The organism is Halomonas maura (assembly GCF_030409305.1).
GTDB classification, from domain to species: domain Bacteria; phylum Pseudomonadota; class Gammaproteobacteria; order Pseudomonadales; family Halomonadaceae; genus Halomonas; species Halomonas maura.
In genome coordinates this window covers 1-53,389 of record NZ_JAUFPQ010000019.1, presented here as the reverse complement: position 1 = coordinate 53,389, position 53,389 = coordinate 1, and the positions used below count along the sequence as shown (strand labels likewise).

The window sequence follows — 53,389 nt, the reverse complement described above, 5'->3', positions numbered from 1 at the left end:
GGCGCGAACACCGCGGCGAAGGACGCCGTGGCATCGGTGGCGAAGTCGCTCTCGTCCACCTCCAGCGACGGCGCCGCGGCACCGGCGACGACCGCCGGCCCGTCGTCACGCAGGCCCAGCGACGGCGAGAGGTCGATGGTCAGCTCGGCGCTGTCGTCGTCGCCGTCCGTCGCCGTGGCCGTCAGCCCGACCTTGTCGGCGGTCAGGGTGATCAGGTCGTCCGGATCGCTGTCGTCCGGATGGACCACCGCCCGGCTCTGGTCGAGGGTCACGTTGCCGTCGCCGTCGACGCCGATCCGCAGCACCTCGTCACCGTCGTCGTTGCTGCCGACCACGTCATCGCCATCCAGCGCGAGCGTCACGTCCTGACCGGTCAGCGTATCCACCAGGCCGCTCGCCGGGTCGGTCACCGAGAGCGCGTAGCTCAGGCCCCCGCCCGCGCCGGGACCGTCGGCGCCGAAGCTCGGATCGAACACCGCGGCGAAGGACGCCGTGGCATCGGTGGCGAAGTCGCTTTCGTCCACCTCCAGGGACGGCGCCTCGGCGCCGGCGACGACCGCCGGCCCGTCGTCACGCAGGCCCAGCGACGGCGAGAGGTCGATGGTCAGCTCGGCGCTGTCGTCGTCGCCGTCCGTCGCCGTGGCCGTCAGCCCGACCTTGTCGGCGGCCAGGGTGATCAGGTCGTCCGGATCGCTGTCGTCCGGATGGACCACCGCCCGGCTCTGGTCGAGGGTCACGTTGCCGTCGCCGTCGACGCCGATCCGCAGCACCTCGTCACCGTCGTCGTTGCTGCCGACCACGTCATCGCCATCCAGCGCGAGCGTCACCGGCTGACCGGTCAGCGTATCCGTCAGGCCGCTCGCCGGGTCGGTCACCGAGAGCGCGTAGCTCAGGCCCCCGCCCGCCCCGGGACCGTCGGCGCCGAAGCTCGGCGCGAACACCGCGGCGAAGGACGCCGTGTCATCGGTGGCGAAGTCGCTCTCGTCCACCTCCAGCGCCGGCGCCTCGGCACCGGCGTCGACCGCCGGCCCGTCGTCACGCAGGCCCAGCGACGGCGAGAGGTCGATGGTCAGCTCGGCGCTGTCGTCGTCGCCGTCCGTCGCCGTCGCCGTCAGCCCGACCTTGTCGGCGGCCAGGGTGATCAGGTCGTCCGGGTCGCTATCGTCCGGATGGACCACCGCCCGGCTCTGGTCGAGGGTCACGTTGCCGTCGCCGTCGACGCTGATCCGCAGCACCTCGTCGCCGTCATCGTTGCTGCCGACCACGTCATCGCCATCCAGCGCGAGCGTCACCGGCTGACCGGTCAGCGTATCCACCAGGCCGCTCGCCGGGTCGGTCACCGAGAGCGCGTAGCTCAGGCCCCCGCCCGCGCCGGGACCGTCGGCGCCGAAGCTCGGATCGAACACCGCGGCGAAGGACGCCGTGTCATCGGTGGCGAAGTCGCTCTCGTCCACCTCCAGCGCCGGCGCCTCGGCACCGGCGTCGACCGTCGGCCCGTCGTCACGTAGGCCCAGCGACGGCGAGAGGTCGATGGTCAGCTCGGCGCTGTCGTCGTCGCCGTCCGTCGCCATGGCCGTCAGCCCGACCTTGTCGGCGGCCAGGGTGATCAGGTCGTCCGGATCGCTGTCGTCCGGATGGACCACCGCCCGGCTCTGGTCGAGGGTCACGTTGCCGTCGCCGTCGACGCCGATCCGCAGCACCTCGTCACCGTCGTCGTTGCTGCCGACGACATCGCCGCCGTCCAGCGCCAGCGTCACGTCCTGACCGGTCAGCGTATCCACCAGGCCGCTCGCCGGGTCGGTCACCGAGAGCGCGTAGCTCAGGCCCCCGCCCGCGCCGGGACCGTCGGCGCCGAAGCTCGGCGCGAACACCGCGGCGAAGGACGCCGTGGCATCGGTGGCGAAGTCGCTTTCGTCCACCTCCAGCGACGGCGCCTCGGCGCCGGCGTCGACGACCGGGGTATCGTCGTCGACGTCGATCGCGAGGGAGCCGTCGACGAAGTCGTCGTCACCATCGGTGACCCGGTAGCCGACGGTGAACGCCTGGTTGTTCTCGTTGTTTCCCGGGACATGCAGGATCGGACTGTTCTGGGTGACGGTGTAATTGCCGTCGCCATCGACGGTCAGGGTCAGCACCACCCCCTCGCCGTCCTGCGAGATCTCCAGGTCATCGCCGTTCAGCGCATAGCTGAAGCCACTCGGCGCGCCGCTTTCCAGCCATTCGATGCTGCCGGGGCCGTCCGCGCCGAAGTCGTGGGCGAGCGTGCCCGTGGTGTTCACGCCATCCGGGTCGTCACCCACACCGCCGGCATTGCCGTCCGGCAGCGCGTCGTCGTCGAGCTGCACGGTCGCGTTGGCGTCGACCGCCGGGGCATCGTCGTCGAACGCGAGGGTGACGGGATCCGCGTCACTCACCGTCGTGACGTCGGCAATGGCGACGCCACCGAGGTTGAACCTGGCATTGCCCGTCCCGCCGTTCTCCACGACGACCCGGTTATGGTCGCCTTCGGTCACGAAGGTGATCTCATCGTTGTTCGTAATGCCCGTGATTATCACGGTGTCACTACCTTCAAGCGTGACGAGGTCAACAGGATCGCCGTTGACGAAGACCGCGGTGATGGGGACGGTCTCGTCGTCGTTGATGCCCGGGATAAAGCCAGCGCCTTCCTCCTGTTCAGTGGACAACGCGGTGATATGCACCGTCGCGGTCGTGCTGCCCGGGCCCACCTTGACGATGGTCACCGACGCTTCCGTGGCCGTCTGCAACGAGTCGAACTGAATGTTATTCGGGTCGTTCGCCTCGGGCCCGGACAGGTCTGGGACGATGTAGTTGTCTTCCATGTCGTTCACATAGGTGACGACCAGCCCTTCTCCGACGTTGATGTTGTTGCTGTTGGCGGCCAGCGACGTGGGTTCGTTCCCGGATTTGCTGCTGTTGACCTCCTCACCGGGGGTACGGCCGGTGACCACGATCGCGACCCCGTCGGGCTCGCCGAACGCCATGAAGTCGTTGTTTCCCGAAGGGGCACCCTCGAAGTCAAACTCGATGTCCTCCTCCACGGCGACATTGACGAAGAGGCTGTCCAGCGTGACGGTATCATCGGGGTCCGTGTCGTCGGGATGCTGTTTCGGCAGGTAGTCCAGCAGATAGACGTCGGACGATAGACCGTCCTCGGCCTCCACGATCACCGCGACGAAGGCCACATGGCCCGACGTTGTCGTGCCGATGAGCACATTGTCATCGCCCGGGGCGGTATCGAGCGTCACCGCTTCGTACCCCCCCGAATCGGGGTCAAGTGCCGTCAGGCCGCTGGCGAGGTCGCTGACGGGGTTGCCATCCTCGTCCGCCGCCCAGCCGATGGCCGTCACCCCCTCCGGGGTGCTGATCATGCCCGTCTTGCAGGCGATGTTCTCGGGCGTGCCGAACTCGGTATAGAGATCGGGAAGAATCAGTTGCCCGGCGGCGACGGTGATCTCATCGTCCGTAACGCCCGGGGATTCGTCGACCGTGATGGGATTCGCGACTTGCAGGATATCTTCTGACATGACCCACCTCCATTGGTACCCGGAGCTGGGGAAGCGATCGCTTCCTGCCCCGCGGGAAACCATTGGTGACATTGAGCTGACCCATGCCCTGCGTCGGACCCTTCCCGAGGGGGCATCGCCCCGCCCCAGGCGGTCCTTCATGCTTCGTTATTCATCCTTCCCTGATGGTGCGGGCCAGCGTGTCGGTCATCGGCTTGGCGATATGGCTCACGCGGGCCCATTCGGCGATGCGAATCACCGCGGCCGGCATCCCGGACAGCCGCTGCAACATGCCGTGATATGCTGGCGACTTTCCTCGTCCACCCGCCTATCGGCGCCGGCGACGTTCCCCCGCCGCGATGCCATTCGCGCGCGCATCGGCGGTGGAGAAGCGGATCTCCGCCGGCTGGCCGGGGTGGCATCGGTCGATATCGTGGTCCGGCCCCAGGCCTCGACCACGACGCTGACATCGACCGGCACGCTCGCCTTGTTCAGCATGATGCGCCCATGGCTTGTGTCGGTTACACGGGTCCACAGGCCGTTGCACTGAGAAACCTAGCAGCGCCTGCAGGACCGCTGGGGTGAAAAATGCAAGACTCGAGTATGGTTGGCCCATAGTGCCCGGCGGCGCCCCCTGCCTGGCGCCCAACGACAGGCCCCTTTCCCTCGATATCGCGGGGGGAATCAGGCCGCCTGCCGGATGTGCGAAGACCCCAAAAAAACGGGCCGGCCCGCGTCATGCGGGTCGGCCCGGCTAAGGATGGCCATCAAGCGATAGGGTTGTCGAAGAACACGGAGAACGTGTCCGTCGCGGTGTCCTGATCGCCGTCCTCGAGCGTCGCGGTGAAGTTCATCGCGAGGTCTTCCGGATCGAACGACTCGGAGGTGGTGAACTCGATCACCGGGATCTTGATGGTCCCACTGCCCATGAACAGTTGCACCGCGTCGATGTTGTTCTCGCCTTCGGGATCGCCGATCACGAAGCTGACCTGACCGCCCGCTTCCGGCGAAAGATCCGTATCCGTGACGAGGATCGGGTCGCCCTCCGTGTTGCCGTCCGCGTCGTAGACGAGGTAGTAGAGCTCTTCTGGAGGATTGTCGTAGCCACCCACCGAGTTGTCGATGTAGACCTTGACGCTGCTCACGTCGAAGTCGGTCGGATCGACGACGAAGCTCTCGTCAACCTTTCCGCCCCTCGTCGTATCTCCGTCGATGCCCGAGTTCGCGTTGCCGTCGAAGTTGTTGTTGTCGTTCCCGATGCCGGCGGTGCTGACGTTCATCTCATCGTCGCTCAGGTGGTCGGCATTATCTTCGATGAAGGCCTCCGACTCGTTGAGGAAGTCCGAAATATCGCCCGGTTCGGTCGTGGGAACCACGGCGGAGAACACGACCTGGCTGGCATTCGTCAGGGTCAGCGTGCGAACCGGGTCGGGTCCGCCGGCATCCAGCGAGCCCTCCTCCGTCGACAGCACGACGACTTGGCCCGGCGGGGTATCGACGGTGACCGTGTAAGAGTCGCTGTCGCGATCGACATCCAAGGTGAATTCGACAAGGTCGGGCTCGCCGTCCCCGTTGAAGTCCTTATCAATGCTACCCGTCCAGGTCGTATCGGTGACCGTCTCGGTGAAGGTGATGTCGGCATCCCCCGACGTCGAGCTGACACCCAGATCGTCGATCTCGTACGAATCGAAGGTGATCGACAGATCGCCGAACCCGTCGGCCCCGGGGCCGTCGAGGAAGGTGCCCGTAGCTTCGGCCGGATCCGCATAGGTGCCGCTGGCATCGCCGACGGCAATCGTCGGCGTGTCGTCATCGACATTGATGTCGATCGAGCCGTCGGCGGTGTCGTCATCGCCGTCGGTCACCCGGTAGGCCACGCTGAACAGCTGGTTGTTCTCTTCATTCCCGGCGACGTGGTCGATCGGGTTGTTCTGCGTCGCCGTGTAGGCGCCGGTGGTGGGGATCAGCGTCAGCGTGATCACCGTGGTGGTGCCCTGCTTGATCAGCAGGTTGTCACCGTCGGGCACGTAGCTGAAGCCCGAAGGCGCGCCACTGGTCAGCCAGGCGATGCTGCCCGCGCCGTCGGCCCCGAACGAGTGCCCCAGCGTGCCGGAGGTATTGGCCGCGTCGGCATCGTCGCCCACGCCACCCGGATTGCCGCCCGCCAGCGCGTCGTCGTCGAGCAGCACCGTGGCGTTCGCCGCCACCGTCGGGGTGTCGTCATCGACATTGATGCCGATCGAGCCCTCGGCGGTATCGTCGTCGCTATCGGTCACCCGGTAGGCCACGCTGAACAGCTGGTTGTTCTCGTCGTTCCCCGCGGCATGGGCGATCGGGTTGTTCTGCGTCACCGTGTAGGCGCCCGTCGTCGCGTTCACGGTGAGCGTCAGCACGGTGGTGCTACCCTGCTTGACCAGCAGGTCGCCACCCGAGAGCTCGTAGGTGAACCCCGCCGGCGCGCCGCTTTCCAGCCATTCGATGCTGCCCGCGCCGTCGGCGCCGAAGGAGTGCCCCAGCGTGCCGGAGGTATTGGCCGCGTCGACGTCGTCGCCCACGCCGCCCGGATTGCCGCCCGCCAGCGCGTCGTCGTCGAGCAGCACCGTGGCGTTGGCCGCCACCGTCGGGGTGTCGTCGTCGACATTGATGCCGATCGAGCCGTCGACGAAGTCGCTATCGCCGTCGGTCACGCGGTAGGCCACGGTGAACAGCTGGTTGTTCTCGTCGTTCCCCGCGGCATGGGCGATCGGCGCGTTCTGCGTCGCCGTGTAGGCCCCGGTCGCGGTGTTGAGCGTCAGCGTGATCACCGTGGTGCCGTCCTGCTGGATCAGCAGGTCGTCACCGGAGGGCACGTAGGCGAAGCCCGCCGGCGCGCCGGTGGTCAACCAGGCGATGCTGCCCGCGCCGTCAGCGCCGAAGCTGTGCCCCAGCGTGCCGGAGGTGTTGGCCGTGTCGGGGGTGTCGTCGCCGGTGCCGCCCGGATTGCCGCCCGACAGCGCGTCGTCGTCGAACGCCACCGTCGCGTTGGCCGCCACCGTCGGCGTGTCGTCGTCGACGTTGATGTCGATCGAGCCCTCGGCGGTGTCGTCATCGCTATCGGTCACGCGGTAGGCCACGGTGAACAGCTGGTTGTTCTCGTCGTTCCCGGCGGCATGGGCGATCGGGTTGTTCTGCGTCACCGTGTAGGCGCCGGTGGTGGGGATCAGCGTCAGCGTGATCACCGTGGTGGTGCCCTGCTTGATCAGCAGGTTGTCACCGTCGGGCGCGTAGCTGAAGCCCGTCGGCGCACCCGTGGTCAGCCAGGCGATGCTGCCCGCGCCGTCGGCGCCGAAGCTGTGCCCCAGCGTGCCGGAGGTGTTGGCCGCGTCGGCATCGTCGCCCACGCCGCCCGGATTGCCGCCCGCCAGCGCGTCGTCGTCGAGCAGCACCGTGGCGTTGGCCGCCACCGTCGGGGTGTCGTCATCGACATTGATATCGATCGAGCCGTCGGGGGGAACGAGCTCATTGCCGGAATCGGTGAAGTCGCCGTCAGCGTCTGTCACGCGATAGTTCACGGTGAAGGTCTGGTTGTTCTCGTCGTTGCCGGCAACGTGATCGATCGGGTTGTTCTGCGTCACCGTGTAGGCGCCGGTGGTGGCGTTGACGGTGAGCGTCAGCTTCACTTCGCCGTTCTGCGAGATCTCCAGGTCGGTGCCGTTGAGCGCGTAGCTGAAGCCCGCCGGCGCGCCGCTGGTCAGCCAGGCGATGCTGCCCGCGCCGTCGGCGCCGAAGGAGTGCCCCAGCGTCCCGAAGGTATTGGCCGCGTCGACGTCGTCGCCCACGCCGCCCGGATTGCCGCCCGCCAGCGCGTCGTCGTCGAGCAGCACCGTGGCATTCGCGGACGCAAAAGGCCCGTCGTCGTAAAAGAAGATCTTCGACCCGACCTCGTCGGTGTCACCTGCGACTTCGGTCAGCGTGAAGCCGCCGAGGTCGAAGGCGACGTTGCTGCCCGAGCCCTTCTCCGGCTGGTCGTTGCGGATCAGCACGCGGTTGTGGTCGCTGTCGGTCGCGTACCGGACGACGTCGTCGTCCTTCACGCCCGTGACGACCACCCCATCGCCCGTGTAGTCGACGCTGACGCCCAGGGTGCCGACGACGTTGACGCCGCCGCGGAGGACCTCGACCGAGTCGGTGGTGATGTTGATCGCCGTGTCGCCGTCGACGAGCGGGTTGTCGTCGATGTAGGCATCGCCACTGCTATCGGCGGTCAGGTAGGCGTGGATCTCCAGGCTGGTGGTGGTGTTCGTGTTGCCCGGCGTCATCTGCGAGATGGTGAACTCCGCCGAATTGGCGAGGACATAGCCGCTGAACTCGATCTTGTCTTCTTCGTTCGCCTCGGTCGGACTGAGGGGCTGTCCGGGATTATTTCCGGCTCCGGGGCCAGCGAGATAATCCGGATTGGCGCCGGTGACGAAGGTGACGACGATGGCATCCTGCGCCTTGATCTGCTGCCCGTTGGTGCCGAGCGTCGTGTCCGTCGCGCCGCTGCTGTTGACGGTGTCGCCTGACGAGACATTTTCGCCCTCGGATTCGTTGGCCGGAGCCTCGCCCGTGATCACCAGCGCCTGCGAGGCAGTGCCGAACCCCATGTGGAGGTTGTTGCCGGCGGGCGCGTTGGCGAAGGAGAAGGTTTGCTCCTCGAAGGCGGTCACGTAGACGAGGTTCGCGAGGTCGTAGGACGCGTCGTGGTCGTTGCCGTCACCGTCGTTGAGCGTGTCCGCACCATCGTGCTCGATGGCGTCATACTCGACGACCCAGATGCTGGATTCGAGCGGATCGCCTGCCGGTTCCGTCAGATAGATCGCGAACACGATCTCATCGGTCACGGCGTCCCGACCCAGGACGATGTTGTCGTTCCCGTCATCGGTGTAGAGCAGGATATCGTTCCCGGTGGAGGTCCGGTCGAACCCGCTGTCCACGCCGGCCAATGGGTCGCCGTTGCTGTCGGTGAGAGCGACGTTGCCGAGGACTCCCGCCGGCGAATACCGCACCGCGCTGCCAGAACTGACGGCGGCCTCGTCGGGACTCGCCGGGGCGCCGAGGGTACTCAAGCGAGCAGCGAAGTCGGCCGGCAGCGGCGTGACGCCGAGGTCGACGTCGTCCTTCTGCAGGCCGGCGGTTTCATCAATTTCGACGTCTGGGTCGAGAATTTCCACAAGTGACTCAGCCATTTCCAGATTCCTCCCAAGAAAGGAGTGATGAAAACAATGTTGACTCGCCGTGACTCAGGCCCTCCTTGCAGGAGAGATTCACGGGCCCAGCGAAGTCGAAAACGGGATCGGAACCGAACAACGTCGTCCTCTGCGCTGTCCATTCCGCGGAGCTAGCCATCTCATCGTTCTCTGGCGGGTCTTCCGACGTTTCGTCGAGCTTGATCGGATTCGCGACTGCCAGGATATCTTCATTAAGATCTGCCACGCCCCACCTCCCCCCTGATGCTCCGTCCCTGGGAAGTGATCGCTCCCTGCACGCTGCGATTGGTGAATGTGATTCGACCCCTGCCCTGGTCCGGCGCCTTCCCGAGGGGGCCATCGCCCCGCCCGAGGCGGCCCCTCATTCTTCCCTGATGGCTCGCGCCAGCATGTCGGTGACCGGCTTGGCGATATAGCTCGCGAAGGTGCGTTCGCCGGTGCGGATCATCACCTCGGCCGGCATCCCGGAAAGCAGCTGCATTTGTTCGGTCATCTCCTGGCGGCCTTGCTCGGTCACCCTCAGCCGCACCCGGTAGAAGCGCACGCCGGTGGCCTCGTCCACCTGGCTGTCGGCGCTGACGAAGATCACCCGCGCCGCGATGACGTTGGTCGCGCGCTGGTTGAAGGCGGAGAAGCGGATCTCCGCCGGCTGGCCGGGATGCAGTCGGTCGATGTCACGGTCCGGCACCCGGGCCTCGATCAGGAAGCTGTCGTTGATCGGCACGATATCCAGCAGGGGATCGCCGGCGCGCAGCACATCCCCCACCGAGTGCACCCGGCGTTCCACGACGATGCCCGCCACCGGCGCCATGACCCGGGTGCGGCCCAGTTGCTCGGTGAGGGCGATGATCTGCTCCTCGGCCTCGGTGACCCGGGTCTGGGCCTCGCGCAACTGCTCGCCGAGCTCCCCCTGATAGTCCTGCACCCGGATCTCGCGCTCGACGCGGCTCTCGCTGATCCGCGAGCCCAGCCGGCCGATCTCGGCGCGGTGACTGGCGATCTCGCCGGAGAGCTCCAGCAGGTCGCGCTCCACCTCACGCAGGCGCTGGTTGCCGACCATCCCCTTGCGGAACAGGTTGCGCAGATCGGCCACCTCGCCGCGCAGCGAGGCGGCGTGGCGCTCGCCGAGCTGGACCATCTCCTCGAGCCCCGCGACCTGGCGCCGCAACTGGACGGCCTGCTCGTCCAGCGCCTCCAGGGTGCCGCGCAGGGAGTGGCGCCGGGCGCTGAACAGCGCCTGCTGGACGGCCAGCACCTCCCGGACCCTCGGCAGGTCGCTGTGGACCAGTTCATCGGGAAACGCCAGCGCGTCCTCGCCGCGCTGCTCGGCCAGCAGCCGCAGCTCGGTGGCGCGGCCGACCAGGTACTGGGCACGCGCCACCCGCAACTGGGTGCGCACCCGGGTGTCGTCGAGCACCACCAGCGCTTGGCCCGCCGCGACCCGATCGCCATCGGCGACCAGGATCTCGCGCACGATCCCGCCCTCGAGGTGCTGCACCGTGCGCCGGAAGCTTTCCACGGTCACGTGGCCGGGCGCCACCACGGCCACCGCCAGGTTGGCGGTGAAGGCCCAGCCGCCGAAGCCGCCCAGTACCAGCAGCAGGACCAGCAGGCCGAGGCGCCGATAGGGCCGGTCGTCGACGGGCACGACGCGGTAGTCCCCCTCCAGCACCGGGGACGCCAGGGCGGGCACCCCCGCCTGGGCAGCGGGCCGGGCACTCGGGTCGCTGTTGTTACCGGTCGTCTGCTGCATCGCCCTGCCCTCCTGCCGCCTCGTTGCCCTTGCCGGAATGGCCTCCCGCCGCCTCGTTGCCCTTGGCGGGATGCCCCCCCGCCACCGCGACCATCCGGCCCCGCGCCGGCTGCCCGGCCCCCGGGGCGGCCGACTTGCCCGCCAGCTGGGCCATCACCTCGTCGCGCGGGCCGACCATATGCACCTGCCCCTCACGCATCACCAGCAGGGTGTCCATGCCCTTCAGCACGCTGACCCGATGGCTGATCACGAACAGGGTCACCCCCTCGCGCTTGAGGGCCACCATGGCGGCCCGCAGGGCATGCTCGCCGCGGTCGTCGAGGCTGGCATTGGGCTCGTCGAGCACCACCAGCACCGGCTCGCCGTAGAGGGCCCGGGCCAGGGCGATGCGTTGCCGCTGGCCACCGGAGAGCCCACCCCCGCCGGCCCCGATGGGCGTGTCGTAGCCCTCCGGCATCGCCAGCACCATCTCGTGCACGCCGGCCTTGCGGGCCGCCGCCACCACCTTGTCCGAATCCACCTCGCCGAAGCGGGCGATGTTCTCGGCGATGGTGCCCTCGAACAGCTCGATGTCCTGGGGCAGGTAGCCGATCCAGGGTCCCAGTTCCTCGCGATTCCAGCGGGTGATATCGGCGCCGTCGAGGCGCGTGGTGCCGGTCAGCGGCGGCCAGATGCCCAGCAGCACCCGGGCCAGGGTCGACTTGCCGGCGGCGCTGGGGCCGACGATGCCGACGTGCTCGCCGGCACGCGCCGCCAGCTGGATGCCCCGCAGGGTCGGCGCCCGCCCGCCGGGCGGGGCCGCGGCCACGCCCTCGACCCGGATGTCGCCCCGCGGCGGCGGCAGGGACATGCACTCCTCCTCGGCGGGAATCTTGGTCAACAGCTCGTCGAGGCGGCCGTAGGCGCCGCGGGCGGCGACGAAGCCCTTCCAGGTACCGATCAGGCGATCGATGGGCGCCAGGGCGCGGCTCATGATGATGGCGCCGGCGATCATCATGCCCGGCGTCATCTCGGCCTGCAGCACCAGCCAGGCGCCCAGCCCCAGGATCAGCGACTGGGCCAGCAGGCGCAGCGTCCGGGAGGCGTTGCCCAGGGCCTCGCCACGGTCGTTGGCCCGGGACTGCTCGGCCAGGAAGTGATGATGGCGCCGCGACCAGCGGTCCATGATCCCCGGCAGCATGCCCATGGCATGCAACACCTCGGCGTTGCGCAGGTTGGACGAGGCCAGTTCCCGCGCCTTGATGTGTTCCCGCTGGGCCTCGGCCAGCAGGGGCTTGGTGACCTTCTCGCCGACTATCGCCAGCGCCAGCAGCACGAGGCCCGCGAGGGTGGCGAAGACCCCCAGCCAGACATGGAACAGGAACAGCACCCCCAGGTAGACCGGCACCCAGGGGGCATCGAAGAAGGCCAGCAGTCCGTTGCCGGCGAGGAACTGGCGCAGGGTGGAGAGATCCTCGATCGGCTGGGACGACGGGCTGCCCTCGGTGAGCAGGCTGCGGCGGAACATCGCCCGGTAGAGACGGCCGTTGAGCAGCGTGTCGAGGCGATTGCCGATCCGCACCAGCATGCGCGAACGCACCAGCTCCAGCATCCCCATGATCGCAAACAGGAAGATCACCAGCAGGGTGAGCATCAGCAGCGTCTCGACGCTCTGGGTCGAGAGTACCCGGTCATAGACCTGCAGCATGTAGACCGCCGGCACCAGCATCAGCAGGTTGACGAACAGGCTGAAGAAGCCCACCGATACGAAGGATCCCCGACAGGCGCCCAAGGCGCGCCGCAGGTCCGTGGCGTCCCCTTTCCTAGCCATCGCTGTCCACCATGACCTCGACGAGCCCACGGCTCGAGTCGCTTACACTGGTTAACAGAACATTGCAGAACCTTGCCCTGAAAACCTAGCAGCGCTCACCAGTACGCCTCGGTTGAAAAATGCAAGCTTCGAGTATGGATGGTCGATAGTGCCCGCGACCCCTGCCTGGTGCACGATGTCACACCCCGCGACATAGTCACGTCACTGGGAGTTTGACGGCAGCTCGGAGGTGAGTCGTAGGGCGGGGCTCAGGCATCGTGACGGTGCTATGGGCGCGAAGAACCCGGCGAATCCACCGCCATAGGCAGCGGGTCACCCGACGCGCGTTACGCGGCCAGCAAGACGGGCCGCCCCCCACCAGTCGGGTCGGCCCTGTATGGCCATCGAGTCCCCGAGGCATCAGGCCGGCAAGGCGCCCTCCGCCGCCGGGGTGATCATGCGATCATTCCGTCGCCGCTGCCGTCGATGAAGTAGGCGAAGGTATCCGCGACCGCATCGTCGTCGCCGTCCGTCGCCTCGACGGTGACCGTTCCCTGGATGTCCGGAATATCGGCGATGCAGGATATTTTCATGTTCTGACATGCCTCCCCCCTGGTACCCAGTCCCTTGGAGATGATCGCTCCCTGCGACAATCGATTGGTGACATGAATCTGCCCTGCCCTGGTCAGGAATCTTGCCGAGGGGGCCAGCGCCCCGCCCGAGACGACCCCTCATTCTTCCCTGATCGCCCGGGCCAGCCCGTCGGAGATCGGCGTGGCGATATCGCTCACCAGGGTCCGTTCGCCGCTGCGGATCACCCCCTCGCCGGCCTACAATACGCCGCGGCACCGTTCCGTTTCGTGCTGGTAACCCTTCTCGGTCATCCTCGGCCGCCCGCGGGAGAAACGAACGCGCAGGGCCTCGTCCACCCGGCGATCGGCGCAGACGAGGATTCCCAGAGGGTCAGCGGGGGGACGAACAGACTGAAGACACCGATGGGAAGGATCCCCGACAGGCGCCCAAGGCGCGCCGAGGGTCCGTGGCGTCCGCTTGCCTTGCCATCACTGTTCACCATGACGAGCCCACGGCTCGAGTCACTTACACTGGCTCACAGAGCGTTGCCCTAGAACACTAGCAGCACATGCCGGGACGCCTCGGTTGAAAAATGCCGGACTCGAGAATGGTTGGCCAATAGTGTCCGCCGAGCGGCACAGAACGCACGACGCCCCGTCCCGGGCAGGCCGGGACGGGGCGTCGTGTCGGACAGCAGCCGGGCAGTGCCCGGCGGGGCTCAGCGGTAGACCGGGAAGCGGTCGCAGACGGCCTCGACCTTGCCCTTCACCTCGGCCTCGATGGCGGCGGTGTCCTCACCCTTGGCCATCACGTCGAGGATGTCGCAGATCCAGCCGGCCAGCTCGTGGCATTCGGTCTCGCCGAAGCCGCGGGTGGTCACCGCCGGGGTGCCGATGCGCAGGCCCGAGGTCACGAAGGGGCTCTGGGGGTCGTTGGGCACGGCGTTCTTGTTGACGGTGATGTGGGCGCGGCCCAGGGCGGCGTCCGCGTCCTTGCCGGTCACGCCCTGCTTGACCAGCGACAGCAGGAAGAGGTGGTCCTCGGTGCCGCCGGAGACGATGTCGAAGCCGCGCTCGACGAACACGCCGGCCATGGTCTGGGCATTCTTGACCACCTGCTGCTGGTAGGCCTTGAACTCCGGCGCCATGGCCTCCTTGAAGCAGATCGCCTTGGCGGCGATGACGTGCTCCAGGGGACCGCCCTGGATGCCCGGGAAGACCGCGGCCTGCAGCTTCTTCTCGACCGCCTCGTCGCCCTCGTTGGAGAGGATCAGGCCGCCGCGCGGGCCGCGCAGGGTCTTGTGGGTGGTGGTGGTGACCACGTGGGCGTGGGGCAGCGGGCTCGGGTAGACCCCGGCGGCCACCAGGCCGGCCACGTGTGCCATGTCGACCAGCAGGTAGGCGCCCACCTCGTCGGCGATCTCGCGGAACCTGGCCCAGTCGATGATCTGGGAATAGGCGGAGAAGCCGGCGATGATCATCTTCGGCTGGTGCTCGCGGGCCAGCTTGGCGACTCCGTCGTAGTCGATGCGGCCGTTCTCGTCGATGCCGTACTGCACGGCGTTGTAGTGCTTGCCGGAGAAGTTCGGCTTGGCGCCGTGGGTCAGGTGGCCGCCGGCGTCCAGGCTCATGCCCAGCACGGTGTCGCCCGGCTTGACCAGCGCCTGGAAGACGGCGCCATTGGCCTGGGAGCCGGAGTGGGGCTGGACGTTGGCGTAGCTGGCGCCGAACAGCTCCTTGGCGTAGTCGATGGCCAGCTGCTCGACGAGGTCCACGTACTCGCAACCGCCATAGTAGCGCTTGCCGGGATAGCCTTCCGCGTACTTGTTGGTCAGCTGGCTGCCCTGGGCCTCCATCACCCGGGGGCTGGCGTAGTTCTCGGAGGCGATCAGCTCGATGTGCGCTTCCTGACGTGCGCTTTCCTTCTGCATCGCATCGAACAGGGCGTCATCGAAACCGGCAATCTGCATATCACGGCTGAACATCGGCGGAACCTCGCATCACGGGAGAATCGAAGGGCGCCATGATACCCCAGCCCATGGAGGCTTTCACATGAAAGCCCGTCATGCGGCGCCCCATCATTTCTCATGCGGGCTTCAGAAATACTGAAGGGTCAGCGCGTCTCCACGCGCATCGACAGCTTGCTCGGCAGCAGCAGCGGGTCGTCGGCGAGCTTGTCCATGCCGGTCTCCGCCGGCAGCGAGAGATGGATCACCAGCTCGCTGGCCTTGCCCTCCATCATGTCCACCACGCCGTCGAGGATGGCCCCGAACTCGGCCCCGAGCATGGTCCCGAAGCCCTTGGCCTGGGTCCGTGCCTGGGCCAGGAAGTCGGCCTCGCTGACGCCCCGGCTGGCGGCCATCACCGCCGGCATGCGGCCGAACAGGCCGAGCTCGGTCAGGGTCGTCTCGATCTCGCCGCCGAGCAGGGTGACGTCCTCGAGGCTGTCCATCTCGGCCAGGTAGGTCGACGGCTCCACGCCCTCGGGCAGGCGCACCGGCAGCTCGGTATCGATGGTCCAGCGGAAGGCGTCGCCGGCGGTGATCTGGCTCTCGCCGGTCAGCAAGCTCTTGGGCCCGACGGTCTCCCACTCGCCGTCGAAGGCGGCATCGACCGTCAGCCGGCCGCTGCCGCCGGTGAGCACGTTGCTGGCCATGCGCAGCTGGGTCTGCTGGTCCTCCGGGGCCAGCTCGATCATTCGCGCCAGGTCGAGCTCGAGGGCCTCGAGCCACATCCCGCCCGCGCCGTCGGTCATGTCGCCGTCGAGGCGCAGGCGCTCGAGGGTCGCCACCAGCCGCTCGGCCTCGATGCTCAGGTCGCTGAGCTCCAGCCGCTCGAGGCTTCGTTCCTCCTGCTCCCGGTCGAGCCCACTCAGCCCCGCCAGGCTGATGGCCGCCAGGGAGAAGTGACCATCGCCGATGTCCTCCAGCCGCTCCCCGCTGCCACGGATACCGGTCATCTCCAGGCTGCCGATGGCCTGGCGGGACAGCTCGGTGGCATACAGGTGCTCGATGGCCAACCGCCCGGTGGCCGTGCCGAGGAAGACCTCCTTGCCCCCCTCGACCCGGGTGCGCGGCGTCTCGCGACTCATCGTCAGGCCGTCGATGCTCAGCTCGGCGGCCGCGAACTCGCCGTCCAGCGGCAGGTCGTGCAGGGCCAGCAGCGGCCGGGACGGCTCGCCGACCACCAGCCGCTCGGCGGTGATGACGCCCGGCTCGTCGTCCCGGGCCTCGAGGCGCAGGCCCTCCATCACCACCTCGTCGGGCCGCTCGTAGTCGCCCTCGACCGTGTAGCGCGCGAGCCGCAGCCGGTCGCCGTTGTCGCCGACGAAGACCAGGTCCTCGGCGGTGGTGCTGCCGCCCAGCAGGCTATCGGAGACCTCGCCGATGGTCAGCTCGCCCGGGGTCTCGGCGAACAGCGCGCGCAGGTCGGCCTCGAGCCGCTCGGCATCGGCCAGGGCCGGGCCGGACAGGCCCGTCAGCAGCGCGGCCAGCGCCGCGCCCCGGGTCAGCGTGGTGGACATGGCTGTCACCTCCTCTGTGATCGATGATGCGATGCGCCCTCCGGGCGCCCCTCACTCGGGCGCCGCGAGGCGGCGTTCGAGCAGGGCGTTGACGTGGTCGAGCACGGCGAGGCGGGCGCGGCGCTTGTCGTTGGCGTCGATCAGTGCCCAGCCGCCGTCGACGTCATGAGTATGGACGAACATCTCGTCGATGGCGCGGCGGTAGTCGTCCCAGCGGGCGCGGTTGCGCCAGTCCTCCTCGGTCAGCTTGTGGCGCTTGTGGGGCGTCTCGGCCCGGGCCCGAAAGCGGCGCAGCTGCTCGTCCTTGTCGATGGCCAGGAACAGCTTGCCGACCACGGCGCCATGGGCCAGCAGCTGGCCCTCGAAGCGGCGGATCTCGCCGTAGGCGCGCCGCCACTGGGCCGGGGTGGCGAGCCCCTCGACCCGCTCCACCAGCACCCGGCCGTACCAGCTACGATCGAAGATGGCGAAGCGCCCGTCCGCGGGGAGTCGCCGCCAGAAGCGCCAGGCCCAGGGATGGGCGCGCTCCTCGTCGCTGGGGGCGGCGATGCGGTGGACCCGGTAGTCGCGCGCGTCCAGGGCCGAGGTCAGGCGGTGGATGCTGCCGCCCTTGCCGGCGGCGTCGTGGCCCTCTAAGACCAGCACCACGGCAATGCCGCGGCGATGGATCGCCCGGGCGTTGCCGGCCAGTCGCGCCTGGGCCTCGGCCAGGGCGCGCCGATAGGCCGGCTTGGCGAGCCCCGGCCCCGCGGGGCCGGACAGCTGGGCGAGCCGGGGCAGCGCTTCCGCGCGGGGCGCCGCGGGGCCGCAACCCCCGTCGACCCGCGGCAGCGGCCCGGCCATGGCCTCGACCAGGCGCTCGCTCAGCGCGGTCGCCGGTTGCTGGCGGGGGCCTCCTGGCAGCCGCTGCCAGGGCGCATGGCCGGCCTCGGTGGCCTGGCGCAGCTGCTCGCCGAGCCCGGCCAGGGTGCGATGCTGGAGGTGGCGCTGCCAATCGCTGTCCTTGACCTGCCAGGCCCGCTCGGGATCCCGGCGCAGCGCCTTGAGATGCCGCGCCTGCTCGTCGCGGTCGATGTCCAGCCACAGCTTGACGAGGGCCACGCCCTCGGCGGCGAGCTCGGCCTCGAAGGCGCGGATCTGGGCCAGCCGGTCGCGGAAGGCGCCGGCGCCGAGGCGCTGGTCGGCGCGCCCGAAGAGGGCATCGCCGTACCAGCCGTGGACGAAGACCCCGACCCGGCCGCGGGCCGGCAGGCGGCGCCAGTAGCGCCACCAGTAGGGCCGCGCGCGCTCCTCGCTGCTCGGCGCCAGGGCATGCACCTCGGTGAGGCGGTTCTCCAGCCGGTGGTTGAGCGCGTTGATCAGCGGCGTCTTGCCGGTGGCCGCCTGGCCGGTGATCACCACCACCACCGCGCGGTCGGCCTGGCGCGCCATCGCCAGCTGGGCGGCCAGCAGCCGGTAACGCAGCGCTTCCTTCATTCCCTCCTCCCTGGCCCGGTGGTCCCTGGCGACATCAGGTCTCGCCCAGCAGGCCGAGGCTCGCCGCCGGCGCCTGGCGGCGCAGCCCCCGGGACAGCAGGTGGCCGATCACGCCGACCGTGAGGGCGCCGCCCAGCGGCAGCCAGGCCCATAGCCCCCAGTGTACCCGCGGGGGAAGATCCAGCCAGCCCCAGTAGAGGCCGGCCACCGCGAGCTCGGCCAGCAGCGCGGCGAGCAGCCCGCTGGCCAGGCCGAGCAGGGCGAACTCGGCGCCCTGCACCCGGGACAGCAGGCGGTTGCCGGCGCCGAACACCCGCAGCAGGCCGGCCTCGTGGGCGCGCACCGGCAGGCTGGCGGTCAGCGCCGCGTAGAGCACGCTGATGCCCGCCAGCAGCACGAAGCCAAGCACCAGTTCCACGGCCCGGGTCACCTGGGTCAGCACCTCGCGGACCCGGGCGAGGATCGCCTCCACATCGAGCAGGGTCACCGCCGGGAAGTCGTTCACCAGCCGACGCAGGGTCTGCCGATTGCCGTCGTCGAGGTGGAAGGCGGTGATATAGCTGTGGCCGAAGCGCTCCAGCACGCCCGGGGGGAAGATCACGTAGAAGTTGGGCCGGAAGCTATCCCAGTCCAGGTCGCGCAGGCTGGTCACCTCGCCGACGACGCTGTCGCTGCCGATGCGGAAGGTCAGGGTGTCGCCGAGCGCCAGTCCCAGCCGCTCGGCGAGCCCGTTCTCCAGCGAGATCGGCACCGGCGGCCTGCGGCCGTCGGCCTCGACGGCCGAAAACCAGCCCTGGCGGGCCGCGGACGGTCGCGCCGCGAACCACTCGCCGGCCACCAGCCGGTTGCCCTCGGGCAGGGTCTCGCGCCAGGTCAGGTTGAGCTCGCGGCGCAGGGCGTTGTCGCCCCGGGCCTCCTCGGGCACGGCCTGCCGGGGCGGGCGACCGTCGATGGCGGTGAGGCGGCCGCGCACCATGGGATAGAGGGCGCTGCGCGCCTCGGTGGCCCCGACCAGGGCTTCCTCGAAGGCCGCCCGCTCGCCGGGCTGGATGTTGATGGCGAAGTGGTTGGGGGTGTCCTCGGGCAGCTGGGCCTGCCAGGCGCCGAGCAGGTCGCCACGCACCAGGGCGATCATCGCCATGGCGAAGAAGGCCACGGCGAAGGCCAGCAGCTGCCCCAGGCTGGTGCTGCGCCGCCTGGCCAGCTGTCGCCCGCCCAGGCGCAGGGCCTGCCAGGCGCCCTCGCCGCCGCGCGGGGGCAACCGGGCGCAGAGGCGCAGCAGCAGGGCCAGCAGGGCGCCCCCCAGGCTCCACAGCGCCAGCAGGGCCAGGCCGCCGCCCACCAGCAGGGCCAGGGACAGGCCGGGGTCGCCGGAATACAGCCACAGCAGGGCCGCGAACACCGCCGCGGCCATCCCCACCACCAGCCAGGCCGAGGGCGGCAGCGGGTCCAGCTCCCGGCGCAGCACCTTCAGCGCGCTGACCCGACGCAGCCGAAGCAGGGTCGGCCCGGCGAAGCCGCCCAGCACGGCCAGCGCCGTGAGCACGCCGAGCCACAGCGGGGCGAGCCCCGGGGGCGGCAGCTCGACCGGCATCAGCGCGGTGAGCAAGGCCAGCAGGGCCGCCTGGCCGGCCAGGCCCAGCAGCGCCCCGAGCAGCGAGGCCGCCAGCGCCAGCCACAGCAGCTGCAGCGCGAACAGCCGCACCAGGGTCCGCTGGCTGGCCCCGAAGCAGCGCAGCAGCGCCGCGGTATCCAGATGACGCTCGACGTAGCGGCGGGTGGCCATGGCCACGGCCACCCCGGCCAGCAGCACCGCCGCCAGGCCGGCCAGGCTCAGGTAGCGGTCGGCACGCGCCAGGGCGCTGCCCAGCCGGGGGCGGTCCCGGCGCACGTCGCGCACCTCGACGCCATCGCGGCGCAACCGCTCGAGCAGCGGCTCGAGCTCCGCCACGGCCTCGGCGGGGCCGGCGGCCAGGATCTCGTACTCGATGCGCGACCCCGGCTGCACCAGGCCGGTGGCCGGCAGGTCATCGACGTGCATCATCAGCCGCGGGTTGAAGCTGCCGAAGCCCGCCGAGGGATCGGCCTCGCGCTCGATGATGCCGCCCACCTCGAGTTCGGCCCGGCCGACCCGCAGGCGGTCCCCGGCCTCGAGGTCGAGCAGCAGCGCCAGCCGCGGGGCGACCCACGCCGTGCCCCGGCCGGGGCCGCTGGGCAGCGCCTCGCTGCCCGTGCCGCGGTCGACCCGCGACACCCCGTAGTGGGGGTAGGCGTCGTCCACCGCCTTGACGCTGACCGGCTGGAAGGCCTCGCCGTGGCTGACCATGGACACCATGTCGACCTGGTCGGAGAGCGCGAGCCCGGCCTCCTCCAGGGTCTGCCGCAGCGCGGCGTCGAAGGGTCGGGACTGTTCGAGCACCAGGTCGCCGCCGAGCAGCTGTCCGGCCTGGCGGGTCAGGCCGCGTTCCAGGCGGTCGAGGAAGAAGCCGATCATGGTCGCCGCGGCCACCGCCAGCACCAGCGCCAGGAACAGCGCCCGCACGTCGCCGGCCCGCAGGTCGCGGCGCAGGCCCCGCCAGGACAGCCGCAGGGCGTGATAGCGCTGGGCCGTCATGCGCCGGCCTCCTCGCCTACGATCGGCTCGAGCCGTCCGCCGACGAGCTCCAGGCAGCGATCGCAGCGCCGCGCCAGGGCGTGGTCATGGGTGACCAGCACCAGGGTGGTGCCGGCCTCGCGATTGAGGGCGAAGAGGGTGTCGATGATCCGCTCGCCGGTGGCCGGGTCGAGGTTGCCGGTGGGCTCGTCGGCGAACACCAGCTCGGCGCCGATGACGAAGGCCCGGGCCAGGGCGACGCGCTGCTGCTCGCCGCCGGAGAGCTGCTTGGGCAGGTGGCCGAGGCGCTCGCCGAGGCCCACCCGGGCGAGCCACTCGCGGGCCCGGGACTCGGCGTCGCCGTGTGGCACGAGCTCGAGCGGCAACAGCACGTTCTCCAGGGCGGTGAGGGTCGGCAGCAGCTGGAAGTTCTGGAACACGAAGCCGACCCGGCCGGCGCGCAGCCCGGCCCGGCCGTCCTCGTCGAGATGGCCGAGTGGCTCGCCGAACAGCTCGAGCTCGCCGCCGCTGGGGGCGTCGAGCCCGGCCAGCAGGCCGAGCAGGGTCGACTTGCCCGCCCCGCTCTGGCCGAGGATGGCCAGGCTCTCGCCGGGGAACACCTCGAGCGCCAGATCACTCAGAATGGTCAGCGAGCGCTCGCCGCTCTCCACCCGCTTGGTCAGGTGGGCGGCGCGTAGAATCGGACGGCAAGATCCTGGCAAGGAGTCGGACATGAGAAAGCGCATCCCTGTTGGTCGAGCTCACGACACCCTGGCAATGTGCCTGCTGTGGGCGCTGCTGGTACTGCTGGCCGTGCCGGCGACGGCGGCCGAGCGCCCGCGGGTGCTGGTGATGGGCGACAGCCTCAGCGCCGCCTACGGCATCGAGCGCGAGGCCGGCTGGGTCAGTCTGCTGGCCCAGCGGCTGGAGGGAAAGGCCGAGGTCATCAACGCCAGCATCAGCGGGGAGACCAGCGGCGGCGGCGCGGCCCGACTGCCCGAGCTGCTTCGACAGCATGCCCCGCAGATCGTGCTGCTGGAGCTGGGCGGCAACGACGGCCTGCGCGGCCTGCCGCCCGGTCAGCTGCGCACCAACCTGGCGGGCATGATCGAGGCGAGCCAGGCCGCCGGCGCCGAGGTGCTGCTGCTCGGCATCGACATCCCGCCCAATTACGGCCCGGCCTACCGCGACGCCTTCACCGCGGTGTTCCACCGCCTCGCCGAGCGCCATGGCGTCCCGCTGGTGCCCTTCCTGCTCCAGGGCGTGGCCCTGGAGGAGGCGCTGATGCAGGCCGACGGCCTCCACCCCACCGCCGAGGCCCAGCCGGTCATGCTCGACAACGTCTGGCCGGCCCTCGCCCCGCTGCTGCGCGCGCGGGGCATCGAGCTGGCCGCGCGTCAGGACTGAGCGTCGACCGGGGTGGCCGGGGCCTTCTGCCACTGCTGCAGGCCCAGGCCGCCGAGGATCAGCACCAGCCCGACCAGGGTCGAGGGCAGGATCGGCTCGTCGACGATGAGGTGCAGCAGCACCAGCGACACCGGCGGGGAGAGGAAGATCAGGTTCGAGACCTTGGCCGTGCGCGATACCGTATGCACCGCCAGCTGCCAGAGCACGAAGGCGATGCCCATCTCGAAGAGGCCCACGTAGATGCCGGCCGCCAGCCCCGTGCCACCGACCCACTGGAGGCCCGGCCCCAACAGCACCAGGACGCTGAGCACCGGCACCCCGACGCTGAAGTTCTGCCACTGGGCCACCAGCGGGGCGCGGTGATCCCGGGCGTTGAGCAGCCAGTAGAGCGCCCACAGCAGGGTCGAGACCAGCGCCAGGCCGACCCCCAGCGGATCGGCGAAGGCCACGTCGAACACCCGGCCGCGGGTGGCGATGACCCAGACCCCCGAGTAGGCGATCAGCCCCGCCAGGAGGTCCATGCGGGTCAGCCGCTGGCCGAGGATGGGCACGGCCAGCAGCGCCATGGCCAGCGCCCAGGTGTAGTTGAGCGCCATGGCCTCCTGGCCGGGCAGGCGATCGTAGGCGGCGAACAACACCAGGTAGTAGGCCACCGGATTCATCAGGCCGGCCCAGGCGGCGGTGCGCCAGCCCCCGCGCAGGGCCTCGCCGAGCAGCCCGCGGCGAACCACCAGCGCGCCGATCAGCGCCCAGGAGACCAGCGAGGCGATCCACATCAGTTCCAGCGGCGTCATGTGCTGCAGCGCCACCTTGAAGGCGGTGGCCACCGTGGACCACAGGCCCACGGCCCCCAGCCCGAAGCATATCGCGCGACGATCCGGCGTCATGGTCGTCCCCCTTCCGTGGAGCGGGTGGGATCAGCGGTCGATATGGCCCAGATCCCGGGCGGGATCGAGGCGGTCGCGGACCGTCTGCTTGAGCGCCTTGATGTCCGGGAAGCCGCCATCGCGCTTGCGCTCCCAGAGGCTCTCGTCGTCGCAGAAGATCTCGAACTCGCCGCCGTGGGACGGCACCAGGGCCACCTCGTCCAGGTCCTCGCCGAAGGTGGAGAGCAGTTCCTGGGCGTACCAGGCGCTGCGCAGCAGCCACTGGCACTGGGTGCAATAGTGAATCCGGATGCGTGACATGGGTCCTCGCCTGCCGCAAGAATGATCCCACCATGATACCGCCAGGGAGGTTCGATGGCCCAGCCCGAGATCAGCCAGTCCCGCCTCTATGAGTGGCTCATCGGCGAGGAGGACAGCCGGATGTGCCGCGACATCCCCGAGGCGGCCTGCCGGGAGCAGCCGCGCAACTTCTTCCTGCATCTCTGGGCCGCGCTGGGCAACAAGCTCGCCGACGAGCTCGCCAGTGCCCGGCTGGTGCTGCCCTGGCTGCTCGGGGTGATCGGCGCGCCGCTGTGGATGGTCGGCCTGCTGGTGCCCATCCGCGAGGCCGGGGCCCTGCTGCCCCAGCTGTTCGTGGCCGGCCTGATCCGCGGCCGACCGGTCCGCAAGTGGGCCTGGGTCGCCGGCGGCCTCCTCCAGGCCCTGGCCGCCGCGGCCCTGGCCGTGCTGGCCCTGGTCGGCGATGGCCGCCTCGGCGGGGCCCTGGTGCTCGGCGTGCTGGTGGCGCTGTCGCTGGCCCGCGGGCTGTCGTCGATCGCCACCAAGGACGTGATGGGCAAGACCATCGCCAAGCGGCGCCGCGGCACCCTGATGGGCTGGAGCGGCGGCCTGGCCGGCGCCGCGACGCTCGCCGCCGGTGGCGTGCTGATGCTGCTCGAGGACCGCCCCGGGGAGCTGGCCCTGGCCGGCCTGCTGGCGGTCGCCGCCCTGGGCTGGGCCGTCAACGCGCTGTGCGCGGCGCGCATCCGGGAGACCCCCGGGGCCATGGAGGGCGGCGAGAACGCCTGGTCGGCGATCCGCACCGGCCTGCGGCTGCTGCGCGAGGACCGCACCTTCCTGCACTTCAACCTGTCCCGGGCGCTGCTGCTGGCCAGCGCCCTGGCCCTGCCCTATGTCGCCCTGCTCGGCCAGCGGCAGGGCGGCGCGGCCCTCGGCGGCCTGGGCGTGCTGGTTGTCGTCTCCGGGGTGGCCGGCATGCTGGCCAGCCCCGTCTGGGGCAAGCGCGCCGATGCCTCGAGCCGTACGGTGATGCGCGACGGCGGGCTCGGCACCGCGGCCTGCTGCCTGCTCGGGGCGCTGTTCGCCTGGTGGCCGGCGGCCTGGACCCAGAGCGTCTGGCCCTTTGCGCTGGTCTATGCGCTGCTGGTGATCGTGCATTCCGGCGTCCGCCTGGGACGCAAGACCTATCTCGTCGACATGGCCGGGGCCGAGGACCGGGCGCTCTACGTTGCGCTGTCGAACACCCTGACCGGGGGGCTGATGCTGGCGGTGGGCGGCCTGGTCGGCGCCCTGGCCCAGTGGCTCGGCCCCGCGGCGCTGCTGGCGGTGCTGGCGGCCACCGGCCTGGCCGCCGCCGCCAGCGCCCGGCGGCTGCCCGAGGTGGAGTAGCGCCGCGCCGGGCGTTGAAATCCCGCGCCCGGCTGGCCATGATGATTCGCAACAGGGAGCCGGCGAAGCGGCCGGCACCATGACAGGCACCGCGACAGGAACGCCCTGATGAAACGATCCCCCTTGATCAGCCCGGAACTGCTCGAACGCATCGTCGATGCCTCGGCGGATGGCATCGTGGTCGCCGAGCAGGAAGGCGACGAGAACATCCTCATCTACGTCAACCAGGGCTTCGAGCGCCTGACCGGCTACAGCGCCGACGAGATCCTCTACCGCGACTGTCGCTTCCTGCAGAACGAGGACCGCGACCAGCCGGCGCTGGAGATCATCCGCCAGGCGCTCGAGGAGGGCCGCCCCTGTCGCGAGGTGCTGCGCAACTACCGTAAGGACGGCACCCTGTTCTACAACGAGCTCTCGATCACGCCCCTCTACGACGAGGACGACAACCTGACCTACTACATCGGCGTCCAGAAGGACGTCACCGAGCGCGTCGAGGCCCAGCAGGAACTCGAGCGCCTGAAGGCCGAACACGGCCTGTCCTGAGCCGCCTCCCCACCCTCTTCTCCCCGCGCGGAAAAAACATGCCCGCCCGGGGGTTGCGCTTTCGCGTTTCCCGTCTTATATAGCCGTCAGGCGCCTATCTCCGGCGCCGGTTGAGGCCTCGCGACGTGCGGGGCAACGCTTGGATGCGCCGCTCGCCGCGAGCGGCACCTGGCCATGGGAGGACTTCGCATGCGCCCCGATTCCCTTCACGACGACTTCTACGACGAGGAAGACCACGACGACGCCGTCAATGACGACGACTATCGGCGTGCCCGCCCGGCCAGCCGCGCCGAAAAGCTGCGCGCCCGACGGCGCCTGGAGGGCCTGCTGGAGGAACGTCGCCTGAGACGTGCCATCGAGGACGACTGGGCCCTGGACGAGGAAGAGGAGTAGCCCCGCCGGCCGACCAGGGACGGTACTGGCCTTTCCCCCTTCCGGCCTCTATCATCGGGGACCACCGATTCCTGCAATCCCGAACCTCCAACACTAGTGAGATTCCATGGCGCAATACGTCTACACCATGAATCGGGTGGGCAAGGTCGTGCCCCCCAAGAAGCAGATCCTCAAGGACATCTCGCTGTCCTTCTTCCCGGGTGCCAAGATCGGCGTGCTGGGCCTCAACGGCGCCGGCAAGTCGACCCTGCTGCGGATCATGGCCGGGGTCGACACCGAGTTCGAGGGTGAGGCCCGCCCGATGCCCGACATCAATGTCGGCTACCTGCCCCAGGAACCCGAGCTCGACGACGCCAAGAACGTCCGCGACACCGTGGAGGAGGCGCTGGGCGCCATCAAGGAGGCCCAGGAGAAGCTCGACGGCGTCTATGCCGCCTACGCCGAGCCGGACGCCGACTTCGATGCCCTGGCCGCCGAGCAGGCGCGCCTGGAGAACATCATCGAGGCCGCCGACGCCCACAACCTGGAGCGCAAGCTGGAGGTCGCCGCCGACGCCCTGCGCCTGCCGCCCTGGGAGGCCCAGGTGGGCAACCTCTCCGGCGGCGAGCGCCGCCGCGTGGCGCTGTGCCGCCTGCTGCTCTCCAGCCCCGACATGCTGCTGCTGGACGAGCCCACCAACCACCTGGACGCCGAGTCGGTGGCCTGGCTGGAGCGCTTCCTGCACGACTACAACGGCACCGTGGTGGCCATCACCCACGACCGCTACTTCCTCGACAACGTGGCCGGCTGGATCCTCGAGCTGGACCGCGGCGAGGGCATCCCCTTCGAGGGCAACTACTCCCAGTGGCTCGAGGCCAAGGAGAAGCGCCTGGAGCGGGAGGCCAAGCAGGAGGCCTCGCGCCAGAAGGCCATCAAGCACGAGCTCGAGTGGGTGCGCAGCAACGCCAAGGGCCGCCAGGCCAAGAGCAAGGCGCGCCTCAATCGCTTCGAGGAGATGCAGTCCGGCGACTTCCAGAAGCGCAACGAGACCAACGAGATCTATATCCCGCCCGGTCCGCGCCTGGGTGACAAGGTCATCGAGTTCCATGGCGTGTCCAAGCGCTTCGACGACAAGCTGCTCTACGAGGACCTCAGCTTCACCGTGCCGCCGGGGGCCATCGTCGGGATCGTCGGCGGCAACGGCGCCGGCAAGTCGACGCTGTTCAAGCTGATCAACGGCACCGAGCAGCCCGACAGCGGCGAGGTGGTCAAGGGCGAGACCGTCGACATCGCCTATGTCGAGCAGCTCCGCGACGCCCTGGATGACAAGCAGACGGTCTGGGAGGCGGTCTCCGACGGCCAGGACATCCTCAACATCAACGGCTACGAGGTGTCGTCGCGGGCCTATGTGGGTCGCTTCAACTTCAAGGGCAACGACCAGCAGAAGCGCCTCTCGGATCTCTCCGGCGGCGAGCGTGGCCGCCTGCAGCTGGCCCAGACCCTCAAGCAGGGCGCCAACGTGCTGCTGCTCGACGAGCCGTCCAACGACCTGGACATCGAGACCCTGCGCGCCCTGGAGGAGGCCCTGCTGGCCTTCCCCGGCTGCGCCCTGGTGATCTCCCACGACCGCTGGTTCCTCGACCGCATCGCCACCCATATCCTCGCCTTCGAGGGCGAGTCCCACGTCGAGTTCTTCGAGGGCAACTACACGGAGTACGAGGCCGACCACAAGAAGCGGGTGGGCGACGACACCCCGCATCGCATGAAGTACAAGCGCATCGACGCCTGAGCCTCGCCGTCCTGCACCGTCGCGCCCCCTGGCCCCCTTCCGGGCCAGGGGGCGCTTGCGTTGGTGGCGAGACTTGCCGTGCGCCGCCACAGCGGCCATAAGAACAGGACGGTCCGCCTGGAACTCGCCCATGTCCGCCTCGCTCTTCTGGCCCATTCGCGCGCTCAAGACCTTCCGCAAGAGCATCGCCTACCTGCCCACCCTGCTGGCCCTGGGCTACTGGGGACTGGGCTGGCTGGCCCTGCTGCCGCCGCTGGTCGACAACCAGATGCCTGGCCTGCTGCTCGGCCTGCGCCTGGACGCCCCTGACGAGACCACCACCCTGCTCGCCGCCCTGCTCGGCGGGATGATCTCGCTGGTAGTGTTCAGCTTCTCGATGGTGATGTCCGTGCTGTCCCAGGCCGGCGGCCAGTTCTCCCACAAGCTGGTGTTCGGGCTGGTCACCGAGCGGCCCCGGCAGTGGGTGCTGGGGCACTACCTGGGCACCATCCTGTTCATCCTGATGCTGCTGATCGCGCCCGGCAGTCCCGACCAGGCGGCGCTATGGCGCTCCCTGGCGATCTACCTGGCCTGCGGCATGGTCATCCATTGCCTGGCGCTCTACGTCTTCTTCATCCACGACGCCTCGCAGTCGATCCAGGTCGATGCCGTGGCCTCCGAACTGCACCGCTCGACGCTCGCCTCCCTGAGGGCCCTACAGGCGCGCCAGCGGGGCGACCGGTGGCACCACCAGCCGACCCCGTCGTCCCCCGCTGGCCGGCATGTCATCCGCGCCCGCCGCGCCGGCTACCTGCAGAACGCCGATCTCGCCGCCCTGGCCCGGCTGGCCGGCCGCCTCGACGGCGTGGTGCACCTGAACTTCCGCTTCGGCGACTATGTGGTCCAGGGCCTGCCGATCCTGCATATCGAGGCCGCCACGGCGCCGAGCGACGACTGGTGCCGCTCGGCGCGGGCCACGCTGAGCTACCTGGAGGGGGAATCGGTGGCCGAGCATTACGTGCACGGCCTGACCCAGCTGATGGAGATGGCGGTCAAGGCGCTGTCGCCGGGCATCCACGATCCCGGCACCGCCAGACTGTGCGTGCATCGCCTGACCGACCTGCTCGGCCACCGCCTGCGCTGGCAGCCCAGCAATACCCTGCTGGACGAGGCGGGGCAACGGCGCGTGACCTGGCCACTGGAAGGCTTCGACGACCTGCTGCACCGGCTGTTCACGCCGATCCTGCACTATGGGGCCGACGATCAGAGCATCGCCCTGGGGCTGCTCAAGGCGGTGAAGAGCCTGTCGCTGTTCGCCGGCGACGCCGAGCGGCAGGCGCTGCAGGCCTTCGCCGAGCGGGTGGTCGAGACCCTGGCCCGCGGCGCCGACCATCCGCTGGACCGGGAGTTCATCGATGCGCGCCTGGCCACGGGCGAGCATCGACTCGACCTGCCCCCCCGCCTGTCCAGGATCGGTGACGGCCGGCAGGCGTCAGCGCCGCCCGCGGATCAGCGACACCACGAACAACACCAGAAACAGGATGAACAGGATCTGGGCGATGGTCGCAGCGATGCCTGATATGCCACCGAATCCCAGCACCCCGGCGACAATGGCAATAATCAGGAAGATCACGGCATTGCCTAGCATGGTTAGCTCCTTCCCCGAGGGCACGAGGCGACGCCTTGAGCGGCGCCGCTCCTCGAAGCCTCGTCGACTCGCGTGCAATCGTCAATTCCGGCCCCACGCGACTCACGCGCGCCGACAGGCCGCGAGGCGGAAACTCAGTAGAGCCTCGCCTCCCCGCGTGGCCGGGTCTTGAAGCGCCGATGCAGCCACAGGTACTGCTCGGGGTGGCGCCGGATGGCGGCCTCGATGACGGCGTTGACGCGCGCGGCATCGGCCACCTCGTCGCCGGACGGGAAGTCCGCCAGGGGCGGCAGGTACTCCAGGGTGTAGGTGCGGCCATCCGGGTTGCGGTGGAAGATCAGCGGCATGACCGGGGCCCCGGTCATGCGGGCGATCTTGGCGGTGAGCTTGATGGTCGCCGCCTCGATGCCGAAGAAGGGGGCGAACACGCTGGCGTCGCGGCCGAAGTCCTGGTCCGGCGAGTACCAGACGTTATGCCCGGCCTTGAGGCGGCGCACCACGCCGCGCAGGTCGTGGCGATCGATGGCCCGACCGAAGATCCGGCTGCGGGCCCGGGTCATGAAGCGTTCGAACAACGGGTTGTCGTGGGGCCGATAGACCACGTCGGCGGGGAAGAACAGGGAATGCAGGGCACCGCCCAGGTCCAGGGTGGAGAAGTGGATGCCGATGATCAGCACGCCCCGGCCCTGCCCCTGGGCCCGGGCCATGTGCTGCTGGCCCTGGAAGGTCACCCGATGGCGCAGGTGCTCGGGATCGCGACACCAGCCGGTGGCCGTCTCGAGCAGGCCGATGCCGTTGGCGATGAAGCTCTCGCGGACCAGCGCGGCCTGCCGGTCGGCATCGAGTTCAGGGAAGCACAGCCGGATGTTGGTCTCGGTGATATGCCGACGCCGGCTGGCGAACCGCCAGGCGGCCAGCCCGATCGCCTTGCCCAACCACAGCTTGAGGCGCCAGGGCAGCCAGGCGCCGAGATGCATGGCGGCGATGGCCAGCCAGGTGGACCAGTAGCGGGGATGGGCGAAGTTGGGCTGGCTCATTGGGGGTCAGCCCCCCCTCGATGACACCTGTCCATGGCAAGGCTCCTGATTGACGGGATCTCAATGGGGGTCTGTCCCCGACGGACCGCCATGATACCGTCTGGGGACCCGCGGCAGCACCCCGGAGAGCAGGGTGTAGCTGATGGTCGCGCAGTGGCGGGCCACCTCGTCCACCGACAGCACGCTGCCGTCGCCGGCACGCCCCCACAGCACCACCTCGCTGCCGATATCGGCCCCGGGCAGGTCGGTCAGGTCCACGGTCAGCATGTCCATGGAGACCTTGCCGGCAAGCCCGGTGCGCCGGCCATCGACCAGCACCGGCGTGCCGTCGGCGGCATGGCGGTCGTAGCCGTCGCCATAGCCGCAGGCCACCACGCCGATGCGCGAGGGCCGCGGGGTCCGCCAGCGCCCGCCATAGCCAACCGGCTCGCCCGCGGGCAGCTCCCGCACGGCGATGACCTCGGAGCGCAGGGTCATCACCGGGGCCAGCCGCCGGCTGGCCGCGTTGGGGGTCTCCAGCGGGTCGCTGCCGTAGAGCATGACCCCGGGGCGGTTCCAGGCGCCGTGGCTCTCCGGCCGCGCCAGGGTCGCCGGGGAGTTGGCCAGGCAGGTGGGCGCGCCGAGCTCGGCGGCGAGCCGCTCGAGCAGCGCCGACTGGCGGCGGAAGTCGGCGCTGTCCTCGATGTCGGCGGTGGCGAAGTGGCTCATCAGGTGCAGCTCGCAGGCCCGCTCGGGGGCCGCGGCGAGTCGCGCCCAGACCTCGGCCAGGCGCTCGGGGGGAAAGCCCAGGCGGTGCATGCCGGAATCCACCTTGACCCAGACCGGGATCGGCCGCGCCGGACGATACGCCAGCAGGGCATCCACCTGCCAGTCGCTGTGCACGGCCATCCACAGTCCCTGGGCCTCGACCAGCGCCAGCTCCTCGGCGGCGAAGATGCCCTCCAGCAGCACGATCGGCGCCTCGATCCCGCCCTCGCGCAGCGCCAGCGCCTCCTCGAGGCAGGCCACGGCGAAGGCCGGCGCCAGCCCCTCGAGGGCCCGGGCGCAGCGCACCAGGCCGTGGCCGTAGGCATCGGCCTTGAGCACCGCCAGCGCCTGGCTGCGGGGGGCCAGGTCACGGGCCAGGCGGTAGTTGTGGCGCAGGGCGTCGAGGTCGATATCGGCACGCAGGGGACGGGCCATGGGGGCACTCCGGGAAGGGTCGTCTGGGAAGATAGGCCGACTATTATTTTCCAGATTGTTCGCCATTTCATGGCGAATTTCGCCAAACTTTTGTCATCAAGTAGAGTTATGGGCTAGATCTATAGCAAAAAACCGAAAGGTCGTCCCCATACGCGAAAAGCCAGGACGCGGTCCTGGCTTTTCCTGATCGGCGTCGGCGCGCCCGCTACTCGAAGATGGCGTCCAGGTCCAGTCCCTGCTTGTCGAGCATGCGCCGCAGCTTCTTCAGCGCCTCGACCTGGATCTGGCGGACCCGCTCGCGGGTCAGGCCGATCTCCTCGCCCACCTGCTCCAGGGTCGAGGCCTCGTGCCCGCGCAGGCCGAAGCGGCGCACCACCACCTCGCGCTGCTTGTCGGTGAGCTCGGCCAGCCAGTCATCGACGTGCTGCTTGACGTCGCCGTCCACCAGGGTCGACTCCGGCCCCAGGTCGTTGTCGTCGGTGAGCGTCTCGATCAGCGGCTTGTCGCTCTCGCTGCCCACCGGGTAATCCACCGAGGAGACCCGCTCGTTGAGCCCCATCATCTTCTTGACGGTCTCCACGGGCTTGTCGAGGTAGTCGGCGATCTCCTCGGCGGTGGCCTCGTGGTCGAGCTTCTGGGTCAACTCGCGGGCCGCCCGCAGGTAGATGTTGAGTTCCTTGACCACGTGGATGGGCAGGCGGATGGTGCGGGTCTGGTTCATCAGCGCCCGCTCGATGGTCTGGCGGATCCACCAGGTGGCGTAGGTCGAGAAGCGGAAGCCGCGCTCGGGGTCGAACTTCTCCACCGCGCGGATCAGGCCGAGGTTGCCCTCCTCGATCAGGTCGAGCAGGGTCAGGCCGCGGTTAAGGTAGCGTCGCGCGATCTTGACCACCAGCCGCAGGTTGGATTCGATCATCCGCGACCGCCCGGCGGGATCGCCCTTGCGCGCCAGGCGCCCGAAGTGGACCTCCTGCTCCGGCGTCAGCAACGGCGAGAAGCCGATCTCGTTGAGGTAGATCTGGGTGGCGTCCAGGCTGTGATGGTAGTGCCGATCTTCCTTGCTCAGCGCCTTCTCGAAGGCCTCGTCGCTGTCGTCGGCCGCCCCCGCCTCCAGCTCGACCTCCTCGGCGGCCTCGTCCGATTCGGCGGCCGTGTCCAGATCCACGTCCTGCAGGTCCCGTTCAAGCATGCTCATCGATTGCTACCCCATGTCTGCTACGGGGCACCGGATCATGCCCCCAACGATCGATGTTAAGATTTGTAATTATATGCTGCTTTTCGTGCGGTATCGCGCCTTTCCACGCCCCATCCATTCAACGCTTCGGCAGGAACTCGAGTGGGTCCTGCGGCTGGCCGTCCTTGCGCACCTCGAAGTGCAACCTGACATCCTCGGCGTCGCTGTCTCCCATGGTGGCGATCACCTCGCCGGCCTCGACCACGTCGTTCTCCTTCACCCTCAGGCTGTCGTTGTGGGCATAGGCGCTCAGGAACTGGTCGTTGTGCTTGAGGAGGATCAGGTTGCCGTAGCCCCTGACGCCGTTGCCGGCGTAGACCACGATGCCGGGACCGGCTGCCTTGACAGGTTGCCCCTTTTGACCGTCGATATCAATGCCGGCGGTGACACTGCCCCCCTCGCCGAAGGTGCCGACGACCTCGCCCTCGACGGGCCACTGCCAGGGCACCTCATCCACCGGCGTGTAACGCCGTGGCTCGCTGGCCGGCGCCTCCGGCTCGCCGGCCACGCTGGCGCCCGCATCGGCCTCCTCGCTGGCCTCGGCGGCCGGTGCCGCTTGCTGCTGGGTCGTGGCCGCCTCGGGTGACCGGGCGGCGCCGTCGCTGCCCGTCTCGCTCGTCTCGGCCGACGCCGCGGCCTCCCGGGCGCGACGCTCGGCCTGGTCGGCCTCGCTCAGGGTGCCGTCGGCGCCGGGGCTCTCACGGTCATAGACCGGCCCGGGGCCGTCGCTCCCCCCGGCGGCGTCGCCTGCCTCGGCCGACGCCGGCGCGCTGGCCTCCGCGTCCGCCTCGGCCTGGCCACCGGCATCGGCCGAGGCGTCGTCGGGGGCATCGGGCAGCAGCCAGTCCAGTGACTCGTCGTCGCCCTCGGCGGCGCCCTCGGCGGCGCCGAGGCCGGTGGCCACGGCACCAGAATCGGCGCTCCCGGTCGAACCGGCGGCCTCGCCCTCGGGGCGACCCTCGCCGCCCAGCACCAGGGTCTGGCCGGGCTGGAGACGGTAGGGCGGGCCGATACGGTTCATCCGGGCCAGGTCGCGATAGTCCATGTCATGCCGCCAGGCGATGCCATAGAGGGTGTCACCGGCCTGGACGGTGTATTTCGCGGGAGTGGCTGTCGCCCGCTCGGTGGACAGGTCCTGGACCCGGACCGATTGCGGTTGCGCCTTCTGCTGGGACGCGGCGCAGCCGGCCAGCGTCAGGGCCAGCCCGGAAATCAGCAATACCTTATGCATCGGAGCCTTCCTCCTTGTCCTTGAGTGCGCCAGGGCGCGCCGGCGCGCCAGCGCCACGATTGGTTCGACCGACCAGCCACACCAGGGCGGCACCGGTCAGCATCAGGGCCACCACGGCCGTCAGCTGGGCAGGCTCGCCGGTCACCGCGCTGAAGTCGCCCGGGGTCAGGTAACGGTAATCGAGGGGGATCATCTGGCCGCCCGGGGCGAGCTGGTAGCGTACCAGCTCCCGCCACGGCCAGAGCATCGGCAGCGAGCCGAGGATGAACCCCAGCAACAGCTGCAGGGTGGCGGTGTGGAAATGATCCAGCAACCAGGACAGCACCCGCGAGAAGACGAACAGGCCGATCAGGCAGCCCCCGCCGAAGGTCGCGATCAGCGCCAGGTCGAAGCCGCGGATGGCCTCCATCACGGTGCCGTAGAGGCCCATGGTCAACAGCAGGAAGCTGCCGGAGACCCCCGGCAACAGCAGCGCGCTGATGGCGATGGCACCGCCCACCACCAGCACCAGGTCGGGGCTGCCGATCCCTGCCACCAGGGGCATCAGCGACGGCAGGCCGTAGGCCAGCAGCAGGCCGACCCCCAGGGGCACCACGTGCCACCAGCGCCAGTCGGCGGGATGGCGTCCGACGACCAGTGCCGAGGAGGCCACCAGGCCGAAGAAGAAGCCATCGAGCAGCCGCGGCTGGACCTCCATCAACCACACCACCAGGTGGGCGACGCTGACCAGGCTGGCGGCAATGCCGGCCAGCAGCGGCAGCAGGAAGGCCAGGTTGAGATGCCTCGCCAGCGCCGCCATGCCTCCGCGCCGCCAGGCACCCAGCGCGCTCGGGCCGAACTGCTTGACGGTGTGGATCAGCTCCTCGTAGATGCCGGTGATGAAGGCGATGGTACCGCCGGAGACGCCCGGCACCGCATCGGCGGCACCCATGCCGGCGCCCTTGAGCACGAGTTCAAGATGACGCTTCAACGAATGACTCCTTCCAGCAGCGGCACGAAGCGCACCGGTTCCAGCCGCTGTTTCTCGAATTGATCCCCGCGGCGCCGAATCCGCATCAGCCACTGGCGGCCGTCCTTGCCCGCCACGGGGGCGATGATCACGCCGCCGTCGGCCAGCTGGGCGAGCAGCGGCATCGGCAACTCGCTGGCACAGGCGGTGAGCAGGATGACCGCGAAGGGAGCCGCCTCGGGCCAGCCGTGTCCGCCGTCGGCCAGCCGCAGGCGGGCATTGTGCACCCCGAGCAGCCGCAGCCGCTCCCCCGCGCGACGGTGCAGGGCATTGATCCGCTCCACCGACCAGAGTTCCGTGACCAGCCGCGACAGCACCAGGGTCTGGTAGCCCGAGCCGGTGCCGATCTCCAGCACCCTCTGCGGCGCCTCCTGGATCACCAGTTCCGTCATGCGGGCCACGATCCACGGCTGGGACAGGGTCTGTCCATGGCCGATGGGCAACGAGGTGTCCTCGTAGGCCCGGTGGGACAGGGCCTCGTCGAGGAAGAGGTGACGTGGCTCGCCGGCCATCACCTCCAGCACGCGACGGTCGCCGATGCCCTGGCGGGCCAGGCGCTCGGCCATCCGGTCGCGGGTTCGCTGGGATGTCATGCCGACACCCCGGAGATCAGGTGAGCGCATCCAGCCAGTCCTGCACGTCGTCACGGGCCGCATGCCGAGTCAGGTCGGTCTGCAGCGGGGTAATGGAGACGAAGCCGGCCTCCACGGCGGCGAAATCGGTATCGGGGCCATCGTCGGCGTTCTCGCCCACCGGCGCGATCCAGTAACGCTTGCGCCCCCGCGGGTCCTGCACCTCCATCGGCTGGGCCGCCGGACCGCGGTAGCCGAGCCGGGTCACGCGGAAGCCGCGCAGCTCCGTCCAGGGCAGGTCCGGCACATTGACGTTGAGCAGGCTGCGCGGCGGCAGCGACAGCTGGTCGGCGGCACCGACCAGGCTCGCCGCCACGCGCCCGGCGGTATCGAAGTGGCGGTTGCCCACCAGCGACATGGCGATGGCGGTCATGCCCAGATTGCGCCCTTCCATGGCCGCGGCCACGGTTCCGGAATAGAGCACGTCATCGCCCAGGTTGCCGCCGTGGTTGATCCCGGAGATCACCAGGTCGGGACGCTCTGCCCACACGCCGTTGACCCCCAGGTAGACGCAGTCCGCCGGGGTGCCGTCGACGCTGTAGAAGCCGTTCTCGAGGGCGGTCAGGGCCAGCGGCCGGGTCAGGGTCAGCGAATTGCTGGCCCCGCTCTTGTCGCGGTCCGGAGCCACCACGCGCAGCCGGGAATGGGCAGAGAGGGCATCATGCAGGGCCCGCAGGCCCGGGGCATGGACCCCGTCGTCATTGGACAGCAGCAGTCGACGCATCCGCGGCTCCTTGCTCTGGCCCCCGCGGGGGCGATTGAAAACTCAGGGTTGGGTGGGCGACCAGTTCGCGCAGCACCGCCGTGGCGAAGGCGCCCCGCGGCAGGGTGAAGGACAGCCAGGCCTCGTCCTCGCCGGGCTCGAGCCGCGGGGCCTCCAGGCGCAGGCGCAGCGCCCGGCGCGCCAGGCGCACGCCGGCCCGCTCGAGCCCTGCACAGAGCGCGGGGCAGGCCTCGGCCAGCGCCTGCTCCCGGGCCAGCGCCTCGCCCCGGGCCACCGAGCGCCCCTGCCCCCAGAGCACGCCGCTGGGATGCAGGTCGAGGCGCTCGGCACGCTCGACGAGGCTCGCCTCGAGGGTCTCGGCGACGAACTGGCTGCTCGAGCCGTCGAGGATCACCACCTCCCCGGGCAGGGGGGTCGCCCAGCTGCCGTCGACGATGCGCCCGGCGAGCAGGGTATTGAACAGGTAACTGCGTGCCGCCGAGAGCAGCATGCCGTCGCGGTCGTCGCGCTTGCGCCAGCCCCGCGCCAGCACGCTCACCGCGCGCTGCAGGTTGCGCCCTTCGGGGCCGAAGCGCTGGGGGCCGAAGTAGTTGGGGACGCCATGGCGGCACAGCCAGTCCCAGCGCGCGGGCAGCTCCGGGTCGGCCAGGGCCTCGCCGGTCAGGCGCAGGCGGAAGCGATTGGCGCGGTGCACGCCGCGCTTGAGCTTGCGCGGGTGGCGGCTGGCCTCGAGCAGCGCGAGGGGCATCTCCGAGAGCCGCGCCGCCAGGTCGTCGGGCGCCTCGCGGCCGGCCAGGTGCACCGAGAACCACTGGCGGGTCACTGCCACGCGGTCCTTCATTCCCGCATAGCCGACCGCCCGGGGCGCGACCTCGCAGGCCCGCGCCAGTTGCCTGGCGACCATGGCGGTGGTCAGGTCGCGTTTCTCCACCCACAGCCAGAGGTGCTCGCCCTGCCCCTCGGGGGCGAAGCCGAGGCATTCCTCCACCCGGAAGTCCTCCGCACGGGCACGATAGGCGCCCGGCCGCGGTGCCCCGAAGCGGGCGTCGAGCACCCGGGGCCAGTGCGGTGGCCAGCGGATCGCCTCAGCCATGGGCGGTCTCCCGGGCGACCAGCAGCACCACCGCTTCGGCGGCAATGCCTTCGCCGCGCCCGGTGAAGCCCAGTCGCTCGGTGGTGGTGGCCTTGACGTTGACCGCGCCATTGGCCACGCCCAGGTCCTCGACGAGGTTCGCCGTCATGGCCGCGACATGCCCCGCCAGCCGTGGCGCCTGGGCGATCAGCGTGGCGTCGAGGTTGCCGACCCGGTAGCCGGCGTCACCGACCAGCCCCACCACCCGACGCAGCAGGGCGCGGCTGTCGGCACCGGCCCAGGCCGGGTCGCTATCCGGGAAGTGGCGCCCGATATCGCCCAGGGCGCAGGCCCCGAGCAGGGCGTCGCAGATCGCATGCAACAGCACATCGCCGTCGGAATGGGCGATGAAGCCATGGCCGAAGGGAATGGCGACGCCGCCGATCATCAGGTGGTCGCCCTCGCCGAAGCGGTGCACATCGAAGCCGTGGCCGATTCGCATCATGCGGTGTGTCCCCTGTCAGCGTGGTTCCGGGTCATTGGGAAGAGCTATCGTCCTGGGCGGCGAGGATCAGCTCGGCCAGGGCCAGGTCCTCGGGATGGGTGATCTTGAGGTTGTCGCGGCGGGCGCTGACCAGCCGCGGCGCCATGCCCAGGGCCTCCACCGCCGAGGCCTCGTCGGTCACGGCGACCCCGCGCTCGGCGGCCGCGGCCAGGGCCCGGCGCAGCAGCCCATAGGGGAACCCCTGGGGCGTCTGGGCATGCCAGAGGCCCGTCCGGGGCTCGGTGCCCCGCACCCGGCCGGCGCCATCGTCACGTTTCATGGTATCGGCCACCGGGGCGGCCAGCAGTGCCCCCACCGCGTCCTCGACCACCGCCGCGTGGAGACGGCGCAGGTCGTCGACGGTCACGCAGGGCCGCGCCACGTCGTGCACCAGCACCGGGTCCTCGTCGGCGGCGTCCGCGGCGATGGCCCCCAGGGCATTGGCCACCGAGTCGACCCGCTCGGCGCCCCCGGTGACCCGCCGCCAGTCGGCGAAGGGCACCCAGGCCGGGTCGAAACGCTCATCCGCGGGGTCCAGGCACAGGCACAGCCGGGCCCGGGGAAAGGCCCGATGGAGGCGCTCGAGGGTGCGGGCCAGTACCGGTAACCCGGCCAGGAGCAGGTACTGCTTGGGGCGATCCGCCCCCATGCGCCGCCCCTGCCCCGCCGCGGGCACCACCAGCCAGGGCGTCTCGCTCAAGGCGCCGGCCCTCCCTGGGCAGCGCCCCCGGCATCGGGCACCCAGAAGAACTGCTCGTCGCGGCGCACCATGCCGACGTCGCTGCGGGCCCGCTCCTCGATGGCATCCAGCCCGGTCTTGAGGTCGACCACCTCGGCGGCGAGCCGCGCATTGCGCGCGCGCAGCGGGGCATTCTCGACCTCCAGGGCCGTCACCCGCTCGCGCACCTCGGCCAGCTCGCGCAGGCCGCTTTCACCGAGCCACAGGCGGTACTGCAGCAGCGCCAGCAGGGCGATGAGCACGATGGCCAACCATTTGAGCATGCGGCGGATCCGTCACCAAGTCTTCGATGGCGGCTAGTATGCCATCTTCCCCCGCCGGCCTCATCCACGAAACCGCCTGGAAGTCCTCCTCGCCTCGCGGCGAGCCCCCTGCGTCACCGCTCAGGGCGTGGCACGAAACGGCAGGGCGGCCCGGGCGGCCGCGACATAGGCCTCGACATGCTCGCGCTCCTCGGCGCAGAAGCGCGCCACCCCCGCGCGCAGGCGGGGGTCGGCGATATGGTGGAGCGAGGTCAGTCGGCACGGCGCGAAGCCCCGGGCCAGCTTGTGCTCGCCCTGGGTACCGGGATCGAAGCGGGTCAGACCGCGGGTCAGGCAGTGCTCGATGCCCTGGTAGTAGCAGGCCTCGAAGTGCAGGCCGTCGACCAGCACCTCGCTGCCCCAGTAGCGGCCGTACAGGGTCCGGCGCCCCTGCAGGCACAGCGCCGCCGCCACCGGCGCGCCCTCGAGGCGCGCCTGGACCAGCACCAGCGCCTCGGGCAGGGCGCGGCGCAGGCGGGCGAAGAAGTCCGCGTTGAGGTAGCCGTGCCGGCCGCGCTCCCGATAGGTGAGCTGGTAGCAGCGGAAGAAGTGCGCCAGGTCGGCGTCGCCGATCGCCTCGCCTTCCAGGCGATGCAGGGTCAGCCCCTGCTCGGCGACCCGGCGGCGCTCGCGGCGGATGGCCTTGCGCCGCTTCGAGGTCAGGGCGGCGAGGAAGCCGGCGAAGTCGCCGTAGCCCCGGTCCCGCCACTGGAACTGCACGCCGTGGCGCGGGATCAGCTCGGGACAGGCCGCCCGCCAGGCGGCCACCTCGTCCCGCTCGGCGAACAGCAGGTGCCAGCTCGACAGCTCGCCCGTCTCCCAGGCCTCGGCCAGCCGCCGGCGGGCCGCCAGCGGATCGACGTCCGCGGCCAGCGCCAGGCGCGGCCCCGGAGCGGGCGTGAAGGGGATCGCACTCAGCCCCTTGGGATAGTAGCGTCCGCCGGCCCGCTCCCAGGCCTCGGCCCAGGCCCAGTCGAACACGTACTCGCCGAAGGAGTGGCGCTTGTGATAGTGCGGCAACAGGCCCACCAGGGTCTCGCCTCGCCACAGGGTCAGGTGGCGGGGCACCCAGCCGGAGGCCGGGCTCACCGCGCCGCTGGCCTCCAGGGCGTGCAGGAACTCGTGGCGCAGGAAGGGGTGATCGTCGCCCACCAGGGCGTTCCAGGACGCGGCGGCCACCGCCTCGATGGCGGGCAGCTCGGTGAGGCGCAGTCGGCTCATGGAGGCTCCCGGCTGGGGCCGGCTGACAAGATGCCGGCGGAACGCCTACATTGTGCGCAGGCTCTCCTCGCCCTGCCACCCCGCCTGCCGGTCACTGGCGTCGCGTCGCCGAGGTCCAGGATAAGTAAAATAATTACAACTATGGCCGCATAGGCCTACAAAGCGCGATCATTCGGCGGTAAGTTTGTTAAACTTACTAGAAACATCCTTTCCCTTGCCGAGGTGCCCCATGGCTCAAGCTTCCACGCCACTCAACGCCACCGTCCAGCAGGTCACCCAGCGCATCCGTGAGCGCAGCGCCGAGCGCCGCGCGCTCTACGAGGAGCGCATGGCCGACCAGCACCAGCGCGGCGTGCATCGCGCCGAGCTCTCCTGCGGCAACCTGGCCCACGGCTTCGCCGCCTGCGGCAGCGAGGACAAGAATTCGCTGAAGCTGATGAACAGCGCCAACCTGGGCATCATCTCCTCCTACAACGACATGCTCTCGGCCCACCAGCCGCTGGAGACCTTCCCGGAAACCATCAAGGCCGCCGCCCGCGCCATGGGCTCCACCGCCCAGTTCGCCGGCGGCGTGCCGGCCATGTGCGACGGCGTCACCCAGGGCCAGCCGGGCATGGAGCTGTCGCTGTTCTCCCGGGACGTGATCGCCATGGCCACCGCCGTGGGGCTGTCCCACAACATGTTTGACGCCGCCCTCTACCTGGGCGTGTGCGACAAGATCGTCCCGGGGCTGTTCATCGCCGCGGCGCGCTTCGGCCACCTGCCGGCCATGTTCGTGCCCGCCGGCCCCATGCCCAGCGGCCTGCCCAACAAGGAGAAGGCGCGCATCCGCCAGCTGTTCGCCGAGGGCAAGGCGAGCCGCGAGGACCTGCTGGAGGCCGAATCCGAGTCCTACCACAGCCCCGGCACCTGCACCTTCTACGGTACCGCCAACTCCAACCAGCTGATGATGGAGATGATGGGCCTGCATCTGCCGGGCACCTCCTTCGTCAACCCGGGCACCGAGATGCGCGAGGCGCTGACCCGCTTCGCCACCGAGCAGGCGGTCCGCAACACCGAGCCGGGAGGCGACTACCGCCCCTTCTACAAGCAGATCGACGAGCGCGCCATCGTCAACGCCGTGGTGGGCCTGCTGGCCTCCGGCGGCTCCACCAACCACACCATGCACCTGGTGGCCATGGCCGCCGCGGCGGGCATCACCCTGACCTGGGAGGACTTCACCGACCTCTCCGCGGTGACCCCCAGCCTGATGCAGGTCTATCCCAACGGCCAGGCCGACATCAACCACTTCCAGGCCGCCGGCGGCATGGCCTACCTGATCCGCGAGCTGCTCGACGCCGGCCTGATCCACGGTGACATCCCCACGGTATTCGGTACCGACATGACCGCCTACACCCAGGAGCCCTTCCTCGAGGACGGCAGGCTGGTGTGGCGCGAGGGCCCGGCGGAGAGCCTCGATACCGAGGTGCTGCGCGGCGTGGCGGCCCCGTTCGCCGCCACCGGCGGGCTCACCGTGCTCGACGGCAACCTGGGCCGCGGGGTGATCAAGGTCTCGGCGGTGGCCGAGGAGCATCGCGTGGTGGAGGCCCCGGTCAAGCTCTTCGAGGACCAGAACGAGATGAAGGCCGCCTTCGAGGCCGGCGAGCTGGATCGCGACGTCATCGCCGTGGTGCGCTTCCAGGGCCCCAAGGCCAACGGCATGCCCGAACTGCACAAGCTGACCCCCTACCTCGGCGTGCTCCAGGATCGCGGCTACAAGGTGGCGCTGGTCACCGACGGGCGCATGTCCGGTGCCTCCGGCAAGGTGCCGGCGGCCATCCACATGAGCCCCGAGGCGCTGGACGGCGGCCCCCTGGCCAAGCTGCGCGACGGCGACGTGGTGCGCCTGGACGCCAACGCCGGCACCTTGGAGGCCAGGGTGGACGCTCACGCCTGGGCCGATCGCACACAGTATGTCGCCGAACTGGATCACTATCACGTCGGCCTGGGCCGCGAGCTGTTCGCCGGCTTCCGCCACCTGGCGATGCGCGGCGAGGAAGGCGCCGGGGTCTTCGGCGGCTTCGAGGCCGACGACCTGGCCCGCCAGGCCGGCCTGATCCATGACCTGGACGCCTGAGGGGCTCCGTCAAAACCCGACTATTGGAGATGGGTTTTTCCGGCGACAAGCCTTCGCGAGGGCGCTGTGACCCCTTGCCTGGGCGCTACCTTTGCCCTGTGGCGCTAAAGCATCCTGCGCCGCTTGCAGGGCCTGGGTTGGCCATCCTTGGCCAACCCGCTCGGCGGGAAGAACATTCACTGGATGTTCTTCACTTTCCGCCTCGCCCATGGCAAAGGACCCTCGCTTCGCCTTGTCCCCGGCGCCCATGGCCTTGGAGTGAGAAAATGTTCTCCAAGGCTCCCCCGGTAGGTGAGACCATCGAGAGGGGTGGCACCATGGCAGGCATGCCGGTGATGCCCCAGCGCCGATCGCCCCTGAACGAACACTCGAGACGAACCCATGACCCGACCTGCCTTGATCGGTGATATCGGTGGCACCAACGCGCGCCTCGCGCTGGTGACGCCGGGCGCCGTCGACCCCCACGACATCCAGAGCCTGCCCTGCGCCGACTACGACGGCCCGGTGGCGGCGATCCGCGACTACCTGACGCGGGTCGGCGTCGTCGGCGACGACGCCCCCCGGGAGGCCTGCCTGGCCTTCGCCTGCCCGGTCCACGGCGAGCGGGTGACGATGACCAACAACCACTGGGACTTCACCCGGACGGAGGTCCAGCGGGCCCTGGACCTGCGGCTGTTCAAGGTCATCAACGACTTCATGGCCCAGGCGCTGGGGGTGCCCCACGTCGCCGCCGACCAGCTGGTGTCCCTCCAGGTCGGCGAGGCGGCGCCCCATGCCGCCCGCCTGGTGATCGGCCCCGGCACCGGCCTCGGCGTGGCCGGGGTCTTCCCCGGCCGGCACGCCTGGATCCCGCTGCCCACCGAGGGCGGCCACGTGACCTTCGCCCCCACCGACGAACGCGAGCAGAACCTGCTGCGCCACTTCCGCAACCGCTACGGCCGGATCTCGGTGGAGCGGCTGCTGTGCGGCCAGGGCCTGCTGGATCTCTACCTCGCCCACTGCTCGCTGAAGGGCGCCCCACCCCGCTACGCCACTCCCGCCGAGGTCACCGAGGCGGCCGGCAGCGGCGACGGCGTGGCCCGTGATACCCTGCTGCGTTTCCTGAAGATCCTCGGCGACGTCAGCGGCGATGCCGCGCTCACCCTCGGCGCCCGGGGCGGGGTCTACCTGTGCGGCGGCATCCTGCCCCGCCTGCTCGACTGGTTGCCGGAGAGCCGCTTCCTCGAGGCCTTCGCCGCCAAGGGCCGCATGAGCGCCTACACCGGCCAGATCCCCGTCCAGGTGGTCACCGCCCCCTGGACGGGCCTGCTGGGCGCCGCCGAGGCCCTGCACAATGAAGAGGTCGAATAGCCGCCCATTGCGTTAAATAGCGGGCTATTCGCCTCAATGGATCGATAAATTTGACTCGACTTCTCGTGACAATCGATCAAGCCCGACAGGCTGCTAGCTCAACGGAGGAGGTACTATGATTCCCGCATCCCTGCGCGCCCTGCTGGACGCCACCGATGGCCAGCGCCGTGTCGACTGGGCCGGCCGCGAGGTCTGGCTGGCCAGGGAACCCTGGGGCGAGCTCGCCGTATCGCTCCAGGGCGCCCAGGTCCTGCACTATCTTCCGGCGCCCGAAGCCGCACCAGCTGAGGGCTCCTTACCTTTCGCCGGCGCCCCGGACGGTCCCGAAGACGCGCGCGCTGAAGGCTCTCTTCCGGCTCCGGCGGTCGGCGCCACCCAGTCCCCGGAAGGCCTGGTCCCCGGCGGCTGGCTGTGGGTCACGCCCACCCCCCAGGCCTTGCCCGGCGCCATCCGGGGCGGCATCCCGCTGTGCTGGCCGTGGTTCGCCGACGAGCGCACCGCCGACGAGTCGCCGGACCGCTCCGGCCCCATGCACGGCCCGGCGCGCAAGGCCGACTGGCGCCTCGAGGCCGTGGACGAGCACGAGGAGGGGCTGGAGCTGCACCTCTCCCCGGTCGAGCGGCTGCACTCCCAGCTGGTCCCCCGGGCGGTGATCCAGGCCAACGCCCAGCGCCTGCACGTCGAGCTGATCACCGAGCACGTCGGCGAGACGCCGGTGAAGATCACCGGCGCCCTGCACAGCTACCTGGCGGTGGCCGAGGCCCACGCCTGCCGGGTGGAGGGGCTGGCCGGCGCCCGCTACCTGGACAAGCTGGCCGACTTCGCCGAGCGTGAGCAGCAGGGCGAGCTGGGCGTGCGCGGCGGCCTGGACCGCATCTACCACAGCAATGCCGAGCTGGTCCTCGACGACGGCCGACGCCGGCTGCGTGTCGCCCGCCAGGGCAGCGACTCGGCGGTGGTCTGGCATCCCGGCGAGGCCCTGCCCGCCGACACCTCCGCCGAGGCGGGCCGCCACTTCCTGTGCATCGAGTCCGCCAACACCCGCCTCGACCCGGTGTGGCTGGTCCCCGGTGCCCAGCACCTGCTGGGCACCACCCTCTCATTGGTGGGCGACGCATGAGCGACACCCCCGCGACCTTCGACGTGCCCTTCGCCCTGGGCATGATGGCCCTGCACGAGGCGCCCGCACTTCACGCCCCCGCGGCCCTGGCCGACTGGATCGAGGCCCGCCTCGACCAGGGCCTGCACTGGTTCGACCATGCCGACATCTACGGCGACCGGGCCGGCGAGACGCTGTTCGGCGACGCCCTGCGCGCCCGGCCCGGCCTCGCCCGCCGGGTCCGGGTGGTGACCAAGGCCAGCATCGTCGTGCCCGCGCGCGACGCCTCGCCCTTCGCCGTCAAGCACTACGACAGCTCGGCGGCCTACGTGACGAGGGCCATCGACGCCGCCCTGACCCGCCTCGGGGTGGAGCACCTGGACCACTTCCTGCTCCACCGACCCGACCCGCTGATGGAGGCCGAGGCCACCGCCCGGGCCCTGGACGACGCCATCGCCGCCGGCAAGCTCGGCGCCGCCGGGGTCTCGAACTTCCTGCCCGAGACCTGGCGCCGGCTGCAGGCGGCCATGACGCATCGCCTGGTGGCCCACCAGCTGCAGCTCTCGCTGGCGCATGCCGAGCCGCTCTTCGACGGCCTCTTCGATGCCCTGGTCGGCGACGGCCAGGTGCCCATGGCCTGGTCGCCGCTGGGCGGCGGCCGGGTGCTGACCGGTCCCGCCCGCCCCCAGCTACTGGCCCAGGCCGAGCAATTCGGCGTGACCCCCGCCGGGCTGGCGCTGGCCTGGCTGCGCGCCCTGCCCGGCCGCCCCCTGCCGGTGATCGGCAGCCTCAGGCCCGAGCGCCTCGAGACGCTGTGCCGGGACGCCGAGCTCGACCTGCCGCGTGCAGCCTGGTTCGCCCTGCTCGAGGCCGCCCGCGGCCACGAGGTGGCCTGAGCCCCATGCCCCCTAAACCACCACTCGATCAGGAGACACCCATGACCCCGGTGATCGCCTTCGGCGAGGCCCTCGTCGACATGCTGTCCAGCCGCCTCGGGGAGACCCGGGACGGACCGGAGACCTTCACCCCCTATGCCGGCGGGGCGCCCGCCAACGTGGCCGTGGCCTGTGCCCGCCTGGGGGTGCCCAGCCGCTTCCTGGGCATGCTCGGCGAGGATCACTTCGGCGACTTCATCGCCGGCGAGCTCGCCGGCCATGGGGTCGACCTCTCCGGGGTCGCGCGGACCCGCGAGGCGCGCACCGCACTGGCCTTCGTCTCGCGGGATGCCCAGGGCGAGCGGACCTTCGACTTCTACCGGCCGCCCGCCGCCGACCTGCTCTACCGGCTCGAGCACCTGCCGGCGGGGATCTTCGCCGAGCCGGCCATCCTCCACCTGTGCAGCAACAGCCTCACCGAGCCGGCCATCGCCGAGACCACCCTGGCCATGGCGGAAATGGCCGCCCGGGCCGGCTGCCTGGTCAGCGTCGATGCCAACCTGCGCCACAACCTCTGGCCCGACCACCAGGTGGACATCGCCCTGGTGACCCGGCTGCTCGACGCCGCCGACCTGCTCAAGCTGTCCCGGGAGGAGCTCGACTTCCTGCGCGGCGACCACCCCGAGGCGAACTGGCTGGCCGAACGCCTGGCGGCCGGGGTCAAGCTGGCGGTGATCACCGACGGCGGCGGCACGGTGCGTGCCGAGGGGGTGAGCATGTCGCTGGCGGTCACCCCACCGGCGGTCGACGCGGTGGACACCACGGCGGGAGGGGACGCCTTCATCGGCGGCCTGCTGGCCAGCCTGGCGGAGGCCGGGCTCCAGGAGGACTGGCACCGCGACACCGAGCGCCTCGAGGCGGCCCTGGCCTTCGCCTGCCGCTGCGGCGCCCACGCCGTCACCCGCCCGGGCAGCTACGTCGCCCTGCCGACCCGGACCGACCTGACCGCCTGAACGAGGGCGCTCAGGCCGAGCGCCACCTCATCAGCCGCGGGATGATCTCGCGCCCCGCGTGATACTCGCCTCGCGAGGCCGCCAGGGCACAGCTCAGGGTCGCCGCCGCGATGCGCAGGTGATCCTGCACCGCCGAGTTGACCGGCAGCGGCAGGAAGTCGAGCAGCCGGCTGTCGCCGAAGGTGGCCAGGCGCAACCCGGGCGGCAGCCCCCCGGCCTCCAGCAGGGTGTCCAGCACCCCGTCCAGCAGCGAGTAGGAGGCCGTGACCAGGGCGTCCGGCGCACCGTGCTCGTCGAGCAGCGTGCGCATCAACCGTGCGCCCTCGGCACGGTCGTAGCGCTCCCCGCCGAGCATGATCGCCTCCCGCTCGCGGCCGTCGAGGGCCTGCTGGAAGCCGGCGCGGCGCTCCTGGCTGATCGACAGCCTGGGCACCGCATCCAGCCAGGCGATGCGCGACACCGAGGCGTCCAGTACCGAGCGGGTCAACTGGCCGGCGGCCTCGGCATCGTTGCTGACCACGCTGGCGAAGCGCCGCGGGTCGAAGCCCCGGTCGACGGCCACCACCGGCAGCCCCTCGGCCTGCAGTTCGGCGTAGAAGGGATCCTCCATCGACAGGCAACTGGCGGTGATCAGCACCTCGCAGCGCTGGGCCCGCAGCGCCAGGGCCAGGTCGCGCTCGGCCTCGGGACGATCGTCGGAGCCCGCGATCAACAGCTGGTAGCCCTGCTCCCGGGCGCCGCGCTCCATGAGCTTGGCCAGCCGCGCATAGGTGGCGTTCTCCAGGTCGGGAATGATCAGGCCCAGGGTGCGGCTGGAGCCACGCCGCAGCGCCGCCGCCTGGGGATCGACCCGGTAGCGGTGCTGGCGCACCACCGCCATGACCCTGTCGACCGTTTCCCGGCTGATGCGCCGTTCCCCGGCCTTGCCGTTGATGACATAACTGGCGGTGGTCCGCGAGACGCCGGCCAGACGAGCGATTTCGGCGAGTGTCATGGTCTACCCCTTGCGATGATGGGGGGATTCTACGCCGGACCGCCGCCCGCCTGCCCCCTGCCAAAGTCGTAGACGATCGACCTTGCCAAGCAAGATGAATCGATCCAGCATTCAGTTAAGCACAGGTGACACGATTCACCAAAGGACGATCGACTAGAGTGAAACGCGACTGCCACGCCCCTCGGGCCCAGGATTGCCCCGGCGTCGCACCCTCGACGAACCGGAGACGCCCATGTTGACGCTCAGCCAGGACGACGTCCTGCTCGGCTGCCAGGCAGAGAACTGGCGCGCCGCGCTGGACCAGGCCGCCGAATCACTGCACGCGGCGGGGCTGGTGGCCCCCGCCTATCGGGATGGCCTGTATGACCGCGAGGCCCAGTCCTCGACCTTCCTCGGCAACGCCATCGCCATCCCCCACGGCACCGCGGAGAGCCGCAGCCATGTCCGCGCCACCGGCGTCCGGGTGCTGCAGTTCCCCGCCGGGCTCGAGTGGCACGACGGCAACCGGGTCCACGTGCTGGTGACGATCGCCGCCCAGAGCGACGAGCACCTGGATATCCTGCGCCAGTTGACCCACGTGCTCGACAAGGCGGGCATGGCCGAGCGCCTGGCCGAGGCCGACACCCCGGCCGAGGTCGCCGGCCTGCTGTCCAAGGCGGTGGTCGAGGCGCGCCTCGACGCCGAGACCCTCTGCCTGGGCTTCCCCGCCCGCGACCACCAGGAACTGGCCCTGGCCGGGGCCGCCCGGCTGCGCCAGGCCGGCTGCGTGACCAGCGAGTTCGTGGCCGCCCTGGCCCAGACCTCGCCGCGCCCCCTCGGCCAGGGCCTGTGGCTGGCGGCCAGCGACCGCGGCGTCGAGGTGCCGGCGCTGTCGCTGGCCACCCCGGCCACGGCCCTGGCAACGGACGCGGGCGAGGTCGCCGGGGTGTTCTGCCTGGCCGCCCAGGGCGAGGCCCATCGCGGCCTGCTGGAGCGGATCCTCGCCCTGCTCGACAGCGAGGCGGGCGGCGATGTGCGCGAGGCCGATGCCGCCACCCTGCTGGCCCGCCTCGCCGGCGAGTCCGCCAGTGCCAGCAGCCGCCTCGCCCGGGTCCTCAACGCCCACGGCCTGCATGCCCGCCCGGCCAAGCAGCTGGTCCAGGAGGCCCGCGCCCAGGGCATCGCGATCCGCGTGCGCCTGGCCGAGGGCGGTGGCGAGGCCGTCTCCGCGACCAGCCTGACCAAGGTCATCAACCTCGGCGCCCGGCGCGGCCAGCAGCTGGCCTTCTCCGCCGAGGGCGAGGGGGCCGACGCCGCCCTGGAGGCGCTCTGTCGGGCCGTGGAAGGCGGCCTCGGCGAGCAGGTCATGCCCTTCGACGCGAGCCGCGAGGCCGTCACGCCGGACGAGGACGCGCCGGCGCCGGAGCCGCTGCCGGCCGACCAGGCCCATGCCGCGGTGGCGGCCTCGCCGGGCCTGGCCATCGCCCCGGCCTTCGTGCTGACCACGCCGCACTTCGACTACCCGGCCCGCGCCGCCGATCCCGCCGCCGAGAACCGCCGCCTCGACGCGGCGATCCGCGAGGGCCAGGAGCAGCTCGAGGCGCTGGTCCAGCAGGCCCGCGGCGGCGAGGTGGCCCAGATCCTCTCCATGCACGAGGAGATGCTCGGCGACCCGGAACTGCACCAGGCCGCCCGGGAGGGCATCGCCGAGGGCGCCTCCGCCGAGGCCGCCTGGTGGGAGGGCATCGACACCGCGGCCCGCGCCCAGGAGAGGCTCGCCGACCGCCTGCTCGCCGAGCGTGCCGCCGACCTGCGCGATGTCGGCCGGCGGGTGCTGGGCATCCTCTGCCGGGTCGCGTTGCCCGAGCCGCCGGACCATCCCTATATCCTGGTGACCGATGACATCGGCCCCTCCGACGTGGCCCGCCTCGATACCAGCCGGGTGCGCGGCCTGCTCACCGCCCGCGGCGGGGCCACCGCCCATAGCGCCATCCTCGCCCGGGCGCTGGGCATCCCCGCCGTGGTGGGAGCCGGCCCCCGGGTGCTGACCCTGGACAACGGCACCGAGCTGATCCTCGACGGCGAGCGCGGTCGCGTCACCCCCGCCCCCGGCGACGAGCGCCGCCGCGCCGCCGAGCAGCGCCTGGCCGACCGGCGGCGCCGCGAGGCCGAGGCCTGGGAGGCCCGCTTCGCCGAGGCGCGCACCCGCTGCGGGCACCGGGTCGAGGTGGCCGCCAACCTGGGCAACACCGCCCATGCCGCCGATGCCGTGGAACGCGGCGCCGAGGGCATCGGCCTGCTGCGCACCGAGTTCCTGTTCATGGCCCATGCCCAGGTCCCGGACCTGGAGACCCAGATCGCCGAGTACCGCGAGGCCCTCGACGCCCTGGACGGCCGCCCGCTGGTGGCCCGCACCCTCGATGTGGGGGGCGACAAGCCGCTGCCCTACTGGCCGGTCCCCCAGGAGGACAACCCCTTCCTCGGCCTGCGCGGCATCCGCCTGGCGCTGACCCGCCCCGAGGTGCTGGAGACCCAGCTGAAGGCGCTGCTGATGGCCGCCGTCGGCCAGCCGCTGCGCATCATGCTGCCGATGGTCAAGGACGTCGCCGAGTTCCGCACCGTGCGCGCCATGGTCGACCGCCTGCTGGAGGAGATTCCCGAGGGCGAGCGCACCACCGACCTGCAGCTGGGGGTGATGATCGAGGTGCCCTCCTGCGCCCTGCTGGCCCCCAGCCTGGCCGCCGAGGTCGACTTCTTCTCGGTGGGCACCAACGACCTGACCCAGTACACCCTGGCCATCGACCGCGACCACCCCGTGCTCTCCGCCCAGGCCGACGGCCTGCATCCGGCGGTGCTGCGGCTGATCGAGATGACCGTGGCCGCCGCCCATGCCCGGGGCAAGTGGGTCGGGGTGTGCGGCGAGCTGGCCAGTGACGCCACCGCCGTGCCGGTGCTGGTCGGCCTCGGCGTCGACGAGCTGTCGGTCAGCGCCCGCCAGGTGCCGCTGGTCAAGGCCCGCCTGCGCGAGTTCGACCTCGACGAGGCCCGGGCCCAGGCCGAACTCGCCCTGGCCCAGGCCACCAGCGAGGCGGCCCGCGACGCCCTGGAGGCGCGCTGATGGCCCGCCTGCTGACCCTAACCCTGAACCCGGCCCTGGACCTCTCGGTGGCGCTGGCGCGGCTGGTGCCCGGCGAGGTCAACCGCACCCGGGAGACCCACCTGACCGCCGCCGGCAAGGGGGTCAACGTGGCCCGGGTGCTGGTCGCGCTCGGCCACGAGGTGTGCGTCTCGGGCTTCCTCGGCGCCGACAACGACGGCCCCTTCCTGCGCGCCTTCGAGGCGCTGGGCGTGGAGGACGCCTTCCTGCGGGTACCCGGGGAGACCCGCATCAACGCCAAGCTCGCCGAGGCCGACGGCCGGGTCACCGACATCAACGGTCCCGGGGTCGCCATCGACGCCGAGGCCTGGCAACGCCTGCTCGGCTGGCTCGAGGCCCTGGCCGCCGATCCCCGGCGCCGCCCCGCGGCCGTGGTGGTGGCCGGCAGCCTGCCGCCGGGGGTCAGCCCCACGGACCTGGCCGAGCTGGTCAGCCGGCTGCGCGCCGCCGACCTGCCGGTGTGGGTCGACACCAGCGGCGAGGCCCTCGCGGCCGCCATCGCCGCCGGCCCCACCGCGGTCAAGCCCAACGAGCACGAGCTGGCGGCCTGGGCCGGCCGCGACCTGACCAGCGAGGCGGCACGCCTCGAGGCCGCCCGTCGGCTGCACGCCGCCGGGATCGAGGAGGCGCTGATCTCCGCCGGCCCGGACGGGGTGCTGTGGATCAGCCGCCGCGGCGCCTGGCAGGCCCTGCCCCCGCGCCTGGCGGTGGCCAGCACGGTGGGCGCCGGCGACACCCTGGTGGCCGCCATGCTGCACGGCGTGCTCGAGGGCCAGGCCCCCGAGCCGGTGCTGCGGCTGGCCACCGCGCTGTCCGCCGAGTCCGTCCGTCATGTCGGCGTGGGCGACGCCCGCGCCACGGATTTCCCGCAACTCCAACAACAGACCCGCGTCCGCCGCCTCGACGGCCTCGACGCAGGGGGAGAGCTCGCATGAACGCCATCATCATCACCGCCTGCCCCAGCGGCATGGCCACCACCTTCCTCGCCGCCCGGCGCCTCGAGCAGGCCGCCGGCCGCCTCGGCTGGCAGACCCACGTGGAAATGCACGGCGAGCTCGAGCCCGTCCAGCCGGCCGATGCCGAGGCCATCGCCGCCGCCGACCTGGTGGTGGTCGCCGCCGACCAGGTGCCCGCGCCACAGCGCTTCGCGGGCAAGCGGCTCTACCGGGCGCCCATCGACCAGGCCCTGCCCGACCCCCGGGCCTTCCTCGAACGCGCCGAGCGCGAGGCCCGGCCCTACGAGCCCCAGGCCGAGGCGCCGGCCGCCGCCCCGGCCAGCGCCAGCGCCGGCGACGGCCGCCGCATCGTCGCCGTCACCGCCTGCCCGACCGGAGTGGCGCACACCTTTATGGCCGCCGAGGCGCTGGCCGAGGCCGGCAGGGCCCTGGGTCATGCGATCCGCGTGGAGACCCAGGGCTCGGTGGGCGCCCAGGACCAGCTCGGCGACGACGAGATCCGCGCTGCCGACGTGGTGATCCTGGCCTGCGACATCGAGGTCGACCCCACTCGCTTCGCCGGCAAGCGGGTCTACCGCACCTCCACCGGCAACGCGCTCAAGAAGCCGCGCCCGACCATCGAGGCGGCACTGGCCGAGGCCGAGGTGGAGGATGCCGCCGGCGCCGGGAGCGCAGCGGGCGAGCGCAAGAAGAGCGTCAAGGAGAAGGGCGTCTACAAGCACCTGCTGACCGGGGTGTCCTTCATGCTGCCCATGGTGGTCGCCGGGGGCCTGCTGATCGCGCTGTCCTTCGTGTTCGGCATCGAGGCCTTCAAGGAGGAGGGGACGCTGGCCGCGGCGCTGATGGAGATCGGCGGCGGCACCGCCTTCGCCCTGATGATCCCGGTGCTGGCCGGCTACATCGCCTACTCCATCGCCGACCGGCCGGGCATCGCCCCGGGGATGATCGGCGGCATGCTGGCCTCGAACATCGGCGCCGGCTTCATCGGCGGGATCCTCGCCGGCTTCCTGGCCGGCTACGCCGCCAAGGCGGTGACCCGCTACGTCAAGCTGCCGGCCAGCGTCGAGTCCCTCAAGCCAATCCTGATCATCCCGCTGCTGGCCAGCCTGGTCACCGGCCTCACGATGATCTACATCGTCGGCGAGCCGGTCGCCGCCCTGCTCTCCGCCCTGACCACCTTCCTCGAGAACATGGGCTCCGCCAATGCGGTGCTGCTGGGCATCCTGCTCGGCGCCATGATGTGCTTCGACCTCGGCGGGCCGGTCAACAAGGCGGCCTACACCTTCGGCGTCGGCCTGCTGGCCTCGGAGACCTATGCCCCCATGGCGGCAATCATGGCCGCCGGCATGGTGCCGGCCATCGGCATGGGCATCGCCAGCCTGGTCGCCAAGGCGAAGTTCTCCGAGCCCGAGCGTGAGGCCGGCAAGGCCTCCCTGGTGCTCGGCTGCTGCTTCATCACCGAGGGGGCCATTCCCTTCGCCGCCAAGGACCCGCTGCGGGTGATCCCGGCCAGCATGGTCGGCGGTGCCGTGACCGGGGCCCTGTCCATGCTGGTCGGCGCCAAGCTGATGGCCCCCCACGGCGGCATCTTCGTGCTGCTGATCCCCAACGCCATCACCCCCGTGGTGTGGTACCTGGCGGCCATCGTCGCCGGCGCCCTGATCACCGGCCTGGGCTATGCCGCGCTCAAGCGCGGCGACCAGCCGGTCGCGGTCGAGGCCAGCGCCTGAGCCACCCGCTCCCGGAGGAGAATCCCATGTTCCAGCTCACCCGCAGCATCACCTGGCAGGCGCTGACGCGCCTGCAGGCCGACACCGCCGGCGACCGCATCCACGACTACTTCGCCGCCGACCCGACGCGCTTCGACAGGATGAGCCTGCGCGTCGGCGGGCTCTTCCTCGACTACTCCAAGCACCTGATCTCCGACGCCGTGCTCGACAAGCTCCTCGAGCTCGCCGACCACTCGGCCCTGGTGCAGCGCCGTGCCCAGATGTTCTCCGGCGACATCATCAACGTCACCGAGAACCGCCCGGTGCTGCACACCGCCCTGCGCAACCTCGGCGAGGGCCCGCTGATGGTCGACGGCCAGGACGCGATGCCCGAGATCCAGCGCACCCGCGAGCAGATCCAGCGCTTCTCCGAGGCGGTGCGCAGCGGCGAATGGAAGGGCCA

General features: G+C 70.6%; 40 protein-coding genes and 1 pseudogene. 15 read left to right on the top strand and 26 right to left on the bottom strand.

What is annotated here, in order from left to right:
- From QWY76_RS13750 to QWY76_RS13705, 10 genes are all read right to left on the bottom strand, one after another.
- Positions 1 to 3,545: DUF5801 repeats-in-toxin domain-containing protein (locus tag QWY76_RS13750; protein ID WP_290311856.1), on the bottom strand; the 3,545-nt coding region annotated here is incomplete at its 3' end.
- Positions 3,546 to 4,291: 746 nt separating this feature from the next.
- Complete coding sequence (locus QWY76_RS13745; protein WP_290311855.1) at positions 4,292 to 8,731, bottom strand: beta strand repeat-containing protein; 4,440 nt, start codon at positions 8,729 to 8,731, stop codon at positions 4,292 to 4,294.
- A gap of 382 nt (positions 8,732 to 9,113) precedes the next feature.
- Positions 9,114 to 10,505, bottom strand: a complete 1,392-nt coding sequence (locus QWY76_RS13740) for an HlyD family type I secretion periplasmic adaptor subunit (RefSeq protein WP_290311854.1) — start codon at positions 10,503 to 10,505, stop codon at positions 9,114 to 9,116.
- Positions 10,486 to 12,315, bottom strand: coding sequence for a type I secretion system permease/ATPase (locus QWY76_RS13735; protein ID WP_290311853.1), 1,830 nt, complete (start codon positions 12,313 to 12,315; stop codon positions 10,486 to 10,488). Before QWY76_RS13735 ends, QWY76_RS13740 begins: the two co-directional genes overlap by 20 nt.
- Positions 12,316 to 12,749: 434 nt before the next feature.
- The gene (locus QWY76_RS13730) at positions 12,750 to 12,887 is read right to left on the bottom strand and encodes a hypothetical protein (RefSeq protein ID WP_290311852.1); all 138 of its coding nucleotides are present in this window, start codon (positions 12,885 to 12,887) and stop codon (positions 12,750 to 12,752) included.
- A gap of 698 nt (positions 12,888 to 13,585) precedes the next feature.
- The gene (gene glyA / locus QWY76_RS13725) at positions 13,586 to 14,851 is read right to left on the bottom strand and encodes a serine hydroxymethyltransferase (protein WP_290311851.1); all 1,266 of its coding nucleotides are present in this window, start codon (positions 14,849 to 14,851) and stop codon (positions 13,586 to 13,588) included.
- A gap of 128 nt (positions 14,852 to 14,979) precedes the next feature.
- On the bottom strand, positions 14,980 to 16,389 hold the full coding sequence (locus tag QWY76_RS13720) for a hypothetical protein (protein WP_290311850.1): 1,410 nt from the start codon (positions 16,387 to 16,389) through the stop codon (positions 14,980 to 14,982).
- A gap of 51 nt (positions 16,390 to 16,440) precedes the next feature.
- Complete coding sequence (locus QWY76_RS13715; protein WP_290311849.1) at positions 16,441 to 17,865, bottom strand: polyphosphate kinase; 1,425 nt, start codon at positions 17,863 to 17,865, stop codon at positions 16,441 to 16,443.
- Between the two features lie 34 nt (positions 17,866 to 17,899).
- On the bottom strand, positions 17,900 to 20,479 hold the full coding sequence (locus QWY76_RS13710) for an ABC transporter permease (protein WP_290311848.1): 2,580 nt from the start codon (positions 20,477 to 20,479) through the stop codon (positions 17,900 to 17,902).
- Positions 20,476 to 21,192: an ABC transporter ATP-binding protein gene (locus QWY76_RS13705; RefSeq protein ID WP_353960411.1), complete on the bottom strand. Its 717-nt coding sequence runs from the start codon at positions 21,190 to 21,192 to the stop codon at positions 20,476 to 20,478. Before QWY76_RS13705 ends, QWY76_RS13710 begins: the two co-directional genes overlap by 4 nt.
- Here QWY76_RS13705 and QWY76_RS13700 point away from each other — a divergent pair.
- The gene (locus tag QWY76_RS13700; RefSeq protein ID WP_290311846.1) at positions 21,191 to 21,865 is read left to right on the top strand and encodes an arylesterase; all 675 of its coding nucleotides are present in this window, start codon (positions 21,191 to 21,193) and stop codon (positions 21,863 to 21,865) included. The two genes, QWY76_RS13705 and QWY76_RS13700, sit on opposite strands and share 2 nt — an antisense overlap.
- Here QWY76_RS13700 and QWY76_RS13695 read toward each other — a convergent pair.
- Entirely contained in the window at positions 21,856 to 22,752 is an 897-nt protein-coding gene (locus QWY76_RS13695; RefSeq protein ID WP_290311845.1) for a DMT family transporter, read from the bottom strand. The two genes, QWY76_RS13700 and QWY76_RS13695, sit on opposite strands and share 10 nt — an antisense overlap.
- Positions 22,753 to 22,782: 30 nt before the next feature.
- Positions 22,783 to 23,052, bottom strand: a complete 270-nt coding sequence (locus tag QWY76_RS13690; protein ID WP_290311843.1) for an Rdx family protein — start codon at positions 23,050 to 23,052, stop codon at positions 22,783 to 22,785.
- A gap of 54 nt (positions 23,053 to 23,106) precedes the next feature.
- On the opposite strand from QWY76_RS13690, the gene QWY76_RS13685 reads away from it, so the two are divergent.
- The 5 genes and pseudogenes from QWY76_RS13685 to QWY76_RS13665 form a co-directional block, all read left to right on the top strand.
- Positions 23,107 to 24,420: an MFS transporter gene (locus tag QWY76_RS13685; protein WP_290311841.1), complete on the top strand. Its 1,314-nt coding sequence runs from the start codon at positions 23,107 to 23,109 to the stop codon at positions 24,418 to 24,420.
- A gap of 108 nt (positions 24,421 to 24,528) precedes the next feature.
- On the top strand, positions 24,529 to 24,963 hold the full coding sequence (locus tag QWY76_RS13680) for a PAS domain S-box protein (RefSeq protein WP_290311840.1): 435 nt from the start codon (positions 24,529 to 24,531) through the stop codon (positions 24,961 to 24,963).
- Between the two features lie 189 nt (positions 24,964 to 25,152).
- Positions 25,153 to 25,356, top strand: coding sequence for a PA3496 family putative envelope integrity protein (locus QWY76_RS13675; RefSeq protein ID WP_290311839.1), 204 nt, complete (start codon positions 25,153 to 25,155; stop codon positions 25,354 to 25,356).
- A gap of 106 nt (positions 25,357 to 25,462) precedes the next feature.
- On the top strand, positions 25,463 to 27,124 hold the full coding sequence (gene ettA / locus QWY76_RS13670) for an energy-dependent translational throttle protein EttA (RefSeq protein WP_290311838.1): 1,662 nt from the start codon (positions 25,463 to 25,465) through the stop codon (positions 27,122 to 27,124).
- A 130-nt stretch (positions 27,125 to 27,254) separates the two neighbouring features.
- Positions 27,255 to 28,391 (top strand): annotated as a pseudogene (locus QWY76_RS13665) (DUF2254 domain-containing protein); the annotation flags it as partial.
- Positions 28,392 to 28,595: 204 nt separating this feature from the next.
- Here the strand turns inward: QWY76_RS13665 and QWY76_RS13660 are convergent.
- The 13 genes from QWY76_RS13660 to QWY76_RS13600 form a co-directional block, all read right to left on the bottom strand.
- Positions 28,596 to 28,751 carry a DUF1328 domain-containing protein gene (locus QWY76_RS13660; RefSeq protein ID WP_290311837.1) on the bottom strand — a complete coding sequence of 52 codons (156 nt, stop codon included), beginning with the start codon at positions 28,749 to 28,751 and terminating at the stop codon, positions 28,596 to 28,598.
- A gap of 134 nt (positions 28,752 to 28,885) precedes the next feature.
- A complete protein-coding gene (gene lpxL / locus QWY76_RS13655) occupies positions 28,886 to 29,788 on the bottom strand; it encodes an LpxL/LpxP family Kdo(2)-lipid IV(A) lauroyl/palmitoleoyl acyltransferase (RefSeq protein ID WP_290311836.1) in 903 nt (300 codons plus the stop codon).
- A gap of 60 nt (positions 29,789 to 29,848) precedes the next feature.
- A complete protein-coding gene (alr, locus tag QWY76_RS13650; protein ID WP_290311835.1) occupies positions 29,849 to 30,970 on the bottom strand; it encodes an alanine racemase in 1,122 nt (373 codons plus the stop codon).
- Between the two features lie 205 nt (positions 30,971 to 31,175).
- Entirely contained in the window at positions 31,176 to 32,165 is a 990-nt protein-coding gene (gene rpoS, locus QWY76_RS13645; RefSeq protein WP_290311834.1) for an RNA polymerase sigma factor RpoS, read from the bottom strand.
- Positions 32,166 to 32,283: 118 nt separating this feature from the next.
- Entirely contained in the window at positions 32,284 to 33,435 is a 1,152-nt protein-coding gene (locus QWY76_RS13640) for a peptidoglycan DD-metalloendopeptidase family protein (protein WP_290311832.1), read from the bottom strand.
- Complete coding sequence (locus tag QWY76_RS13635) at positions 33,428 to 34,405, bottom strand: DUF368 domain-containing protein (RefSeq protein WP_290311830.1); 978 nt, start codon at positions 34,403 to 34,405, stop codon at positions 33,428 to 33,430. The genes QWY76_RS13640 and QWY76_RS13635 overlap by 8 nt, the downstream gene beginning before the upstream one ends.
- Positions 34,402 to 35,067, bottom strand: coding sequence for a protein-L-isoaspartate(D-aspartate) O-methyltransferase (locus tag QWY76_RS13630; RefSeq protein WP_290311829.1), 666 nt, complete (start codon positions 35,065 to 35,067; stop codon positions 34,402 to 34,404). Before QWY76_RS13630 ends, QWY76_RS13635 begins: the two co-directional genes overlap by 4 nt.
- Positions 35,054 to 35,800 (bottom strand): 5'/3'-nucleotidase SurE, encoded by a 747-nt coding sequence (surE, locus tag QWY76_RS13625; protein ID WP_290311828.1) that lies wholly within the window; start codon positions 35,798 to 35,800, stop codon positions 35,054 to 35,056. The genes QWY76_RS13630 and surE overlap by 14 nt, the downstream gene beginning before the upstream one ends.
- Positions 35,775 to 36,893: a tRNA pseudouridine(13) synthase TruD gene (gene truD / locus QWY76_RS13620; protein WP_290311827.1), complete on the bottom strand. Its 1,119-nt coding sequence runs from the start codon at positions 36,891 to 36,893 to the stop codon at positions 35,775 to 35,777. Before truD ends, surE begins: the two co-directional genes overlap by 26 nt.
- Positions 36,886 to 37,374: a 2-C-methyl-D-erythritol 2,4-cyclodiphosphate synthase gene (gene ispF, locus QWY76_RS13615; RefSeq protein ID WP_290311857.1), complete on the bottom strand. Its 489-nt coding sequence runs from the start codon at positions 37,372 to 37,374 to the stop codon at positions 36,886 to 36,888. The genes truD and ispF overlap by 8 nt, the downstream gene beginning before the upstream one ends.
- Before the next feature lie 34 nt (positions 37,375 to 37,408).
- The gene (ispD, locus tag QWY76_RS13610; RefSeq protein WP_290311826.1) at positions 37,409 to 38,116 is read right to left on the bottom strand and encodes a 2-C-methyl-D-erythritol 4-phosphate cytidylyltransferase; all 708 of its coding nucleotides are present in this window, start codon (positions 38,114 to 38,116) and stop codon (positions 37,409 to 37,411) included.
- Positions 38,113 to 38,418, bottom strand: a complete 306-nt coding sequence (gene ftsB / locus QWY76_RS13605; protein WP_290311825.1) for a cell division protein FtsB — start codon at positions 38,416 to 38,418, stop codon at positions 38,113 to 38,115. The genes ispD and ftsB overlap by 4 nt, the downstream gene beginning before the upstream one ends.
- A gap of 120 nt (positions 38,419 to 38,538) precedes the next feature.
- Entirely contained in the window at positions 38,539 to 39,678 is a 1,140-nt protein-coding gene (locus QWY76_RS13600) for a GNAT family N-acetyltransferase (protein ID WP_290311824.1), read from the bottom strand.
- Positions 39,679 to 39,907: 229 nt separating this feature from the next.
- Between QWY76_RS13600 and edd the strand changes: the two genes are divergently transcribed.
- The 5 genes from edd (at position 39,908) to QWY76_RS13575 (ending at position 46,131) form a co-directional block, all read left to right on the top strand.
- On the top strand, positions 39,908 to 41,794 hold the full coding sequence (gene edd / locus QWY76_RS13595) for a phosphogluconate dehydratase (protein WP_290311823.1): 1,887 nt from the start codon (positions 39,908 to 39,910) through the stop codon (positions 41,792 to 41,794).
- A gap of 381 nt (positions 41,795 to 42,175) precedes the next feature.
- A complete protein-coding gene (gene glk, locus QWY76_RS13590) occupies positions 42,176 to 43,144 on the top strand; it encodes a glucokinase (protein ID WP_290311821.1) in 969 nt (322 codons plus the stop codon).
- A 115-nt stretch (positions 43,145 to 43,259) separates the two neighbouring features.
- Positions 43,260 to 44,264: an aldose epimerase family protein gene (locus QWY76_RS13585; RefSeq protein ID WP_290311820.1), complete on the top strand. Its 1,005-nt coding sequence runs from the start codon at positions 43,260 to 43,262 to the stop codon at positions 44,262 to 44,264.
- Entirely contained in the window at positions 44,261 to 45,139 is an 879-nt protein-coding gene (locus tag QWY76_RS13580) for an aldo/keto reductase (RefSeq protein ID WP_290311819.1), read from the top strand. Before QWY76_RS13585 ends, QWY76_RS13580 begins: the two co-directional genes overlap by 4 nt.
- A gap of 41 nt (positions 45,140 to 45,180) precedes the next feature.
- Positions 45,181 to 46,131: a carbohydrate kinase family protein gene (locus QWY76_RS13575; protein WP_290311818.1), complete on the top strand. Its 951-nt coding sequence runs from the start codon at positions 45,181 to 45,183 to the stop codon at positions 46,129 to 46,131.
- 10 nt (positions 46,132 to 46,141) lie between these two features.
- Here the strand turns inward: QWY76_RS13575 and cra are convergent, their stop codons facing one another.
- Positions 46,142 to 47,125, bottom strand: a complete 984-nt coding sequence (cra, locus tag QWY76_RS13570; RefSeq protein WP_290311817.1) for a catabolite repressor/activator — start codon at positions 47,123 to 47,125, stop codon at positions 46,142 to 46,144.
- A 232-nt stretch (positions 47,126 to 47,357) separates the two neighbouring features.
- Between cra and ptsP the strand changes: the two genes are divergently transcribed.
- From ptsP to QWY76_RS13550, 4 genes are all read left to right on the top strand, one after another.
- Positions 47,358 to 50,222 carry a phosphoenolpyruvate--protein phosphotransferase gene (gene ptsP, locus QWY76_RS13565; RefSeq protein ID WP_290311816.1) on the top strand — a complete coding sequence of 955 codons (2,865 nt, stop codon included), beginning with the start codon at positions 47,358 to 47,360 and terminating at the stop codon, positions 50,220 to 50,222.
- Entirely contained in the window at positions 50,222 to 51,196 is a 975-nt protein-coding gene (gene pfkB, locus QWY76_RS13560; protein ID WP_290311815.1) for a 1-phosphofructokinase, read from the top strand. Before ptsP ends, pfkB begins: the two co-directional genes overlap by 1 nt.
- Positions 51,193 to 52,947 carry a PTS fructose-like transporter subunit IIB gene (locus QWY76_RS13555; RefSeq protein ID WP_290311814.1) on the top strand — a complete coding sequence of 585 codons (1,755 nt, stop codon included), beginning with the start codon at positions 51,193 to 51,195 and terminating at the stop codon, positions 52,945 to 52,947. The genes pfkB and QWY76_RS13555 overlap by 4 nt, the downstream gene beginning before the upstream one ends.
- Positions 52,948 to 52,973: 26 nt before the next feature.
- Positions 52,974 to 53,389 (top strand): phosphoglucose isomerase-related protein (locus tag QWY76_RS13550; protein WP_494337410.1); only part of this gene is annotated, 416 nt, incomplete at its 3' end.

Bases quoted from the DNA above. Each gene is read 5' to 3' on its own strand.
- rpoS (WP_290311834.1), bottom strand. From the start codon at position 32,165: ATGAGCATGCTTGAACGGGACCTGCAGGACGTGGATCTGGACACGGCC.
- ftsB (WP_290311825.1), bottom strand. From the start codon at position 38,418: ATGCTCAAATGGTTGGCCATCGTGCTCATCGCCCTGCTGGCGCTGCTG.
- QWY76_RS13660 (WP_290311837.1), bottom strand. From the start codon at position 28,751: ATGCTAGGCAATGCCGTGATCTTCCTGATTATTGCCATTGTCGCCGGG.
- QWY76_RS13745 (WP_290311855.1), bottom strand. From the start codon at position 8,731: ATGGCTGAGTCACTTGTGGAAATTCTCGACCCAGACGTCGAAATTGAT.
- cra (WP_290311817.1), bottom strand. From the start codon at position 47,125: ATGACACTCGCCGAAATCGCTCGTCTGGCCGGCGTCTCGCGGACCACC.
- QWY76_RS13715 (WP_290311849.1), bottom strand. From the start codon at position 17,865: ATGAAGGAAGCGCTGCGTTACCGGCTGCTGGCCGCCCAGCTGGCGATG.
- QWY76_RS13580 (WP_290311819.1), top strand. From the start codon at position 44,261: ATGAGCGACACCCCCGCGACCTTCGACGTGCCCTTCGCCCTGGGCATG.
- QWY76_RS13600 (WP_290311824.1), bottom strand. From the start codon at position 39,678: ATGAGCCGACTGCGCCTCACCGAGCTGCCCGCCATCGAGGCGGTGGCC.
- QWY76_RS13730 (WP_290311852.1), bottom strand. From the start codon at position 12,887: ATGAAAATATCCTGCATCGCCGATATTCCGGACATCCAGGGAACGGTC.
- QWY76_RS13640 (WP_290311832.1), bottom strand. From the start codon at position 33,435: ATGCATAAGGTATTGCTGATTTCCGGGCTGGCCCTGACGCTGGCCGGC.
- alr (WP_290311835.1), bottom strand. From the start codon at position 30,970: ATGGCCCGTCCCCTGCGTGCCGATATCGACCTCGACGCCCTGCGCCAC.
- ptsP (WP_290311816.1), top strand. From the start codon at position 47,358: ATGTTGACGCTCAGCCAGGACGACGTCCTGCTCGGCTGCCAGGCAGAG.
- surE (WP_290311828.1), bottom strand. From the start codon at position 35,800: ATGCGTCGACTGCTGCTGTCCAATGACGACGGGGTCCATGCCCCGGGC.
- edd (WP_290311823.1), top strand. From the start codon at position 39,908: ATGGCTCAAGCTTCCACGCCACTCAACGCCACCGTCCAGCAGGTCACC.
- QWY76_RS13685 (WP_290311841.1), top strand. From the start codon at position 23,107: ATGGCCCAGCCCGAGATCAGCCAGTCCCGCCTCTATGAGTGGCTCATC.
- QWY76_RS13555 (WP_290311814.1), top strand. From the start codon at position 51,193: ATGAACGCCATCATCATCACCGCCTGCCCCAGCGGCATGGCCACCACC.
- QWY76_RS13690 (WP_290311843.1), bottom strand. From the start codon at position 23,052: ATGTCACGCATCCGGATTCACTATTGCACCCAGTGCCAGTGGCTGCTG.
- QWY76_RS13710 (WP_290311848.1), bottom strand. From the start codon at position 20,479: ATGACGGCCCAGCGCTATCACGCCCTGCGGCTGTCCTGGCGGGGCCTG.
- QWY76_RS13700 (WP_290311846.1), top strand. From the start codon at position 21,191: ATGAGAAAGCGCATCCCTGTTGGTCGAGCTCACGACACCCTGGCAATG.
- truD (WP_290311827.1), bottom strand. From the start codon at position 36,893: ATGGCTGAGGCGATCCGCTGGCCACCGCACTGGCCCCGGGTGCTCGAC.
- QWY76_RS13630 (WP_290311829.1), bottom strand. From the start codon at position 35,067: ATGCGCTCACCTGATCTCCGGGGTGTCGGCATGACATCCCAGCGAACC.
- QWY76_RS13720 (WP_290311850.1), bottom strand. From the start codon at position 16,389: ATGTCCACCACGCTGACCCGGGGCGCGGCGCTGGCCGCGCTGCTGACG.
- ettA (WP_290311838.1), top strand. From the start codon at position 25,463: ATGGCGCAATACGTCTACACCATGAATCGGGTGGGCAAGGTCGTGCCC.
- QWY76_RS13575 (WP_290311818.1), top strand. From the start codon at position 45,181: ATGACCCCGGTGATCGCCTTCGGCGAGGCCCTCGTCGACATGCTGTCC.
- QWY76_RS13695 (WP_290311845.1), bottom strand. From the start codon at position 22,752: ATGACGCCGGATCGTCGCGCGATATGCTTCGGGCTGGGGGCCGTGGGC.
- QWY76_RS13705 (WP_353960411.1), bottom strand. From the start codon at position 21,192: ATGTCCGACTCCTTGCCAGGATCTTGCCGTCCGATTCTACGCGCCGCC.
- QWY76_RS13735 (WP_290311853.1), bottom strand. From the start codon at position 12,315: ATGGCTAGGAAAGGGGACGCCACGGACCTGCGGCGCGCCTTGGGCGCC.
- QWY76_RS13675 (WP_290311839.1), top strand. From the start codon at position 25,153: ATGCGCCCCGATTCCCTTCACGACGACTTCTACGACGAGGAAGACCAC.
- QWY76_RS13680 (WP_290311840.1), top strand. From the start codon at position 24,529: ATGAAACGATCCCCCTTGATCAGCCCGGAACTGCTCGAACGCATCGTC.
- glk (WP_290311821.1), top strand. From the start codon at position 42,176: ATGACCCGACCTGCCTTGATCGGTGATATCGGTGGCACCAACGCGCGC.
- lpxL (WP_290311836.1), bottom strand. From the start codon at position 29,788: ATGAGCCAGCCCAACTTCGCCCATCCCCGCTACTGGTCCACCTGGCTG.
- ispF (WP_290311857.1), bottom strand. From the start codon at position 37,374: ATGCGAATCGGCCACGGCTTCGATGTGCACCGCTTCGGCGAGGGCGAC.
- QWY76_RS13740 (WP_290311854.1), bottom strand. From the start codon at position 10,505: ATGCAGCAGACGACCGGTAACAACAGCGACCCGAGTGCCCGGCCCGCT.
- pfkB (WP_290311815.1), top strand. From the start codon at position 50,222: ATGGCCCGCCTGCTGACCCTAACCCTGAACCCGGCCCTGGACCTCTCG.
- QWY76_RS13585 (WP_290311820.1), top strand. From the start codon at position 43,260: ATGATTCCCGCATCCCTGCGCGCCCTGCTGGACGCCACCGATGGCCAG.
- glyA (WP_290311851.1), bottom strand. From the start codon at position 14,851: ATGTTCAGCCGTGATATGCAGATTGCCGGTTTCGATGACGCCCTGTTC.